Source organism: Pseudomonas sp. B21-021 (assembly GCF_024749205.1).
GTDB lineage: Bacteria > Pseudomonadota > Gammaproteobacteria > Pseudomonadales > Pseudomonadaceae > Aquipseudomonas > Aquipseudomonas paraglycinae.
On record NZ_CP087192.1, the window covers coordinates 300,515 to 355,758 of the forward strand.

The 55,244-nt window shown below is 60.1% G+C and carries 56 protein-coding genes (2 of these 56 running past the window's edge); 28 read left to right on the top strand and 28 right to left on the bottom strand.

Annotated elements, in window-relative coordinates; genetic code table 11:
* From tauC to LOY31_RS01320, 6 genes are all read right to left on the bottom strand, one after another.
* On the bottom strand, nt 1–253 hold the beginning of the coding sequence (gene tauC / locus LOY31_RS01295) for a taurine ABC transporter permease TauC (protein ID WP_258712734.1). The gene continues 587 nt to the left of window position 1, outside the view; the window shows 253 of its 840 coding nt (coding positions 1–253); the start codon lies at nt 251–253; the stop codon falls past the left edge of the window.
* Entirely contained in the window at nt 250–1,044 is a 795-nt protein-coding gene (tauB, locus tag LOY31_RS01300; RefSeq protein ID WP_007952704.1) for a taurine ABC transporter ATP-binding subunit, read from the bottom strand. The genes tauC and tauB overlap by 4 nt, the downstream gene beginning before the upstream one ends.
* Before the next feature lie 16 nt (nt 1,045–1,060).
* Nucleotides 1,061–2,038: a taurine ABC transporter substrate-binding protein gene (gene tauA, locus LOY31_RS01305; RefSeq protein ID WP_007952702.1), complete on the bottom strand. Its 978-nt coding sequence runs from the start codon at nt 2,036–2,038 to the stop codon at nt 1,061–1,063.
* Nucleotides 2,039–2,338: 300 nt separating this feature from the next.
* Nucleotides 2,339–3,922, bottom strand: a complete 1,584-nt coding sequence (gene gshA, locus LOY31_RS01310; protein WP_085608612.1) for a glutamate--cysteine ligase — start codon at nt 3,920–3,922, stop codon at nt 2,339–2,341.
* A 317-nt stretch (nt 3,923–4,239) separates the two neighbouring features.
* Entirely contained in the window at nt 4,240–4,623 is a 384-nt protein-coding gene (locus LOY31_RS01315) for a PaaI family thioesterase (protein ID WP_007952699.1), read from the bottom strand.
* Nucleotides 4,623–6,947 carry a Tex family protein gene (locus LOY31_RS01320; RefSeq protein ID WP_258712735.1) on the bottom strand — a complete coding sequence of 775 codons (2,325 nt, stop codon included), beginning with the start codon at nt 6,945–6,947 and terminating at the stop codon, nt 4,623–4,625. The genes LOY31_RS01315 and LOY31_RS01320 overlap by 1 nt, the downstream gene beginning before the upstream one ends.
* Nucleotides 6,948–7,307: 360 nt before the next feature.
* Between LOY31_RS01320 and ompR the strand changes: the two genes are divergently transcribed.
* Both ompR and LOY31_RS01330 read left to right on the top strand, forming a co-directional pair.
* Complete coding sequence (ompR, locus tag LOY31_RS01325) at nt 7,308–8,048, top strand: two-component system response regulator OmpR (protein ID WP_007952694.1); 741 nt, start codon at nt 7,308–7,310, stop codon at nt 8,046–8,048.
* A gap of 114 nt (nt 8,049–8,162) precedes the next feature.
* On the top strand, nt 8,163–9,476 hold the full coding sequence (locus LOY31_RS01330; RefSeq protein WP_007952691.1) for an ATP-binding protein: 1,314 nt from the start codon (nt 8,163–8,165) through the stop codon (nt 9,474–9,476).
* A 35-nt stretch (nt 9,477–9,511) separates the two neighbouring features.
* Here LOY31_RS01330 and rimK read toward each other — a convergent pair whose 3' ends face one another.
* From rimK to LOY31_RS01345, 3 genes are read right to left on the bottom strand one after another with little or no spacing between them, the layout of a single operon-like run.
* Nucleotides 9,512–10,417: a 30S ribosomal protein S6--L-glutamate ligase gene (gene rimK / locus LOY31_RS01335; protein WP_007952690.1), complete on the bottom strand. Its 906-nt coding sequence runs from the start codon at nt 10,415–10,417 to the stop codon at nt 9,512–9,514.
* Nucleotides 10,414–10,860 carry an ATP-dependent zinc protease gene (locus tag LOY31_RS01340; RefSeq protein ID WP_170844915.1) on the bottom strand — a complete coding sequence of 149 codons (447 nt, stop codon included), beginning with the start codon at nt 10,858–10,860 and terminating at the stop codon, nt 10,414–10,416. Before LOY31_RS01340 ends, rimK begins: the two co-directional genes overlap by 4 nt.
* Nucleotides 10,861–10,909: 49 nt before the next feature.
* A complete protein-coding gene (locus LOY31_RS01345) occupies nt 10,910–11,689 on the bottom strand; it encodes an EAL domain-containing protein (protein WP_221533605.1) in 780 nt (259 codons plus the stop codon).
* 116 nt (nt 11,690–11,805) lie between these two features.
* Between LOY31_RS01345 and LOY31_RS01350 the strand changes: the two genes are divergently transcribed.
* Complete coding sequence (locus LOY31_RS01350; protein ID WP_007952687.1) at nt 11,806–12,213, top strand: RNA-binding S4 domain-containing protein; 408 nt, start codon at nt 11,806–11,808, stop codon at nt 12,211–12,213.
* A 67-nt stretch (nt 12,214–12,280) separates the two neighbouring features.
* On the opposite strand, the gene LOY31_RS01355 is transcribed toward LOY31_RS01350, so the two are convergent.
* The gene (locus LOY31_RS01355; RefSeq protein WP_221533606.1) at nt 12,281–13,081 is read right to left on the bottom strand and encodes a phosphatase PAP2 family protein; all 801 of its coding nucleotides are present in this window, start codon (nt 13,079–13,081) and stop codon (nt 12,281–12,283) included.
* Nucleotides 13,082–13,185: 104 nt separating this feature from the next.
* Between LOY31_RS01355 and hslO the strand changes: the two genes are divergently transcribed.
* Both hslO and LOY31_RS01365 read left to right on the top strand, forming a co-directional pair.
* Nucleotides 13,186–14,088 carry an Hsp33 family molecular chaperone HslO gene (hslO, locus tag LOY31_RS01360; RefSeq protein ID WP_085608616.1) on the top strand — a complete coding sequence of 301 codons (903 nt, stop codon included), beginning with the start codon at nt 13,186–13,188 and terminating at the stop codon, nt 14,086–14,088.
* Nucleotides 14,089–14,269: 181 nt separating this feature from the next.
* Entirely contained in the window at nt 14,270–15,811 is a 1,542-nt protein-coding gene (locus LOY31_RS01365; RefSeq protein WP_258712736.1) for a phosphoenolpyruvate carboxykinase, read from the top strand.
* A 173-nt stretch (nt 15,812–15,984) separates the two neighbouring features.
* Here the strand turns inward: LOY31_RS01365 and LOY31_RS01370 are convergent, their stop codons facing one another.
* The 5 genes from LOY31_RS01370 to LOY31_RS01390 form a co-directional block, all read right to left on the bottom strand.
* Nucleotides 15,985–16,257, bottom strand: coding sequence for a type II toxin-antitoxin system RelE/ParE family toxin (locus tag LOY31_RS01370; RefSeq protein WP_085608617.1), 273 nt, complete (start codon nt 16,255–16,257; stop codon nt 15,985–15,987).
* Nucleotides 16,257–16,700: a hypothetical protein gene (locus LOY31_RS01375; protein ID WP_039764743.1), complete on the bottom strand. Its 444-nt coding sequence runs from the start codon at nt 16,698–16,700 to the stop codon at nt 16,257–16,259. Before LOY31_RS01375 ends, LOY31_RS01370 begins: the two co-directional genes overlap by 1 nt.
* 157 nt (nt 16,701–16,857) lie before the next feature.
* Nucleotides 16,858–17,157, bottom strand: a complete 300-nt coding sequence (locus tag LOY31_RS01380) for a hypothetical protein (protein ID WP_007952679.1) — start codon at nt 17,155–17,157, stop codon at nt 16,858–16,860.
* Between the two features lie 347 nt (nt 17,158–17,504).
* Entirely contained in the window at nt 17,505–18,632 is a 1,128-nt protein-coding gene (locus tag LOY31_RS01385) for a hypothetical protein (protein ID WP_221533607.1), read from the bottom strand.
* A gap of 102 nt (nt 18,633–18,734) precedes the next feature.
* Complete coding sequence (locus LOY31_RS01390; RefSeq protein WP_258712737.1) at nt 18,735–19,007, bottom strand: hypothetical protein; 273 nt, start codon at nt 19,005–19,007, stop codon at nt 18,735–18,737.
* A gap of 304 nt (nt 19,008–19,311) precedes the next feature.
* On the opposite strand from LOY31_RS01390, the gene LOY31_RS01395 reads away from it, so the two are divergent.
* The 4 genes from LOY31_RS01395 (at nt 19,312) to LOY31_RS01410 (ending at nt 23,693) form a co-directional block, all read left to right on the top strand.
* Nucleotides 19,312–19,815 carry a polysaccharide deacetylase gene (locus tag LOY31_RS01395; protein WP_085608620.1) on the top strand — a complete coding sequence of 168 codons (504 nt, stop codon included), beginning with the start codon at nt 19,312–19,314 and terminating at the stop codon, nt 19,813–19,815.
* Nucleotides 19,816–19,968: 153 nt separating this feature from the next.
* Complete coding sequence (locus LOY31_RS01400) at nt 19,969–21,897, top strand: ATP-dependent DNA helicase RecQ (protein ID WP_221533609.1); 1,929 nt, start codon at nt 19,969–19,971, stop codon at nt 21,895–21,897.
* 109 nt (nt 21,898–22,006) lie between these two features.
* Nucleotides 22,007–23,230, top strand: coding sequence for a 3-hydroxyacyl-CoA dehydrogenase (locus LOY31_RS01405; RefSeq protein WP_085608622.1), 1,224 nt, complete (start codon nt 22,007–22,009; stop codon nt 23,228–23,230).
* A 31-nt stretch (nt 23,231–23,261) separates the two neighbouring features.
* A complete protein-coding gene (locus LOY31_RS01410) occupies nt 23,262–23,693 on the top strand; it encodes a thioesterase family protein (RefSeq protein WP_085608623.1) in 432 nt (143 codons plus the stop codon).
* A gap of 55 nt (nt 23,694–23,748) precedes the next feature.
* Here the strand turns inward: LOY31_RS01410 and LOY31_RS01415 are convergent, their stop codons facing one another.
* A complete protein-coding gene (locus LOY31_RS01415; RefSeq protein WP_085608624.1) occupies nt 23,749–24,228 on the bottom strand; it encodes a YMGG-like glycine zipper-containing protein in 480 nt (159 codons plus the stop codon).
* A gap of 248 nt (nt 24,229–24,476) precedes the next feature.
* Between LOY31_RS01415 and LOY31_RS01420 the strand changes: the two genes are divergently transcribed.
* A protein-coding gene (locus LOY31_RS01420) for an IS3 family transposase (RefSeq protein WP_408980461.1) occupies nt 24,477–25,702 on the top strand; the annotation gives its coding sequence in 2 pieces (ribosomal slippage) (nt 24,477–24,828 and nt 24,828–25,702; 1,227 coding nt in all).
* A gap of 81 nt (nt 25,703–25,783) precedes the next feature.
* Here LOY31_RS01420 and LOY31_RS01425 read toward each other — a convergent pair.
* The 3 genes from LOY31_RS01425 to LOY31_RS01435 form a co-directional block, all read right to left on the bottom strand.
* On the bottom strand, nt 25,784–28,132 hold the full coding sequence (locus tag LOY31_RS01425) for an FdhF/YdeP family oxidoreductase (protein ID WP_221533610.1): 2,349 nt from the start codon (nt 28,130–28,132) through the stop codon (nt 25,784–25,786).
* A complete protein-coding gene (gene fdhD, locus LOY31_RS01430; RefSeq protein WP_179693004.1) occupies nt 28,129–28,968 on the bottom strand; it encodes a formate dehydrogenase accessory sulfurtransferase FdhD in 840 nt (279 codons plus the stop codon). Before fdhD ends, LOY31_RS01425 begins: the two co-directional genes overlap by 4 nt.
* A gap of 92 nt (nt 28,969–29,060) precedes the next feature.
* The gene (locus LOY31_RS01435) at nt 29,061–29,948 is read right to left on the bottom strand and encodes a LysR family transcriptional regulator (RefSeq protein WP_258712738.1); all 888 of its coding nucleotides are present in this window, start codon (nt 29,946–29,948) and stop codon (nt 29,061–29,063) included.
* Nucleotides 29,949–30,085: 137 nt separating this feature from the next.
* Between LOY31_RS01435 and lysM the strand changes: the two genes are divergently transcribed.
* Nucleotides 30,086–30,526 (top strand): peptidoglycan-binding protein LysM, encoded by a 441-nt coding sequence (lysM, locus tag LOY31_RS01440; RefSeq protein ID WP_258712739.1) that lies wholly within the window; start codon nt 30,086–30,088, stop codon nt 30,524–30,526.
* Nucleotides 30,527–30,619: 93 nt separating this feature from the next.
* On the opposite strand, the gene yrfG is transcribed toward lysM, so the two are convergent.
* The gene (gene yrfG, locus LOY31_RS01445; RefSeq protein ID WP_007952643.1) at nt 30,620–31,282 is read right to left on the bottom strand and encodes a GMP/IMP nucleotidase; all 663 of its coding nucleotides are present in this window, start codon (nt 31,280–31,282) and stop codon (nt 30,620–30,622) included.
* Between the two features lie 88 nt (nt 31,283–31,370).
* Between yrfG and nudE the strand changes: the two genes are divergently transcribed.
* The gene (nudE, locus tag LOY31_RS01450) at nt 31,371–31,937 is read left to right on the top strand and encodes an ADP compounds hydrolase NudE (RefSeq protein WP_007952641.1); all 567 of its coding nucleotides are present in this window, start codon (nt 31,371–31,373) and stop codon (nt 31,935–31,937) included.
* Nucleotides 31,938–31,942: 5 nt separating this feature from the next.
* On the top strand, nt 31,943–32,776 hold the full coding sequence (gene cysQ, locus LOY31_RS01455) for a 3'(2'),5'-bisphosphate nucleotidase CysQ (RefSeq protein WP_258713583.1): 834 nt from the start codon (nt 31,943–31,945) through the stop codon (nt 32,774–32,776).
* 13 nt (nt 32,777–32,789) lie between these two features.
* Here cysQ and LOY31_RS01460 read toward each other — a convergent pair whose 3' ends face one another.
* The 4 genes from LOY31_RS01460 to rfbC all read right to left on the bottom strand — a co-directional run bounded on the left by LOY31_RS01460 (nt 32,790) and on the right by rfbC (nt 37,131).
* Nucleotides 32,790–33,245, bottom strand: coding sequence for a thioesterase domain-containing protein (locus tag LOY31_RS01460; RefSeq protein ID WP_258712740.1), 456 nt, complete (start codon nt 33,243–33,245; stop codon nt 32,790–32,792).
* A gap of 40 nt (nt 33,246–33,285) precedes the next feature.
* Nucleotides 33,286–34,674, bottom strand: coding sequence for a sigma-54 dependent transcriptional regulator (locus tag LOY31_RS01465; protein WP_007952638.1), 1,389 nt, complete (start codon nt 34,672–34,674; stop codon nt 33,286–33,288).
* Nucleotides 34,671–36,479: an ATP-binding protein gene (locus tag LOY31_RS01470; RefSeq protein ID WP_085608660.1), complete on the bottom strand. Its 1,809-nt coding sequence runs from the start codon at nt 36,477–36,479 to the stop codon at nt 34,671–34,673. The genes LOY31_RS01465 and LOY31_RS01470 overlap by 4 nt, the downstream gene beginning before the upstream one ends.
* A 106-nt stretch (nt 36,480–36,585) precedes the next feature.
* The gene (rfbC, locus tag LOY31_RS01475; RefSeq protein ID WP_007952636.1) at nt 36,586–37,131 is read right to left on the bottom strand and encodes a dTDP-4-dehydrorhamnose 3,5-epimerase; all 546 of its coding nucleotides are present in this window, start codon (nt 37,129–37,131) and stop codon (nt 36,586–36,588) included.
* Nucleotides 37,132–37,310: 179 nt separating this feature from the next.
* Between rfbC and LOY31_RS01480 the strand changes: the two genes are divergently transcribed.
* From LOY31_RS01480 to LOY31_RS01490, 3 genes are all read left to right on the top strand, one after another.
* A complete protein-coding gene (locus LOY31_RS01480) occupies nt 37,311–40,223 on the top strand; it encodes an aminotransferase (RefSeq protein WP_258712741.1) in 2,913 nt (970 codons plus the stop codon).
* 178 nt (nt 40,224–40,401) lie between these two features.
* Nucleotides 40,402–41,508, top strand: a complete 1,107-nt coding sequence (gene aguA / locus LOY31_RS01485; RefSeq protein WP_258712742.1) for an agmatine deiminase — start codon at nt 40,402–40,404, stop codon at nt 41,506–41,508.
* Nucleotides 41,509–41,753: 245 nt separating this feature from the next.
* The gene (locus LOY31_RS01490; protein ID WP_007952633.1) at nt 41,754–41,966 is read left to right on the top strand and encodes a hypothetical protein; all 213 of its coding nucleotides are present in this window, start codon (nt 41,754–41,756) and stop codon (nt 41,964–41,966) included.
* A 65-nt stretch (nt 41,967–42,031) separates the two neighbouring features.
* Here the strand turns inward: LOY31_RS01490 and LOY31_RS01495 are convergent, their stop codons facing one another.
* Nucleotides 42,032–44,119 carry a TonB-dependent siderophore receptor gene (locus tag LOY31_RS01495; RefSeq protein ID WP_258712743.1) on the bottom strand — a complete coding sequence of 696 codons (2,088 nt, stop codon included), beginning with the start codon at nt 44,117–44,119 and terminating at the stop codon, nt 42,032–42,034.
* Nucleotides 44,120–44,374: 255 nt separating this feature from the next.
* Here LOY31_RS01495 and LOY31_RS01500 point away from each other — a divergent pair, with 255 nt between their 5' ends.
* The 6 genes from LOY31_RS01500 to LOY31_RS01525 all read left to right on the top strand — a co-directional run bounded on the left by LOY31_RS01500 (nt 44,375) and on the right by LOY31_RS01525 (nt 49,075).
* A complete protein-coding gene (locus LOY31_RS01500) occupies nt 44,375–45,043 on the top strand; it encodes a DsbA family protein (protein WP_258712744.1) in 669 nt (222 codons plus the stop codon).
* Between the two features lie 299 nt (nt 45,044–45,342).
* Entirely contained in the window at nt 45,343–46,629 is a 1,287-nt protein-coding gene (locus LOY31_RS01505; protein WP_258712745.1) for an OprD family porin, read from the top strand.
* Between the two features lie 233 nt (nt 46,630–46,862).
* Nucleotides 46,863–47,609 (top strand): 2OG-Fe dioxygenase family protein, encoded by a 747-nt coding sequence (locus LOY31_RS01510; protein ID WP_085608635.1) that lies wholly within the window; start codon nt 46,863–46,865, stop codon nt 47,607–47,609.
* A gap of 79 nt (nt 47,610–47,688) precedes the next feature.
* Nucleotides 47,689–48,066, top strand: a complete 378-nt coding sequence (locus LOY31_RS01515) for a GNAT family N-acetyltransferase (protein ID WP_007952618.1) — start codon at nt 47,689–47,691, stop codon at nt 48,064–48,066.
* Nucleotides 48,063–48,779 carry an AzlC family ABC transporter permease gene (locus tag LOY31_RS01520; RefSeq protein ID WP_085608636.1) on the top strand — a complete coding sequence of 239 codons (717 nt, stop codon included), beginning with the start codon at nt 48,063–48,065 and terminating at the stop codon, nt 48,777–48,779. The genes LOY31_RS01515 and LOY31_RS01520 overlap by 4 nt, the downstream gene beginning before the upstream one ends.
* Nucleotides 48,758–49,075 carry an AzlD domain-containing protein gene (locus tag LOY31_RS01525; RefSeq protein ID WP_007952614.1) on the top strand — a complete coding sequence of 106 codons (318 nt, stop codon included), beginning with the start codon at nt 48,758–48,760 and terminating at the stop codon, nt 49,073–49,075. The genes LOY31_RS01520 and LOY31_RS01525 overlap by 22 nt, the downstream gene beginning before the upstream one ends.
* On the opposite strand, the gene LOY31_RS01530 is transcribed toward LOY31_RS01525, so the two are convergent.
* Nucleotides 48,992–49,918 carry a LysR family transcriptional regulator gene (locus LOY31_RS01530; RefSeq protein WP_085712740.1) on the bottom strand — a complete coding sequence of 309 codons (927 nt, stop codon included), beginning with the start codon at nt 49,916–49,918 and terminating at the stop codon, nt 48,992–48,994. The genes LOY31_RS01525 and LOY31_RS01530 overlap by 84 nt on opposite strands.
* A 378-nt stretch (nt 49,919–50,296) precedes the next feature.
* On the opposite strand from LOY31_RS01530, the gene LOY31_RS01535 reads away from it, so the two are divergent.
* From LOY31_RS01535 to LOY31_RS01545, 3 genes are read left to right on the top strand one after another with little or no spacing between them, the layout of a single operon-like run.
* Nucleotides 50,297–50,515, top strand: a complete 219-nt coding sequence (locus tag LOY31_RS01535; protein WP_007952610.1) for a 4-oxalocrotonate tautomerase family protein — start codon at nt 50,297–50,299, stop codon at nt 50,513–50,515.
* A complete protein-coding gene (locus tag LOY31_RS01540) occupies nt 50,512–51,156 on the top strand; it encodes a DsbA family oxidoreductase (RefSeq protein ID WP_258712746.1) in 645 nt (214 codons plus the stop codon). The genes LOY31_RS01535 and LOY31_RS01540 overlap by 4 nt, the downstream gene beginning before the upstream one ends.
* Before the next feature lie 33 nt (nt 51,157–51,189).
* Nucleotides 51,190–51,900, top strand: a complete 711-nt coding sequence (locus LOY31_RS01545; protein WP_258712747.1) for an SDR family NAD(P)-dependent oxidoreductase — start codon at nt 51,190–51,192, stop codon at nt 51,898–51,900.
* Between the two features lie 58 nt (nt 51,901–51,958).
* Here the strand turns inward: LOY31_RS01545 and LOY31_RS01550 are convergent, their stop codons facing one another.
* On the bottom strand, nt 51,959–52,225 hold the full coding sequence (locus LOY31_RS01550; RefSeq protein ID WP_258712748.1) for a DUF3077 domain-containing protein: 267 nt from the start codon (nt 52,223–52,225) through the stop codon (nt 51,959–51,961).
* Between the two features lie 496 nt (nt 52,226–52,721).
* On the opposite strand from LOY31_RS01550, the gene LOY31_RS01555 reads away from it, so the two are divergent.
* Nucleotides 52,722–53,147, top strand: coding sequence for a type II toxin-antitoxin system HicB family antitoxin (locus LOY31_RS01555; RefSeq protein ID WP_221533616.1), 426 nt, complete (start codon nt 52,722–52,724; stop codon nt 53,145–53,147).
* 312 nt (nt 53,148–53,459) lie between these two features.
* Here LOY31_RS01555 and LOY31_RS01560 read toward each other — a convergent pair whose 3' ends face one another.
* Entirely contained in the window at nt 53,460–54,317 is an 858-nt protein-coding gene (locus LOY31_RS01560) for a DUF5677 domain-containing protein (protein ID WP_258712749.1), read from the bottom strand.
* 338 nt (nt 54,318–54,655) lie between these two features.
* Between LOY31_RS01560 and LOY31_RS01565 the strand changes: the two genes are divergently transcribed.
* Both LOY31_RS01565 and LOY31_RS01570 read left to right on the top strand, forming a co-directional pair.
* Complete coding sequence (locus tag LOY31_RS01565; RefSeq protein WP_007952604.1) at nt 54,656–54,973, top strand: hypothetical protein; 318 nt, start codon at nt 54,656–54,658, stop codon at nt 54,971–54,973.
* Nucleotides 54,963–55,244, top strand: the 5' portion of a protein-coding gene (locus LOY31_RS01570; protein ID WP_007952602.1) for a DNA-binding transcriptional regulator. The gene runs 3 nt beyond the window's last position; only the first 282 of its 285 coding nucleotides appear in the window; it begins with the start codon at nt 54,963–54,965; its stop codon lies beyond the right edge, outside the window. Before LOY31_RS01565 ends, LOY31_RS01570 begins: the two co-directional genes overlap by 11 nt.

Below are 55,244 nucleotides of genomic sequence, written 5' to 3' on the forward strand. Positions count from 1 at the left end.
CCAGGTGCTGCCACAACGTCGAATCCATGTAGCCCGCGGTCGCCAGCAACCAGCCTTTTTGCAGCACGGCGGACGGTGGCGGCAGGAACAGCGGTTCGATCAGACCGGTGGCCGTGACGGCCCACCAGATCACCAGCAACGCGAACAGGGTCAGCAGGCTGATCCAGCGGGTGCTGAGGCTGCGACGCACGGGAATCACCACCGATGTGGCGGCGGGTTTCACGGCGGTGGCGGAAACGTCGTAACTGCTCATGCGCGCTCCTGCCGTTGAACGGCGCTGCGTTGCGAGAACACTTTGGCCAGCACGTGTTCGCGGGTTTCGATGAAGCGCGGATCGGACTTGATCGACCGCGCCGATTCGCCGGCGGCGTAGCGCTGGCCGAAGTCGAGGTGCAGGCGCTCGACGATCTGCCCCGGATTCGGCGCGAGCAGAATCAGGTCAGTGGCGAGGAACACCGCTTCTTCAATGTCGTGGGTAATCAGGAACACCGGTTTGGCGGTGCGTTGCCAGACTTGCAGCAACAGCTCCTGCATCTGTTCGCGGGTAAAGGCGTCGAGGGCGCCGAAGGGTTCGTCCATCAGCAAAACACGCGGATCGGCGGCGAGGGCGCGGGCCAGGCCAACGCGTTGCTTCTGGCCGCCGGAAAGCTGCCAGATGCGACGATGTTCAAAGCCGGAAAGGTCGACCAGCGCGAGCATTTCCCGGGCGCGCTGTTCGCGTTTGTCCTTGGCCACACCGGCCAGTTCCAGACCGAAAGCGACGTTGGCCAACACGTCCTGCCAAGGCAGCAGGGCATCGTCCTGGAACACCACGCCGCGCTCGGCGCTCGGGCCTTTGACCGGCACGTTGTCGAGGGTGATACGGCCGGCGCTCGGTTCGACGAAGCCGGCAATCAGGTTCAACAGCGAAGTCTTGCCACTGCCGGACGGGCCGAGGGCCACCAGCAATTGCTGAGGGCCGAGGGTCAGGGAAATGTCGGACAGTACCGGTTCCGGGCTGCCGGGGTACTGTGCGCTGATGCGCTCCAGCTGTAGCAAGGCCATCGCAATTAACTCCCGATCAGTTGGTGATGTACTTGGCGCTGACGTACGGCGCGTAGTCCGGCAGTACCGCTTCGACCTTGCCTTGCTCCTTGAGGAACGCAGCGGTGTCGGTGATGGCTTTGGTGGTCGGCGCGCCGAGGTCACTGACCTGATCCGCCGCCAGCGGGTAGACGTTGCCTTGCAGCAGCAATGGGATGTCGCTGGCCTTGGCGCCGGAGAGCTTCACCAGCTTGTCGACGTTGCTCTGGTTGGCGAGCCAGGCTTTCGGATCCTTGCGGTAGTCGGCGTAGGCGTCGAGGGTGACCTTGGCGAATGCGGTGACGATTTCCGGGTGCTTCTCGGCGAAGTCCTTGCGCACGATCCAGGCGTCGAAGGTCGGCGCGCCGAACTTGGCCAGTTCACCGGAAGTGATCAGCACTTTGCCGTTTTCCTTGGCCACACCCAGCGCTGGATCCCAGACGTAGGTGGCGTCGATGTCACCGCGTTTCCACGCAGCAATGATCGCTGGTGGGGCGAGGTTGAGGACGGTGACTTTCGACGGGTCGATGTTCCAGTGCTTCAGTGCGGCCAACAGGCTGTAGTGACCGGTGGACACGAACGGCACGGCGATTTTCTTGCCGACCAGATCCTGCGGCGTCTTGATGCCGGAGCCGTCGCGGGCGACCAGCGCTTCGGCGGCGCCGATCTGGGTGGCGATGAGGAAGGTTTCCACCGGGACTTTGCGGGTGATTGCAGCGGTCAGCGGGCTGGAACCGAGGTAGCCGATCTGCACGTCGCCGGAGGCGATGGCGGCGATGATGTCGGCACCGTTATCGAATTTGCGCCAGTTGATGTCGGCCTTGGTGGCTTTCTCGTAGGCGCCGTCGGCCTGGGCGACTTTCGCCGGGTCAACGGTAGTCTGGTAGGCGACGGTGAGGTCGGCGGCCTGAGCCAGGAAACTCGCGGCAGCCAGAGAGGCCACGGCCAGCAGGCGAAGCGGGAAATTCAGTTTCATTGAAGAGCTCCATATCAGGCGACCGAGCGTCGGCGTGAAAGGAGACTAAATGATCTAAGAATCTAGAAATAAATAACTTTTTAGAATTAGCTTATGAGCGGAAAAATCTAAGCCGGGGAGTATTTGATAGTTCCCACGCTCTGCGTGGGAATTCAGCTTGTGACGCTCCGCGTCACTGGGACGCAGAGCGTCCCTTGAGGCATTCCCACGCAGAGCGTGAGAATGATCATCAGCGTGAGGCGTTACCACACAGGCGGTTCGATGCCTCGACGTGGGAACGATCAATCCAAAGACAAACGATCAGTTGCTGATCGCCAAAATACTCGCCTGATAAGACCCGACAAACACGTCGAAATCGCCCACCTCGTTCTGCTCAAGGTCAGCCTGTTGCGCCAGCGACGAACGCGCCAGTTCTTCAAACTTCGCTTGTTCCTCAGCCGCCAACGGCTCGCTGCGGAAGAACTCGGCATGGGCCTGACTCTGGCGCAGGGAGAATTGCGCGAAGCTTTCCTTGTGCGCGGCCATCGCCGCCAGCACCTGGGCCGAAGGCGTCAGGGACGAATCCTTGACCTTGGCCAGTTGCGCATCGAGTGCCTTGCTGTGGGCATCGCCGCCATGGCTTTGATCCAGCATCGCCGCCAGCGGAGCGATTTTTTCCAGCAGTTCGGCGGCCCATTCCTTCAGCTCGACCGGTTGGCCGTCGCGCTGCAATTGCAGGCCCGGACGGCGGCCTTCCTTGACCACGCTGAGGAAGTTGGAGGTGGCGTTGCCGCAGGAGTTATTGGTCAGCAGCGGGCTTTCGTTCAGCGCGCAGTACAGCAGGAACGCGTCGAGGAAGCGCGACTCGGTGAGGTCGATACCCATCGGCAGGAACGGGTTGATGTCCAGGCAGCGCACTTCGACGTACTGAATGCCACGGGCCATCAAGGCCTGGATCGGCCGCTCGCCGGTATAGGTCACGCGTTTCGGGCGGATGTTCGAGTAGTACTCGTTCTCGATCTGCAGGATGTTGGTGTTCAGTTGCACCCACTCGCCATCCTGATGCGTGCCGACTTCGACGTACGGCGCGTACGGCGTGGCCACCGCTTTGCGCAGGCTGTCGGTGTAGCTCGCCAGGTCGTTGTAGCAAGGGGTCAGGCCGGCCTGGGCGTTGCTCTGGTAACCGAGGTCGCTCATGCGCAGGCTGGTGGCGTAGGGCAGGTACAGGGTGTCCGGATCCAGCTGTTCCAACTGGTGCGCACGACCGCGCAGGAAACCGGCGTCCAGCGCCGGCGAAGCACCGAACAGGTACATCAGCAGCCAGCTGTAGCGGCGGAAGTTACGAATCAGCGCGATATAGGACGACGACTGGAAATCCCGGTCGGTGCCGACGAAGCCTTCGGCTTCTTTCAGCAACGGCCAGAGCTTTTCCGGCAGGGAGAAGTTGTAGTGAATCCCGGCAATGCACTGCATGGTCTTGCCGTAACGCAGGGCCAGACCCTTGCGGTAGACGTACTTGAGCTGACCGATGTTGGAGGTGCCGTAATAGGCGATCGGGATGTCTTCCTCGGCCGGCAACGGGCACGGCATCGATGGACTCCACAGGTACTCGTTGCCGAGCTTGCTGTAGGCGAAGCGATGAATCTTGTCCAGGCTCGCCAGGGTGTCGGCCGGGTCTGGCAGGGCGGGCGTGATGAACTCCAGCAGCGACTCGGAATAGTCGGTCGTGATCTGTTCGTTGGTCAGCGCGGAACCCAGGGCTTCAGGGTGCGGCGTTTGGGCCAGGCGGCCTTCGCCGGTCACGCGCAGGCATTCACGTTCGATACCGTGAAGGCACTGCTCAAGCAGAGAGAGGTTAGCGCGCTCGCCGAGCAGAGCCAGGCGGCGGTTGAGAAGTTCGCTCAATTTGGATTCCTTCACGCGTCAGTCGCCCCAATATGGGGGTGGGCAGGACGGTCTACAAGGGTGAAGTTGAAACTGGCGTTTTCGCCTGGTTTTCGGGTGGTTAAACCCATGTTGGAAACGCCGACTTCAATCCTTGAATCTGGCTGATACACGCGAAGAAAATGAGATCCCTGTGGGAGCGGGCTTACCCGCGAAAGCGGTGTGTCAGACAAGTTGATACTGGCTGATACGCCCCATTCGCGGGCAAGCCCGCTCCCACAGGAAACTCCGACGCTGCGATCACAGCGCCGAAATTAACTCAAAATGATGAACAACATCTACAGGACAGCGAACGTGCCTTGCGCTTTTGCGACCAGTTTGTCGCCCTGCATCACGTCGGCTTCGACCACCAGCGTGCGCCGGCCCGGGTGGATCACCCGCGCCGTGCACATTACCTCGCCTTCAGAGACGGCGCGGATGTAGTTGATCTTGCACTCGATGGTTGCGCTCTGCTGATCGAAGCCGTGGGTGCTGGAACAGGCCAGCCCCATGGCGATATCCACCAGACTGAACAGCGCGCCGCCGTGCAGCTTGCCGCCGCGATTGCGCAGTTCGGGTTCCAGCGCCAGGGCGACTTGCGCCACCCCGGTTTCCAGGCTGTGCAGGCGGCAGCCCAACAGCTTGAAAAACGCGCTCTCGACGAGCCCGGCCGGAATATCCATCAGCGTTTCTTCAACTGCTTGGCGTTGGCAAACAGCGACGCCATCGCGTTATTGGCTGGAGCCGCCGGGGTGCTTTCCTTGCGCGGAGCCGAACCCTGCGACTGGCGTTGCGCCGAGCCCGGACGCGAGCCACGGGCACCGTCGATCTTCTCGCCCGGGGTGTCGCTCATGCGCATCGACAGGCCGACGCGTTTGCGCGGGATGTCGACTTCCATGACCTTCACTTTCACCACGTCACCGGCCTTCACCGCTTCGCGCGGATCCTTGATGAATTTCTCCGACAGCGCGGAAATGTGCACCAGACCGTCCTGATGCACGCCGATGTCGACGAACGCACCGAACGCGGTCACGTTGGTCACCACGCCTTCGAGGATCATCCCCAGTTGCAGGTCCTTCAGGTCCTCGACGCCTTCCTGGAACTCGGCGGTCTTGAACTCCGGACGCGGGTCGCGGCCCGGTTTTTCCAGTTCCTGCAGGATGTCGGTGACGGTTGGCAGACCGAAGGTCTCGTCGGTGAATTTCTTCGGATCCAGACGCTTGAGGAACGAGGCGTCGCCGATCAGCGAGCGAATGTCGCGGTCGGTTTCAGCGGCGATGCGTTGCACCAGCGGATAGGCTTCCGGGTGAACGGCCGAGGAGTCCAGCGGGTTGTCGCCGTTCATCACGCGCAGGAAGCCGGCGGCCTGTTCGAAGGTTTTCTCGCCCAGACGCGCGACTTTCTTCAGCGCGGCGCGGGTCTTGAACGCGCCGTGCTCATCACGGTGAGTCACGATGTTCTGCGCCAGCGTCGCGTTGAGGCCGGAGATCCGCGCCAGCAGTGCCACGGAGGCGGTGTTCACGTCCACGCCCACGGCGTTCACGCAGTCCTCGACTACGGCGTCCAGACCACGCGCCAGTTTCAGCTGCGACACGTCGTGCTGGTACTGGCCGACACCGATGGATTTCGGATCGATTTTCACCAGTTCGGCCAGTGGATCCTGCAGGCGACGGGCAATCGATACCGCGCCACGGATCGACACGTCCAGATCCGGGAATTCCTTGGCTGCCAGCTCCGATGCCGAATACACCGATGCGCCGGCTTCGGACACCATGACCTTGGTCATTTTCATCGCTGGGTATTTTTTGATCAGCTCGATGGCCAGCTTGTCGGTCTCACGGCTGGCGGTGCCGTTGCCGATGGCGATCAGGTCGACCGAATGTTTGGCGCACAGAGCGGCCAGAATGGCGATGGTCTGATCCCATTTGTTGTGCGGCACGTGCGGGTAAACCGTGGCGTGATCCAGCAGCTTGCCGGTGGAGTCGACCACCGCGACCTTGCAACCGGTACGCAGGCCCGGGTCGAGGCCCAGGGTGGCGCGCGGGCCGGCCGGGGCGGCCAGCAGCAGGTCGTGCAGGTTGTGGGCGAACACATTGATCGCTTCGGTTTCGGCGCCGTCGCGCAGCTCGCCGAGCAGGTCGGTTTCCAGGTGGGTGTAGAGCTTGACCTTCCAGGTCCAGCGCACCACTTCACCCAGCCATTTGTCGGCCGGACGGTTCTGGTTCTGGATGCCGACGTGCTGACCGATCATGCCTTCGCACGGGTGCAGGGTGCCCGGCAGTTCGTCGCCGACTTTCAGTGCAGAGCTGAGAATGCCTTCGTTGCGGCCACGGAAAATCGCCAGCGCGCGGTGCGACGGCATGCTTTTCAGCGGTTCGTCGTGTTCGAAGTAATCGCGGAATTTCGCGCCTTCTTCTTCCTTGCCGGCGATCACGCGGGCACTGAGGGTGGCTTCCTGTTTCAGGTAGGTGCGCAGTTTTTCCAGCAGGTTGGCGTCTTCGGCGAAGCGCTCCATGAGGATGTACTTGGCGCCTTCCAGCGCTGCCTTGGCGTCGGCCACGCCTTTTTCGGCGTCGACGAAGCGCGCGGCTTCGGCTTCCGGGGCCAGCGACGGGTCGTTGAACAGACCGTCGGCCAGTTCGCCGAGGCCGGCTTCCAAGGCGATCTGGCCCTTGGTACGGCGCTTCTGCTTGTACGGCAGGTACAAGTCTTCGAGGCGGGTCTTGGTGTCGGCGAGTTTGATTTCGCGCTCCAGCTCAGGGGTGAGTTTGCCCTGCTCCTGGATGCTGGAAAGAATGCTGATGCGCCGTTCGTCGAGTTCTCGCAGGTAGCGCAGACGCTCTTCCAGATGACGCAATTGGGTGTCATCGAGGCTGCCGGTCACTTCTTTCCGGTAACGGGCGATGAAGGGAACGGTAGAGCCTTCATCGAGTAGCGCGACGGCCGCTTCGACCTGTTGTGGGCGTACGCCGAGTTCCTCGGCGATGCGGCTGTTGATGCTGTCCATAAAACCACCTGACAAATTGTGAAAGCAGGCTCGCAGGCGCGTAAATGAAGGCCCGGAGTCTGGTGGGGCGGCTTGATGCTGGCCGCTGCCTGGGTCAAAAGGCATCCCATTGACCCGTGAAATCGAACAATTACTGCGGCGCCCATGAAAATAAAGGACGGCCACCTGCGGTAACGATTCAGACGTTGCCTGACACAAAAGGCCGCGCATTATAACCAGCGTTCTGTCATTCGGGGGCGACGCAGTCTGTAGGCACAAGCCCCGGTTTTCTGGCAGTGAAGGAAAAATCTGCTAACAATGCACACGGTGCGTATAACGGCAGCTACGCCATAATGCGCGCCGAGCTAAAAGGAGCATCCAATGAGCAGCACTGCACAAACTGCTGAAGGCGAAAAAATTCTCATCGTTGACGACGATCCGGGGCTGAGCAGCCTGCTGGAACGCTTTTTCGTCAGCAAGGGCTACCGTGCCCGCGCCGTACCGAATACCGAGCAGATGGATCGTCTGCTGTCGCGTGAAGTGTTCAACCTGGTCGTCCTCGACCTGATGCTGCCGGGCGAAGACGGCCTGACCGCTTGCCGCCGCCTGCGTGGCGCGAACAATCAGATTCCGATCATCATGCTCACCGCCAAGGGCGACGAGCTGAGCCGTATCAAGGGCCTGGAACTGGGCGCCGACGATTACCTGGCCAAGCCGTTCAACCCGGACGAGCTGATGGCTCGCGTCAAAGCCGTGTTGCGCCGTCAGGCCGCGCCGGTGCCGGGCGCGCCGGGCAGTGAAGAAGAAAACGTCACGTTCGGCGACTACGTGCTGTCCCTGGCCACCCGCGAACTCAAACGCGGCGACGAAGTGCACATGCTCACCACCGGTGAGTTTGCGGTGCTCAAGGCCCTGGTGATGAACGCCCGTCAGCCGCTGACCCGCGACAAGCTGATGAACCTGGCCCGTGGCCGCGAGTGGGATGCCCTGGAGCGTTCCATCGACGTGCAGATTTCCCGTCTGCGCCGGATGATCGAACCCGATCCGTCCAAGCCGCGCTACATCCAGACCGTCTGGGGTGTCGGCTACGTGTTCGTGCCGGATGGCAACTCCACCAAGTGATGGGTGATTTGTAGGAGCGGGTCTGCGGGAAACGGTCGGAAACGCCGTCAGCGCAGACTCGCAATCCGCAATATGCGAGCATTGCTCGCTCCTGCAAGTGTGTAGCGGTTATCCATGAAAACCCCCGTCTGGTTCCCCCAAAGTTTCTTCTCCCGCACCCTGTGGCTGGTGCTCATCGTCGTATTGTTTTCCAAGGCATTGACCCTGGTTTATCTGTTGATGAACGAGGACGTGCTGGTGGATCGGCAATACAGCCACGGCGTCGCCCTGACGCTGCGTGCCTACTGGGCCGCCGACGAAGAGAACCGCGCGAAAATCGCCGATGCCGCGACCTTGATCCGGGTGGTCGGCGCCGGTGTGCCGGAAGGCGAACAGCACTGGCCGTACAGTGAAATCTACCAGCGGCAGATGCAGGCGGAACTGGGTGCCGACACCGAAGTGCGCTTGCGCATGCACTCGCCGCCGGCCTTGTGGGTTCGCGCGCCGAGCCTCGGTGATGGCTGGTTGAAAGTGCCGTTGTACCCGCACCCGTTGCGTGGCCAGAAAATCTGGAACGTGCTCGGCTGGTTCCTGGCGATCGGCCTGCTGTCCACGGCGTCTGCGTGGATTTTCGTCAGCCAGCTTAACCAGCCACTGAAGCGTCTGGTTTATGCCGCCCGGCAACTCGGCCAGGGCCGCAGCGTGCGCCTGCCGATCAGCGACACCCCCAGCGAAATGGCCGAGGTTTATCGCGCCTTCAACCAGATGGCCGAAGACGTCGAGCAGGCCGGTCGCGAGCGTGAGCTGATGCTGGCGGGGGTATCCCATGACTTGCGGACCCCGCTGACCCGTCTGCGGCTGTCATTGGAGTTGATGGGCGACCGCACCGACCTGACCGACGACATGGTGCGCGACATCGAAGACATGGACGCGATCCTCGACCAGTTCCTCGCCTTCATTCGCGATGGTCGGGACGAGTCGGTAGAGGAGGTGGACCTCAGCGATCTGGTGCGCGAAGTGGCGGCGCCCTATAACCAGACCGAAGAGAAAGTGCGCCTGCGCCTGGAACCGATCCAGCCGTTCCCGCTGCGTCGGGTGTCGATGAAACGCTTGCTGAACAACCTGATTGGCAACGCGCTGAACCATGCCGGCGGCAGTGTGGACGTCGCGGCCTATGTGTCCGGTGACACCAGTGCGCCGTACGTGGTGCTGAGCGTGATGGACCGTGGGGCGGGGATCGACCCTTCCGAACTTGAGGCGATCTTCAACCCGTTCACCCGGGGCGATCGTGCGCGTGGCGGGAAGGGCACCGGACTGGGACTGGCGATTGTGAAGCGGATTGCTTCGATGCACGGCGGCAATGTCGAACTGCGCAACCGCTCCGGTGGCGGACTGGAAGCACGGGTTCGGTTGCCGCTGGGATTGATGCTGCCGCGAGACGCGGTTTAAGTTTCAGGCGGCCTTGCGGCCGCCTGATTCAAGGTTCAACCCTTGCCTTTTGTGCGGGTCATGTTCGGCCCGCCATTCTTCTCGAGATGCTCGATGATGATCCCCGCCACGTTCTTGCCCGTGGTGGTTTCGATGCCTTCCAGACCCGGTGACGAGTTCACTTCCATCACCAGCGGCCCGTGGTTGGAACGCAGGATATCCACACCTGCCACCGACAGCCCCATGACCTTGGCTGCACGCAGCGCGGTCATGCGTTCTTCCGGGGTGATCTTGATCAGGCTGGCACTGCCGCCCCGGTGCAGGTTGGAGCGGAACTCGCCGGGCTTGGCCTGACGCTTCATCGCCGCGATCACCTTGTCGCCGACCACGAAGCAGCGGATGTCGGCGCCGCCGGCCTCCTTGATGTATTCCTGCACCATGATGTTCTGCTTCAGGCCCATGAAGGCCTCGATCACCGACTCTGCCGCCGTCGCGGTTTCACACAACACCACGCCGATGCCCTGAGTGCCTTCCAGCACCTTGATCACCAGCGGTGCGCCGTTGACCATGTCGATCAGGTCGGGAATATCGTCCGGCGAGTGGGCGAAGCCGGTCACCGGCAAACCGATGCCCCGGCGCGACAGCAATTGCAGCGAACGCAGCTTGTCCCGCGAGCGGGCGATGGCCACCGATTCGTTGAGCGGGAACACCCCCATCATTTCAAACTGGCGCAACACTGCGCAGCCATAAAACGTCACCGACGCGCCGATCCGCGGGATCACTGCATCGAAACCCTCCAGCGGCTTGCCGCGGTAGTGGATCTGCGGCTTGTGGCTGGCAATGTTCATATAGGCGCGCAAGGTGTCGATCACCACCATTTCATGCCCGCGTTCGGTTCCGGCTTCGACCAGACGGCGGGTGGAATACAGACGCGGGTTCCGCGACAGCACAGCGATCTTCATGCAACACCTGTGGAGGAGGTAGATACCGGGAACACCGGCTTGTCTTGTACATATTTGATGCCCGGATTGACCACCAGCTGGCCGTCGATCAGGGCTTTGGAACCGAGCAACAGGCGATAGCGCATGGACTTGCGGCAAGCGAGGGTGAACTCGATCGGCCAGACCCGGTCACCCAGGGCCAGGGTGGTGCTGATCACGTAGCGCACCTGGGCCTGACCGTTCGAACTCTTGATGGTCTTGCGGGCGACCAGTGGCGCTTCGCATCGCCGATGACGCAACTGCACGACAGTGCCCAGGTGCGCAGTGAAGCGCACCCATTTCTCGCCGTCGCGTTCGAACGGCTCGATGTCGGTGGCATGCAGGCTGGAGGTGCTGGCGCCGGTGTCGATTTTTGCCCGAAGGCCAGCGACTCCCAGATCCGGAAGCGCCACCCACTCGCGCAGACCGATAACGGTCAAATGGTCAAATGTCTTCAATGGAAAAAACCAACGATTAACGCGTCCACGCTTCAGGGGACACCTGGGCTAACGCTTTGAATGCGGGTCTGGCGAACCAGTAACCCTGCATCAGAAATATTCCGCAGTCCGCCAGGAAATCCCGTTCACCCGCACTCTCTATGCCTTCGGCGATGACTGTAACGTCCAACTCCGCACAGATTGTGACAATCCCCCGAACGATAGCCTGACGAACACGGTCAAGGTCGATATCGCGGATCAGCGCCATATCGAGCTTGATCAGGTCCGGTTGGAAATCGGCCAGCAGATTGAGCCCCGAATAGCCGGCACCGAAATCGTCGATGGCCGTCTTGAAGCCGAATTCGCGGTATTCACGCAGAATATTGGTCAAATGGCGATAGTTATCTACGTGCTCGCTTTCCAGTGTTTCGAAAATCAGCCGGTCGATCGGGAAATTGTGTTTTCTGGCAGCCTCCAGGGTGCTGCGAATGCATAACTCTGGACGATAGACGGCGTTGGGCATGAAGTTGATCGACAAGTGTGTCTGCATATTAAGCTCGGCTGCGCCTTCGATGGCGCGAGTCCGGCAGAGCTGGTCGAAACGGTAGCGGTTATCTTCTGTAACCTGATCCAACACCGTTAAAGCGCCTTCACCAGCCGCACCACGGACCAGTGCCTCATAGGCGTACACCGATTCGTCACGCAGATCCACGATGGGCTGATAAGCGAACGAAAAATCGAAGCCCAGCGGCTCGCTTTGCTGGCAGCCCAGGCACCCGGACTTGGGCGAGGTCAATGAAGACGGAAATTTGGTCACTCGATCACTCCATGCCGTTGAACCGGCGAAGATCACAGTTTATCTGGAGGGCCGGATTCTTGCGCCCGACAGAATCGGTAGTACAGTTCCGACTACTGGCTGAACGAGGAATTCATATGGCGCAAAAACAGGAAGAGGACGACAAGGTCCGTCTCGACAAGTGGCTGTGGGCCGCGCGTTTTTTCAAGACTCGCGCTTTGGCCAAGGCGGCCATCGAGAGCGGCAAGGTGCATTGTCGGGGAGAGCGCTGCAAGCCTGGCAAAGAGCCACGCATTGGCGATGAGTTCGAGATTCGCACGGGCTTCGATGAGAAGACCGTTGTGGTTCAGGCCCTGTCGATCGTGCGTCGCGGTGCACCTGAGGCGCAGACGCTGTATGCCGAGACCGAGGCGAGTATTGCCAAACGTGAAGCGGCTGCGGCGATGCGCAAGGCGGGCGCCCTGGGCGTGACCACCGACGGCAAACCGAGCAAGAAGCAGCGTCGGGATCTGTTCAAGTTTCGTGGGAACAGTAGCGGCGAATAAAAAAACGCAGCCTGCCGGCCTGGGTTCAAGACCCGCCGGCGGCTGCGTTTTTTTCAGTAACCGTTGATTACTGCGCGGACACCACACTCATTCGCGAAACCACCGGCAGTTTGCCCAGCAGCCGGAAAACCGGCGCCGTGACCTTCAGCCAGAAGTTCGCCGCGTGATAAGCAAACGGCGTGTAATAACCCCAGCCCAGTGCCCACACCGCCAACAGCATGCCGCCGATGTAATCGTCCTGGCCCCAATGTGCTCCGGCAACCAGACGCGGCAACATGAACAGCAGCGCCAGACCCCAGATCACCAGGAACTGGCCGACCGTGCGACTGAACACGCCCATGAACAGTGCCCAGATCAGCAGCACCGAAGCGTGGTCACCGGGGAAGCTCTGACTCGAGCGGTCCTTCAGTTCCCAGGTCTTCTCCAGGTGCGGGAAGTAATCGCTGATGTGCACTGCGCCTTCGAGCACCATCGACGGGCTGCTGTGCTGCCAGCCCATGTGATCGGCGAACTTGGAAAACAGCGTGCGGATCACCACCATCAGCAGCAGGATCGAAAAAAATCCGAAAAAGGCGCGGCGTACTTCAATCGCCCTGAACACCCAGTCGCCCTTGATCAGCAGCATCAGCAGAATCAGGCCGACGACGATGTCGAACGGTCGCAGACTTGCAATTGCCCAGATGTGGAGCCATATGGGGTTGCTGGCCAGCGGTGCATTGAGTGTGCGGAACAGCCACTCGTCGAAAATCACACACAGCATCTGACCCGTAGGCCATAACCAGAAAGCCAGTAGTGCCAATGGCACGATGTTGCACAGAACCAGCCGGCCGAGGTTCCACCTTGATTGGAACAAACCCGGATTGTTCATAAAATGCCTCCCGTGGCTGAACATCGGCATCAAAAAGGATGCCAGAAGCGCGGGATTTTCATTCTTTGTAACCATTTTGTCATCACATTCAGATACCCAGACCTATGACCGATTTCCTCGATACCGATTACACCCAACGCTTCATCTTCGATGACAGCGACACGCGCGGCGAACTGGTGTCGCTGGAGCGCAGCTATGCCGAAGTGCTCGCCAAGCACCCGTACCCGGAACCGGTTGCGCAATTGCTGGGCGAACTGATGGCTGCCGCGTCGTTGCTGGTGGGCACCCTGAAATTCGATGGCTTGCTGATTCTTCAGGCCCGCTCCGAAGGCCCGATCCCGCTACTGATGATCGAATGCTCCAGCGAGCGCGAAATCCGTGGCCTGGCGCGCTATCACGCCGAGCAGATTCCGGCCGATGCGACCCTCGGCGACCTGATGCCGAACGGTGTCCTGGCCTTGACCGTCGACCCGATCGCCGGCCAGCGTTATCAGGGCATCGTCGACCTCGACGGCGAAACCCTGTCCGACTGCTTCACCAACTATTTCGTCATGTCCCAGCAGGTCGGCACTCGCTTCAAGCTGTGCGCCGATGGCCGTCGTGCCCGTGGTCTGTTGCTGCAGCAACTGCCGGCCGATCGCCTGAAAGACGAAGAAGAGCGCGCAGCCAGCTGGCAGCACATCACCGCGCTGGGCAACACCCTGACCGCTGATGAACTGTTGAGCCTGGACAACGAAACAGTCCTGCATCGCCTCTACCATGAAGAGCAGGTTCGTCTGTTCGATGTGCAGAAACTGCGCTTCCACTGCAGCTGCTCCCGCGAGCGTTCGGGCAATGCGCTGGTCAGCCTGGGTCTGGAAGATGCGCAGGCGCTCGTGGCCGAGCAAGGTGGAAAAGTCGAGATCGATTGCCAGTTCTGCAACCAGCGCTACCTGTTCGATGCGGCAGATATCGCTCAATTGTTCGCTGGCGCGGGCGTCGAGACGCCGTCAGATACCCGGCACTAAAACGGTTCAGCGCAGGTAAATTCACTGCTCAACGACGGAATAACGCCGTTACGACGGGAGGGCCCTACTCTTTTTGGGCTTTTCTGGCATAATCCGGCCCACTTTTTTCGCGGTAGTAGTGCACGACTTTCTACTACAAAACGTTTGGAGCACACTCGGCCACTGGCCGACGGGGAACCTCATGACGCAAGCCAATAACGCCGTGTACACCGATCTGAGTGTTGATGATCTGGTAAAAGAAGCCCTGAACCGCGGTGAAGGCGAGCTTGCCGATACCGGCGCTCTGGTTGTTCGCACCGGTCATCGCACCGGCCGTTCGCCAGTCGACCGTTTCATCGTTGAAGAGCCTTCCACCCAGGCTGCAATCGCCTGGGGCCCGATCAACCGCAAGTTCCCGGCCGACAAGTTCGACGCGCTGTGGGCTCGTGTTGAAGCATTCAACAACGCGCAAGAGCATTTCGTTTCCCACGTGCATGTAGGCGCGGCCGAAGATCACTACCTGGCCGTGAAGATGACCACCCAGACTGCCTGGCAGAACCTGTTCGGTCGTTACCTGTTCATCAACCCGGCTCAGTACAACCCGGCCGGTCGCGAAGAGTGGCAAGTGCTGAACGTCGCCAACTTCGAGTGCGTGCCTGAGCGTGACGGCACCAACTCCGACGGTTGCGTGATCATCAACTTCGCCCAGAAGAAAGTGCTGATCGCCGGCATGCGTTACGCCGGTGAAATGAAGAAAGCCATGTTCTCCGTGCAGAACTTCCTGCTGCCGGCCGCTGACGTGCTGCCAATGCACTGCGCTGCCAACATCGGCGAAGAAGGCGACGTGACCCTGTTCTTCGGTCTGTCGGGCACCGGCAAGACCACCCTGTCCGCCGACGAAAGCCGTTACCTGATCGGTGACGACGAACACGGCTGGGGCGAAGGCGTTGTCTTCAACATCGAAGGCGGTTGCTACGCCAAGTGCATCGACCTGTCCGAGAAGAACGAGCCGGTCATCTGGAAAGCCATCAAGCACGGCGCGGTGCTGGAAAACGTCGTGATCGACGATGCCAAGCACGCCGACTACGCCGATGTCAGCCTGACCCAGAACAGCCGCGCGGCCTACCCGCTGGAGCACGTTGCCAAGCGTTCCGAGAAGAACCTGGGCGGCGAGCCAAACGCTGTGATCTTCCTGACCTGCGACCTGACCGGCGTCCTGCCGCCAGTGTCGATCCTCAACGAAGAACAAGCGGCCTACCACTTCCTGTCCGGCTACACCGCTCTGGTGGGCTCGACTGAAATGGGTTCGGGCAGCGGCATCAAGTCGACCTTCTCCACCTGCTTCGGCGCACCGTTCTTCCCGCGTCCGGCCGGCGAATACGCTGAGCTGCTGATCAAGCGCATCCGCGGCTTCGGCTCCAAGGTCTACCTGGTCAACACCGGCTGGACCGGCGGTGGCTACGGCGTCGGCAAACGCTTCAACATCCCGACCACTCGTGCAGTGATCGCAGCGATCCAGAGCGGCGCGCTGATCGGTGCAGCCACCGAGCACCTGGACACCATCAACCTGGACGTGCCACTGGCCGTACCGGGCGTCGAAACCAACCTGCTCAACCCACGCAACACCTGGGCTGACAAGGCTGCGTACGACGAAGCTGCCAAAGCACTGGCCGGTCTGTTCATCGAGAACTTCAAGAAGTTCGAAGTGAGCGACGCGATCAAGGCTGCCGGGCCTAAGTTGTAAGACTTAGTTTTGGTGAATGAAAAAGCCGCCTCTTGAGGGCGGCTTTTTTGTGGGTGACGGGTTGGATTTCATTGTCAGATCAACTGCCATTATTCCCGCACAATCCGCGTTAAACAGCCAGAATAATGCTACTTAAGGAGCCGCGAATCCCCTGAGCATTTTCTCTCCAGCCATCATGGCCATTGCCGTCTGGTATGCAGCACTCGTAGTACTTCCACAACGTCAACTTTGATTGCGTAGATGATGACGTAGTTTGGAGTGACGACGATTTCGCGGGTACCTTCCGCGATACCTTTTCGGTACAGGGCTGGGTGCTGGCGAGCGCTTTCTCCTTTCAGTTCGAAGGCCTCATCGAGTTCAATCGCTGCAACGGGATTTTCCTGGCTGATACGCTCCATGATGTTGTCTCGGTCATCCAGCGCTTCTTGGCGCCAGACCAACCTCATCAACGTGCTCGCTGACGCAGGGCATCCCGTTTGGCGGCAAATATCCTGCGAGCGTCTTCATCGCTGACGCTGGGTCTTGGGTCATCAATGCTGATTTGTACCTGTTGCTTGACCCATTCTTCATACGCAGCTGCTTCATGAGCTTGTTTCATCGCTTCGGCGCGATCAGGGCGAGCATAGGTTTTTATCTGTAGGGGGTCGTAACTGGAGGCGTCCACATCGAAGTGATTGATGCCCACTCCTTGCAGGTAGGTCACCAGTGTTTCAAGCCGCTTGAACAGACGTACCTGGCCACTGCGTTGTGCGGTCAGTGAGTATTCTTTGCTTCCTTGCTGAATCTGAATCGACCAGCCACCGGGTTTGGCGACGATATGTGCGCTACTGATCGAACCGTTCTCAAACAGCCGCGTGAGAGTGCTGTGATCAATGGTTTCAGTGGTCATGAAGGCAAGCCCTTGGTTGAACAATGGCTCCCATCGTACGCAATCAATAATAGTTTGCAAAATTCTGATCCTTAAGTTTCGCGCCGGAGATGTCAGCGTCAGTGTTCGAGATAGGGGCAGGCAGTTCTAGCTGTGAACACGCCTGCCGAGGAATTCGTCAGGCCGGCGCTTTCCAGTTGAGCATTCGTTGCTGGGCGACCTGGAGCAGGTCATAGCCGTCTTTGGTGAGAAGGTAGAGCGCGTGGGTGATGTGCGGGATGTCTTCTACGTCGGCGTGTTTGAAGCAGAGGCAGTAGAGGGTTTGCAGCAGGTCGCTTGAGGCGCGCAGGCGCTGGACGGCGCATTCGAGGATGTCTTGCGGGTTGGCTTCGGTGTCGATGACGAGGGGCTTGGTGTCGGTGAGGTTGGAGTCGAGTGGGCGGTAGCGATCGGAGTGGAGCTCGTTCCATGATTTCATTTTTTAGATCCTCAATTGCTTCGAATGAAGCCACCACATCGTGACCAAGCGACTGGAGGCGACTGTGTTCGGGTTGGTCAACCGGTGAGGATCATGCACATACCCGGCACGCTCGAAAGCGTCCCAAACACAGCCACCATAACGCTGCTGGCAATTGAGTGCCGGCAGCATACAGCGGACGCGAATGCATGATCCATTCGGGTGACCAAGCCCGAGTCGCTGAATTGGCAGCGACAGTCACAACTATAGGTTTCAGCCCACTGGCGCCGATAGAAGACAAGGCGCCGCTGCGTGTAGGAACGGGATGCAGATTCCGGCAGGCTGTTCCTACAGTTCAATCACGGTTTTCAACGAATCGCCCGATACCCCTCAACATCCAGCACACTCGTGGTCAGCCCGGTCGCCGGGCTGTAGATCGTGCCTTTCACCGTCGAAAACGGAACGCCTTTGCTGCCCAGCGAAACGTAACGCTCGCCTTGATCCAGTTCGGTGAACCAGGTGTAGGAGCACTTCTCCATGGCCTTGTATTTCGCTGCCGCGTTGACGATGGTGGCGGCATGGTTGCGCAGGTCGGCGTCGGTGAGGTTGAGGTTTTTGTCGAGTACGGTGCCCCAGCGTTTCAGGCAGACCTCGGCAAAGTGGCGGACGATGAGGCCGGGTTCGGCCAGCACTTTTGGACCACTGTTGCCGTCGGCGGAGGCGTTGCCGACCAGGGTGGCGTGACGGCCAGGCATGGGGAAGATGCTGGTCTTGGTGCCGGTCGCGGTTTGCGGGATGACGCAACTGAAGCCCTTGGAGCGCTCATCCCGTGCATAGAAACCCACATATTCTTTTACGTTGACGTTGAGCTTTACCCGTTGTTCCTGAAAGTTGCCAATACCTGGTACCGGGTCGATGGCAAAGATATTCACTGGGATGTTTTTCAGTGCACTGTCGTTGAACATGGCATTGGCCAGCATATGGCAACTGATGCCGCCGCGGCTCCAGCCCACCAGATTGACTTTTGTTGGAATAACACCGTCCTTGCGAAAGGTTTTAATAATCTGTTCCTGTAACTTCTGTTGCGTGACGCTGCGATCGCCATAGTTATATTTACGCCACAGCCAGGAGCCTTCGACTTTTACTTCTTCAATCGGAATGCCGGCGGCTTTGAGGCGGTTGTATTCCACTTCGGTCAGTTGCTCGCGCTGCCAGTCGCACTTGCCTTTGATGATGTTCATCGCGTGCAGGACGTTTTCCTCCCAGCCCTTGCCGAACAAGGTCCCGCTGAGGCCGTAGTCCTTGGATTGGGTGAACAGTTCATCGGCTTGCAGGTTACTGGTGCCGGGGCCATCGACCACGATCCATTCGGCGAACTCACGACCGACGTGATGAGAGGCAAGTGTGGAAACCAATTCACCGTCCCAATAGTTTTCGTGGGCGTTATCAAACTTTGTCGAACCTGTACCGCAAAAGAAAATAGTCAGCGTAGTCATGTTGTTGCTCTTGATTGATGTAAGAGCAAACAGGCTAGTTCCAATCTTTGTTGTAATGGAAGCGATGGGTTGTTGCGAACTTTGTAAGTTGGTCAGCTGGCTTTAACTATTTATTTGCTGTCTGGCAACTTCCAGCAAGTCACAGCCGTCCTGCGTCAACAAATAAAGCGCATTGACGATGTTGGGGATATCGGCCTGTTTGAAACACAAACAGTAAAGAGTTTCCAGCAGGTCACTGGCGGCACGCAGGCGCTGATCGGCGGCATTGAGCAAATCACCCGGTGCTGCTGCGGTGTCGATGACCATTACCGGGTTGTCGCCGTCGCAGGTCTTGAGAGGGCGAAAACGAGTATTCAGCGGTGTGAACATGTTCATGGTTGAGGCGTGTCCTTTACGAAGTCGCTTCGGCGGGCCGACACAGTGTTTTCAGTCGCGCCGGCCACTATAGAAGGGCGCCGTCGAGTGGGACAAGACAGCCACAATGGACAGAATTCGTAGGGGTTTTTCCGGGGTACGGGCATTTGCCCTACGCGTTTTTGCGGCTTTTTCACAGCCAAACCCTGATGGGCGAAATTTCCTACGTGTTTGTCGGGCGATTCCCGTTAAACATCTGTATGGTGCGCGCCAGAATCCGTGGGGTGTTTCCAAACGTCCGACACAGACTTAAAGGGAATTAGGTATGCAGTGGCTACGAATGGCCTCGATCGTTTTGCTATGGGCGGGTGGTTGTCGTTTGGCGTTGGCCTCCGAGGCGGGCAATGGACTGGTGCTCACCCAAGTGGAGCGCACCGAATGGCCGGACGCACTCACGACCCAGGCCAGCATCGACACGGCGTCCCGCGCCGAAGTGCTGATGTTCGGCAAGGCACTGCTGGCCAGCGAAGGCCTGGATGAGTCCGGGCTGAAACAACGTCTGGGCGTGCCGCATGTGCAGCTCAAGTCGATCCGCCAAGTGCGTGACGGCCTATGGGATCGTTTGCTCACCACCTATCGCAACGCCAGCCAGAACTGCGACGAGCAAGCGTTCTGTCCTCGGGTGCGCAGTGTCGCCGACCTGCGTCAGTTGGCGGCGGCATTCACCGGTGATATCAGCCCGGCCCATGCACTGTGGGCCAGCAAAAGCCAGGGCGTGCATGAGCAGCTGTTGAACGAGCAATTGCGAGTGGCGGTGTTGCAGCCGTAGTCCCGCTGTCACGGCCCCGCCGTCACGACGTTGGCCAAAGGCTGGAGGTCGTCGGGTATCATCCCGTATCGATTTGACCCCCGACCTTTTCTCGACTCGCTGCGATCGCCCGCTAGGCTGTTGGCATCACAGCGGTCAACGGAGTGACAGCGAATGCACAACACCCTGGAACAGGTTTTCGGTTATCCACAGTTTCGACCCGGCCAGGAGACCGCAATCAGCGCCGTTCTCGCCGGGCGCTCAGCCGCCGCGATATTTCCCACCGGCTCCGGCAAGTCCCTTTGTTACCAGGTACCGGCACTCCTGCTGCCACACCTGACGCTGGTGGTCTCGCCGCTGCTGGCGTTGATGCAGGATCAGCTCGAGTTTTTGCGACGACACGGGATTTCGGCAGGCAGCATCGATTCGGCGCAGAGCCGCGAAGACGCCAACGATGTAATGGCGCGCGCCCGTTCGGGCGAACTGAAGATCCTGATGATTTCCGTGGAGCGTTTGAAGAACGAGCGCTTTCGCAACTTTTTGCAGCAGGTGCCGATCTCGCTGCTGGTGGTGGACGAGGCGCACTGCATCTCCGAATGGGGCCACAACTTCCGTCCCGACTACCTCAAGCTGCCGGACTACCAGCGCCAGTTCAACATCCCGCAAACCCTGTTGCTGACTGCCACGGCGACGCCGAAAGTGATCGCCGACATGCAGGCGAAATTCGCCATCGCGGCAGAAGATGTGGTGACCACCGGTTTCTATCGGCCCAACCTCAATCTGCTGGTCGAGCCGGTGCGTGGGCAGGACAAGCGCCGACGGCTGGTGGAGTGGATGAGCGAGCGCGCGGGCCAGCCGAGTATTGTCTACGTCACCCTGCAGAAAACCGCCGAGCAGATTGCCGAACATCTTGAGCGCAATGGCATTCAGGCCGAGGCTTATCACGCCGGTTTACCCCATGAGCAACGGGACGCGATCCAGAAGCGCTTCATGGGCGGGCAGTCCAATTGCATCGTCGCCACCATCGCCTTCGGCATGGGCATCGACAAGAGCGACATCCGCAACGTGGTGCATTTCGACCTGCCCAAATCCATCGAAAACTACAGCCAGGAAATCGGCCGCGCCGGGCGTGACGGGCAGCCGTCCGACTGCCTGGTGCTGGCCAACCGCGACAGCCTCAATGTGCTGGAAAACTTCGTGTATGGCGACACGCCGGAACAGGACGGTATTCGTCACGTGCTCGACGAATTGCAGGCCGCCGCACCCGAAGGCCAATGGGAATTTCTGCTCGGGCCGCTGGCGGACCAGAGCAACATCCGTTCGTTGCCTTTGAAGACGTTACTGGTGCAACTGGAGCTGCGAGGACTGATTGCCCCGCGCTACGCGTACTACGCCGAATACCGTTTCAAATACCTGCTGGAGCCCGAGGCGTTGCTTGAGCGTTTCGAAGGTGAACGGAGGGATTTCGTCGCCGCGATCATCCAGACCTCAAGCCGCGCACGCACCTGGGCTACGGTGAATTTCGAGGCGATGTACGAGCAGTATTCCGCCGAGCGCAATCGGGTGGTGAAGGCGCTGGATTACTTTCAGGAAAAGGGCTGGGTCGAGCTTGAGAGCAAGCAAATGACCGAGGTCTACAACGTCCTGCGCGGCGATTTCGACAGCCAGGCCCTGAGCGCTGAACTGCATGAGTATTTCACCCGCCATGAGCAAACCGAAGTGGCGCGGATTCACGCCATGCTCGAGCTGTTCGCCACCGAGCGATGCCTCGGATATCGGCTGGCCGAATATTTTGGCGATCACAATGCGCCGCAGCAGTGCGGACATTGCTCGGTGTGTCACGGGCACGTCGCCCGGTTGCCGGCGCCTCCGGAACTGCCGGCGCTTGTGGATAAAAATTTTGCGGCGTTGTGCGGCGATTTTATCCACAGGCATCAGCAGCACGCTGGCAGTGCTCCGTCGGCGGAGCGATTGACCCGATTCCTGTGCGGAATCAGCGTGCCGTTGTTTACCAAGCTCAAGGCCCGGGCCATTTCCGGGTTTGCGGCGCTGGAGGAATATCCTTACGCCGAGGTTCGGGCCTGGGCTCAGACACATCTTTGAGGTCTCGAATCCATCTGCTGAATGTCGATCATCACGGCAATGAACTTCAAAAATGCCCGGTGGCTGACTATGGTGATGGCTGTCTTCGGATCGCCAACAAGAGAACAACATGAGCCAGACATCCTTCGCTATTCAGCAGGCCGCCGTGATCGGCGCCGGCACCATGGGCCGCGGCATCGTCATGTGCCTGGCCAACGCCGGCGTGTCAGTGCAGTGGGTCGATAACAATCCACAAATGCTCGAACAGGCGCTGGCCACGGTGGCCGATATCTACGCGCACAACGTGCGGCAGGGACGGATCGACCAGGCCGAGGCCGATGCGCGGATTGCCCGTATCAGTGCGGCGCCAGACTATGTGGCGATTCGCAACGTCGACCTGGTGATCGAAGCGGTGTACGAAAACCTCGAACTCAAGCAGAAGATCTTCCGCGAGCTCGATGGCGTGCTGAAGCCCGAGGCGCTGCTGGCGAGCAATACCTCGGCGCTGGACATCGACGCCATTGCCGCCGCGACACGACGCCCGACTCAAGTGCTGGGCCTGCATTTCTTCAGCCCGGCGCACATCATGAAATTGCTGGAAATCGTCCGTGGCGCGCAGACCTCACCGGCAGTGCTTGAAGCGGCGCTTGAGCTGGGCAAACGCATGGGCAAGGTCAGTGTGGTGTCGGGCAACTGCCACGGTTTTATCGGCAACCGTATGCTGCATCCGTATGTGCTTGAAGCACGCAAGATGTTGCTCGAAGGGGCGTACCCGCACCAGGTCGATGCGGCATTGCAGAGCTTCGGTTTCGCCATGGGGCCGTTTCGCATGTACGACGTGGTCGGCATCGATCTCGAGTGGCGTGCCCGCGAGCTGGCCGGCAAGGGGCAGGACGCGCCCGAGGTTCAGGTGGATAACCGCTTGTGCGAACAGGGTCGCTTCGGTCAGAAGTCCGGTAATGGCTATTACCATTACGAGCCGGGCAGCCGTCAGGCCGAGCATGATCCCGAGGTCGATGCGCTGGTGTTGAGCGTCAGCGAAGGGTTGGGATTTCATCGGCGGGATATCGGCTCGGAGGAGATCCTTGAGCGGTGCTTGCTGGCGTTGGTCAATGAAGGCGCGAAGATCCTGCAGGAAGGGATTGCCGAGTCGGCGCATGACATCGATCAGGTCTACCTGAATGGCTATGGCTTCCCGGCGGAGCGGGGCGGACCGATGGCCTGGGCGGATGATCAGGGGCTGGCCGACATTCACAAGCGATTGCTGGCGCTGGAAACCCGGCAGGGCGACCACTGGCGGCCGGCGCCATTGATCGGCGAGCTGGCGGCGCGAGGCAAGGGTTTTTACCTTTAGACTGGGCAGATCACTCCAGGAATCGACACTGATGTCCAACCCGATGCCGCAACGCAGCGATTACCCGCACTTCCAGCCGATCACCACGCGCTGGCATGACAACGACGCCTACGGCCACGTCAACAACGTCACCTATTACAGCTTCTTCGACACGGCGGTGAACACGTACCTGATCCAGGTCGGAGGGCTGGATATCCATGACGGCGAGGTGGTGGGGTTTGTGGTGAGTTCGTCCTGCGACTATTTCGCGTCGATCGCTTTTCCGGATCGAATCGAGATTGGTCTGCGGGTCGGCAAGCTGGGCAACAGTTCGGTGCAATACGAACTGGCGGTGTTCAAGGAGGGAGAACAGGAAGCCTGTGCCGCCGGACGTTTCGTGCATGTATTCGTCGACCGGGCATCCAATCAGCCGGTGTCGATTCCGGCCCCATTGCGCGATGCGCTGGAACGCCTGACGGTGTGACAGGCAAAAAAAATCGCAGCCCGGGGGAGCTGCGATTTTTCTTCAAGCCTTCGCCTCAGCGGTGGCGATAGTACTTGTGATGCTTGCGATGGCCGTAGGCATGACCGCGACCACGGTGGTCGTCACGGTAGTAGCGACGGTCACGACCACGGTCGTAATGACGATCGTCGTCATCGCTCTTGTTGCCCATGTAGTTGCCCAGCGCGCCACCCGCGCCGCCGCCGGCTGCTGCGCCGATCAGGCTGCCGGTGGTGCCGCCCATGCTGCGGCCGACCACGTTGCCGCCGGCTGCGCCCAGCGCACCACCGATGGCCGCTTCGCCACGGCTGCGCTTGTCGGCGCCGACCGCACTACCACCCGCGCCGCCCAGGGCTGCGCCAATGGTTGAACCTGTACTGCCGCCTAACGATTGACCGACGACCGAGCCAAGAACCCCGCCCAATGCGCCGCCCACACCTGCTTCGGTGGTGCCTCCGGCAGAAGCGAAGCCACTGACCAGGCCAAGGGACAACAAGAGAATCGAGGAGAACTTCATAGAGGAGCCTCAAAGGGATGACGGCGCGATCCTGAGGCTCTGCAATGGGCGTGACAATCGAAATCCGACGAATAGCACGACCTGTATACAATTCTGCAAGTTGCTGATTTTTGGGCGGAACTTAACGGTTTTTCGCCGGTCTTTAGCTACTTCGGACAGGCCGCTTTGATCACAAAGCGGCCTTTTTTGTGGGAGTGTCTCGTCCTGAATAAGGTTTACACCTTCTGGCTTCTTATCAGGAGGGTGCAATGGATTCGGGCGCAAAACGCAGTCAACGCGATTACACGCTGACTTTTAAATTGTCGGTTGTCGACCAAGTCGAAAAAGGCGAGTTGAGTTATAAAGAGGCTCAACGGCGCTACGGAATTCAGGGTCGGTCGACGGTGTTGGTTTGGTTACGCAAGCATGGTCGGCAAGACTGGAGCCAAGGCGCCTCCATTCGTTCCCAAAGGAACCGACCGATGGACGAGCCCACTTTGCCCTTAACACCCGAGCAGAGAATCAAAGAACTTGAGGAGCAGTTGGCGCTGGCGAATCAGAAAGCCAAGTTTTTTGAAGACGTGGTGGATGTACTGAAGAACGACTACGGCGTCTCTGTCGTAAAAAAGCGGCCCGGCAAGTCGTTGCGCAAACCCAAACCCTGAGTGTCAGCAGGGCTTGCCAGTTTATGGGGATCAGTCGCCAAGCCTTTTACAAACGTAATCGCGTCTATCGGGCTCGCATCGAGCAAGATCAGAAACTCATCCAGTTTGTGCAGACAATCCGAGTACGCCAACCCTGCATTGGCGCCCGCAAATTGCACTCGTTGATGCACGCGGAGCGTGAGAAACAGGAGCTGCATGTCGGCCGCGATCGGTTATTGGCGGTCTTGCGTGATTACCGCCAACTGGTCCGCAGGAAGCGGGCTTATCACAAAACGACCGACAGTCATCATCACTTCCGCTGCCATCCCAATCTGCTCAAACCAGGCCCGTCGCAAGTTGTCGCTACCGGTCCGGAACAGGTTTGGGTGGCCGATATCACTTATCTGTCCACCAAACGTGATGATCCGGTCTATTTGAGTCTGGTGACGGATGCCTTCTCAAGAAAGATCGTCGGCTATCACGTGCATGGCAGCTTGCATGCCGACTCAGTGGCTCAAGCCTTGCGTATGGCCTTGAAGACGCGTCGAACACGCCAGAAACTGGTTCATCACTCGGATCGAGGTGTGCAGTACTGCTCGGCGCTATATCAAAAGCTCCATGTCAAACATGGCATTACGTGCTCAATGACTGATGGCTACGACTGCTACCAAAACGCCTTGGCAGAGCGGGTCAATGGCATCTTGAAGACAGAGCTCTTGCTCCACCGGCCGACAGACTTGGCGCAAGCGGAGCAAATGGTGCGGGAGGCGATCTTGATCTACAACCAGGAGCGCCCGCACCTGTCCTTAAAATACAAAACGCCCGATGCGGTGCATCGGGCGTTAGGGTGAAACAGGTGTAAACCTATTTCAGGACTAGACAGAGTTTGAAAAGTGTCTGCGCTCCCACGCAGAGCGTGGAAGCGATCAGGATCAGGCCGACTTGGCCATGATCAGTCCAGTCTCACTCGCCGCTTCCAGGCGAATGGCAATGAACTTCGATGTCGGCGTATGGCTGCCATCGCCGGTGCTTTCCAGCGGCACCAACGGGTTCACCTCAGGGTAATAAGCCGCCGCCTGCCCCGCCGGAATATCGAACGCCAGCAACGTGAAGCCCTTCACCCGACGCTCGCGGCCATCGTCCCACAGCGACACGATGTCAGCCTTTTGCCCGGGCTTGAAGCCCAGGCGAATGATGTCTGCCTCGTTGGCGAACAGCACATCACGTTGCCCCTTCACGCCGCGATAACGATCGTCGAGACCATAAATCGTGGTGTTGTACTGATCGTGGGAACGCATCGATTGCAGGATCAGGTCCGGCAGTTGGCCGGTAGCGCGAGTGCGCTCGTGGATCAGGTCCTTGGGCAGCATGTTCGGCTTGAAGTTGGCCCGGCCGGAAGTGGTATTCCATTTGCGCGCGCCGGCGCTGTTGCCGAGGTAGAAACCGCCCGGGTTCTTGACCTTCTCGTTGAAATCCTTGAAGCCCGGAATGGTGTCGGCGATCAGCTCGCGGATGCGCCGGTAGTCGGCCACCAGCCAGTTCCAGTCCACCGGTTTGCTGCCCAGGGTCGCGGCGGCGATGCCGGCAATGATCGACGGCTCCGAGCGCATCTGGTTCGACAGTGGCTGCAACTGACCGTTGGACGCGTGCACCATGCTGAACGAGTCTTCCACGGTGACGGCCTGCGGGCCTTCGGTCTGGATGTCGATGTCGGTACGGCCCAGGCACGGCAGGATCAACGCATCCTTGCCGTGAGCCAGGTGGCTGCGGTTGAGTTTGGTGCTGATCTGCACGGTCAGGTCGCAGTTGCTCAGGGCCTGGAAGGTACGCGGGCTGTCCGGTGTGGCTTGGGCGAAGTTGCCGCCCAGCCCGATGAACACCTTGGCGCGACCTTCGGCCATCGCGTGAATCGCTTCGACCACGTTGTGCCCGTTGTGACGCGGCACCTTGAACTGGAAGCGACGCTCCAGGGAATCGAGGAATGCCACCGGCGGACGCTCGTTGATGCCCATAGTGCGGTCGCCCTGCACGTTACTGTGGCCACGCACCGGGCACAGACCGGCGCCGGGCTTGCCGATGTTGCCGCGCAGCAGCATCAGGTTGGCGATTTCCTGGATGGTCGGCACCGAATGACGATGCTGGGTGATGCCCATCGCCCAGCACATGATCACGTTCTTGCCTTTGGCGTACATGCGCGCCGCTTGCTCGATTTCCACCAGGGTCAGGCCGGACTGCGCGACGATCTGTTCCCACGGCGTGTCATCGACGACGCCCAGATACTCGAGCACGTTGACGCTGTGTTCATTGAGGAAGTCGTGATCGAACACCGCCGGTGCGCCGGCCTTCTGCGCCTCGCGTTCCCATTGCAGCAGGAACTTGGCCATGCCGCGCAGCACCGCCATGTCGCCGCCCAGCGCCGGGCGGAAATACGCGGTGTTGGTCGGCTTGTCGCCGTTGGTGAGCATTTCGATCGGGTGCTGTGGATGCTGGAAACGTTCCAGACCCCGCTCTTTCAGCGGGTTGATGCACACCACCTGAGCGCCGCGTTTCACCGCTTCACGCAGGGGTTCGAGCATGCGCGGGTGGTTGGTGCCCGGGTTCTGGCCCCAGACGAAAATCGCGTCGGCGTGTTCGAAATCGTCGAAGGTCACGGTGCCTTTGCCGACGCCGACACTCTGCGCCAGCGCCACGCCGCTGGCCTCGTGGCACATGTTCGAGCAGTCGGGGAAGTTGTTGGTGCCGAAGGCGCGCACGAACAGTTGATACAGATACGCCGCTTCGTTGCTGGCGCGGCCCGAGGTGTAGAACTCGGCCTGATCCGGACTCGACAGCGCTTGCAGGTGTTTGCCGATCAGCGCGTAGGCATCGTCCCAGCTGATCGGCTTGTAGCGATCGGTTTCGGCGTCATACACGACCGGCTCGGTCAGACGGCCCTGATACTCGAGCCAGTAATCGCTCTGTTCCAGCAACGCGGTGACGCTGTGCTTGGCGAAAAATTTGCCATCGACTCGACGCTTGGTCGCTTCCCAGTTCACCGCCTTGGCGCCGTTCTCGCAGAACTTGACCATGCCGCTTTCCGGCGAGTCGCCCCAGGCGCAGCCCGGGCAGTCGAAGCCGCCGTTCTGGTTGGTCTTGAGCATCATGCGCAGGTTTTTCAGGGCGTTGTCGCTGGTCAGCCAGGCCTGGGCCACGCTGATCAGTGCGCCCCAGCCGCCGGCTGCGCCCTTGTAAGGCTTGTAGCGCGGGACGGGTTTCTGGTCGGCTTGATGGTGTTGGCTCACGAGTGTTTCTCCATTTCTGGGCTATACACCCGCGGCGCGTTCTTTTGCGGCAGGTGGATGAGATTGAGGTTGTGGCGTCGGGCCCATTGCACGGCGAGGCCGGTGGGCGCGGACAGGCTGACCAGGGTCTGAATCCCGGCCCGCAAAACTTTCTGTATCAATTCGAGGCTGCAACGGCTGGTAACAATCGCCAGCCCGCCGGCTGTGGATATCTTTTGCCGGATCAGGCCGCCGATCAGCTTGTCGAGGGCGTTGTGCCGGCCGATGTCTTCGCGGCCCAGCAGTAATTCACCGCTGGCGTTCATGAACACCGCTGCGTGCACCGCGCCGCAATGCTGGCCCAGCGGCTGGAACGCGCCGATGCGCTGGCGCAGACCGTCGAGCCATTCGATGGGCGGCAAGGGAGCGCCGGGCAAAACCTTGAGGTCAGGCAGCGCCTGCTCTACCGCTTCCACGCCGCACAACCCGCAACCGCTGGTGCCGGCCAGTTGCCGCCGCTGCTGCTTGAGGTTCCAGAAGGCGCGGTTGGCAATGGTGACTTGCGCGTATTGCGCCGAGCCCGAACCGCTCAATTGCAGGTCGTAGATGTCCGAGGCGTCTTCGATGATGCCGCTGCCGAGGCTGAAGCCGACGATGAAGTCTTCAAGGTCGGTCGGCGTCACCAGCATCACGGCCTGACTGATGCCGTTGTAGGCAATCGCCAACGCGACTTCTTCGGCCAGCGCGGTGCTGGCCGATTCCGCGAGGGGGAGATCGCTGTAGCTGTAGGTCTGACTGGCGGCAGGCGCGGGCGTTTCGAGAGCAGGCGCCGCGCAGGCCGGGCGCTTGGCGTTCATGGCATCACCGACGGATTGATCAACGTTAAGACTAGGCGCGGCAAGTTGTCGCGTCTAATCGCTAGTGTCGATCCTTCGATAGATGCCGTCGATCAAGCCTCCGCTGGTGATTTCTGATAAAGCGCGAAACAGGCCTCGGCCAACGCCGATCGTGGGGCGCCGCGACGCATGATCAGCCCTAGTCGGGCAAGGGTCTGGGCGTTTTCGATGGGTTGCAGGCGCAGGTTATCCGTGAGGTTTTCCAGACCGCCGTCCAGCGGCATCACCGCGCAGCACAGCCCGCCGTGCACAGCTTGCAACAATTGGTGGACGGCGTCGGTTTGCAGCAAGGGTTGCGGCGTCAGGCCACGACTGTGGAAGTTATGGTCGATGGACTGGCGAAAGTGCATGCCGCTGGTGAGCATGCCCAGGGGCAGTTCGATCAGTGATTCCCAGCTCAGCGGTGCTTCGCCAAAGCTGAAGAACCGCTGGTCGTAGAGCAGCCCCATCTGCGTTTCACTGAACGCCAGGGATTCGAAACGCTCGCCGTCGAGGCGATCCAGGTAAGACACGCCAATGTCGATGCGGTTGTTCGCCAGTTGCTCCAGAACCTGTTCGGAGCTCAGCGAGGACAGTTCGAAGCGCAGGTTCGGGTGTTGCGCGTGCAGGCGTTGCAGCAAAGGCAGCGCATCGAAACTCGACAACGGCACCACGCCCAGCCGCAGGGTGCCGATCAGATTGCCGCGACAGGCCGCCGCTTCCGCCTGCAAGCCGTCATAAGCCGCCAGCACCGTGCGCGCCCAGGCCAGTACCCGTTCGCCCGGCGCGGTGAACCCTTCGAAGCGCTGGCCACGGTTGACCAGCGGCAGGTCTAGTTCTTCTTCGAGGCTGCGCAGGCGCATCGACAAGGTCGGCTGGGTGATGTGGCAGCGGGCGGCGGCCTGGCCGAAATGGCGGGTTTCGTCGAGGGCGATGAGGAATTTCAGCTGCTTGATGTCCATCTTCGCTCCGGGGCGCTGGCAAGGGTGGGCGATTCTACCGCTTGCGCGGGGGCAGGGTCATTGGTCGGGCCGGAACCGGGTTTGTCTGGGGTGGTCTAGGCTTGGGCGTCTGGAACTTAAATCAAGGAGTGTGCGCTATGAGTCTTTTGAGCTTTGTGAAAGAGGCCGGTGAGAAGTTGCTCGACCTGCTGACCCCCGGCAACGCCAATGCCAGCGACCAGTTGAAGGAACACATCAGCAAGGTCGGGTTGGGTAACCCGAATGTCCAGGCGACCGTGGACGGTGACAAGGTAACGGTCACCGGTGAAGTGGCGAGCCAGGAAGAGAAAGAGAAGATTCTTCTGGCAGTGGGCAACATTGCCGGTGTCGGCAGCGTCGATGACCAGATCACCGTGACCGGGCCGGTTGTGGCGGCGGCGCGTTTTGTGGTCGTGAAGAAAGGCGACACCCTCAGCGCGATTTCCCTGGCGGTGTACGGCAACGCCAACCAGTACAACAAGATTTTCGAGGCCAACAAGCCGCTGCTGTCACATCCGGACAAGATTTATCCGGGGCAGACGCTGCGTATTCCCGAGTAACCGCAGATACCGCCATCGCGAGCAGGCTCGCTCCCACTTTGGAATGCATTTCTATGGTGGGGGCGAGCCTGCTCGCGATGGGGACGATGCGGTCTACAGGCCCGCAATCAAATCCCGATAATCCTCGACCGCCGCAAACTCCCCGGTGTCCTTCGGCCCTTTACGGCTGTCCGGCTCCTTCACGGCCAACAGATGCGCCACGCCGAAATTCCGCGCACTGCGCAGGATCGGCAAGGTGTCGTCGATGAACAGGCTGCGTGCCGGGTCAAAACCGATGTCGGCCTGCAAGGCGTCCCAGAATTGCGGGTTTTCCTTGGGGAAACCGTAATCGTGGGAACTGATCAGCCGTTCGAAGTACGGTGCCAGTTCGATTCGTTCCAGTTTCAGCGACAGTGAATCGCGGTGCGCGTTGGTGATCATCACCACGCGTTTGCCGGCTCGCTTGATCGCCTCCAGAAAGGTGTCGGCATCCGGACGCAGGGCGATCAGGTGGGCGGTTTCCAGTTTCAGCTCACGCACCGACAGCTTCAGTTCCGCGCTCCAGAAGTCCAGGCAGTACCACTGCAATTGACCGGCATGGCGCTCGAACAGCGGCTGCAATTCCATTTCCGCCATGGCCCGGCTCACGCCATGCAGTTCGGCGTAGCGTTGCGGCAGGTGTTCCAGCCAGAAGTGGTTGTCGAAGTGCAGGTCCAGCAACGTGCCGTCCATGTCGAGCAGAACGGTATCGATGTCGGACCACGGTAATGAAGGCATGGCAACGTCTCGAACGGTAGAAAGATATCCGACGCAAACAATCGGAAAAGCCGCGTTATAGTAGCGCGTTCACGCCAAGGAGCTTTGCATGCGCCAGAAACCCACCGTACTCGCCCGCGAGATCGTCGCCACCAGCCGGCTGTTCTGCGTCGAAGAGCTGAAGCTGCGTTTCTCCAACGGCGTGGAACGCACCTACGAGCGGCTGGTCGGCAAGGGCGCCGGCTATGGCGCGGTCATGATCGTGGCGATGCTCGATGCCGAGCACGCGGTGCTGGTCGAGGAATACTGCGGTGGCACCGACGAATATGAACTGTCGTTGCCCAAAGGCCTGATCGAACCCGGCGAAGATGTGCTGGCTGCCGCCGAACGCGAGCTCAAGGAAGAAGCCGGTTATGGCGCGCGACAACTGGAGCATCTGACCGAGCTGTCGTTGTCCCCCGGTTACATGAGCCAGAAGATACAGGTGGTGCTGGCCACCGATTTGTACGAAGAACGCCTCGAAGGCGATGAGCCCGAGCCGATGCGTGTGGACAAGGTCAACCTGCGGGAGCTGTCGACGCTGGCGCAAAATCCGAATTTCAGTGAGGGACGCGCCCTGGCGGCGTTGTACCTGACCCGCGACCTGCTGACCCAGCGCGGATTTTTCCAGTCATGAGTGAGATGCCGATGAGTTTTCCCCATCCGTTGATGGCGCCGGTGGTCGAGCTGGCATTACGGGCCGGTGAGGCGATCCTGCCGTTCTGGCGCGCCGACGTAGCCGTCACCGCCAAGTCCGATGATTCGCCGGTGACGGCGGCGGACATGGCCGCGCATCACGTGATCGTGGCCGGCCTGACAGCGCTGGATCCGAGCATTCCGGTGCTGTCCGAAGAGGACGCCAACATCCCGCAAAGCGTGCGCGCGAGCTGGCAGCGCTGGTGGCTGGTGGATCCGCTGGATGGCACCAAGGAGTTCATCAGCGGGAGCGAAGAATTCACCGTCAACATCGCGCTGATCGAGAACGGCCGGGTGGTGTTCGGTGTGGTGACGATGCCGACCAACGGTCGCTTCTACGTCGGCGGAGCCGGGCTTGGTGCCTGGCGCGGCGATACGGGCGGTACGCCGGTGGCGATTCAGGTTCGTGACGTGCCGGGACCTGGCGAAGCGTTTACCGTGGTCGCCAGCCGTCGTCATTCGAGCCCGGAGCAGGAACGCTTGCTGGCCGGGTTGAGTGCCAGCCTTGGCGAGTTGCAGCTGGCCAACATCGGCAGTTCGCTGAAGTTCTGTCTGCTGGCCGAAGGTGCTGCCGATTGCTACCCGCGTCTGGCGCCGACTTCGCAGTGGGACACGGCAGCGGCGCAGGGCGTTCTGGAAGGGGCGGGTGGCGAGGTGCTGGACCTGAGTGGCGAAGCGTTCTGTTATCCACCACGAGAGTCGTTGTTGAACGGTTTCTTCCTGGCGTTGCCGGCGAAAGCCGCGTGGCGGGCGAAGCTGCTCGAACTCGCCCGCTCGTAAGCTCCATCAGTCTTCAGCGGTGCAGGACGTACTGCCCGCTGAACGTCACCGCATCTTCATCGCTTCCCGTATTGACGACCCGCGTGTGCAGGGTCAGTCGCGCCCGTCCGTAGCGCTGATACATCGTCAGAAATTTCTTCCACACCGCAGCGCTCGGTGACGGGCAGATCGCAATGGCATCGCCGGTGACCGGCAGTGGATAACTTATCTGCCCTTCCTGAATCACGATGTGTCCGTCTTCGATGCCTTCTTCTTTCAAACGCAAATGCAGCCAGCCCCAACCCGCCAGCACCGCGCCGCAATACAGGCTGCCGCCGAACATGGTGCTCTTGTGATTGACGTTGGCGTCCAGCGGCAGGTGCAGGCGTAGTTGCTGTTCCTGCCAGTCGAGCACTTTGAGTCCCATGTCCCGGGTCAGCGGGATGTCATGGTGAAGAACGGATTCCAGATAACGACTGTCGTGCTTCATGCCCGGACCTCTTGCGGCAGAAAAGTGAATTGAGCGTGCTTCATTCGGATTCGTCGGAATGGCCGCCGCTGCCAGCGAAATTCAGCCCGTGCTTGCGCAGTTTGTCGTGCAGGGTCTTGCGCGGAATGCCCAGGGCTTCGGCGAGACTGCGCACGGAACCGTGAGAGCGGGCCAGTTCGGCGGCGATCAGGGATTTCTCGAAGTTTTCCACTTGCTCGCTGAGCCCACCTGCGGTGATTTCGACGGTGGTGCCGGGGCTGCCATCGGGCTGCGTGTTGTCCAGTGCCAGTTCCAGGCCGAGGGCAAAGCGCTCCGCCGCGTTCTGCAATTCCCGCACGTTGCCCGGCCATGAATGCCGCAGCAGCAACGCCCGTTGCGCCGGTTGCAGTTCATGCGGTGGCAGACCATGGCGCGCGCTGGCTTCATCGGCGTAATGCTGGAACAGCATCAACGCGTCTTCGCCCCGTTCACGCAGTGGCGGAATGCGCAGCGGCGCCACGTTGAGGCGGTAATACAAGTCCGCCCGGAAACGTCCCTGATCGGCGGCCTGACGCAGGTCTTCCTTGGTGGCGGCAATGACGCGGATGTCCAGCGGGATCAACTGATTGCCGCCCAGGCGTTCGACCACGCGCTCCTGCAGCATGCGCAGCAGTTTGACCTGCACATCCATGCTCATGCTTTCGATTTCGTCGAGGAACAGCGTGCCGCCATTGGCGAATTCAAACTTGCCGATCCGGCGCTTTTGCGCGCCGGTGAAAGCGCCGGGCTCATGGCCGAACAGTTCGCTTTCGACCACCGACTCGGCCAGCGCTCCGGCGTTGATCGCCACGAACGGGCCGTTACGCCGGCTCGACAGATCGTGCAGGGCGCGGGCGACGACTTCCTTGCCGGCGCCGGTTTCGCCGAGGATCAGCACGTCGGCTTTGGTCGCCGCCAGTGCGCCGATCTGCTCGCGCAGGCGTGACATCGGCGCGGACTGGCCGACCAACCGCGCGCTCAGTTCGTTGCGATCACTCAGGGCCATGCGCAGGCTGCGGTTGTCCAGCACCAGACGGCGCAGAGCCAGGGCGCGGCGCACGCTGTCGAGCAGGGCGTCGCTGGCGAAGGGTTTTTCCAGAAAGTCATAAGCACCGGCGCGCATGGCCTGCACGGCCAGTGGCACGTCGCCGTGGCCGGTGATCAGCAGCACCGGCAGTTCCGGATCCTGGGCGTGCAGTTCGCTCAGCAGTTCCAGGCCATCCATGCCGGGCATGCGGATGTCGCTGACCACCACGCCCGGCCAGTCGCGCTCGAGTTGCGCGGCCAGGCCCTTGGCTTCGGACAGTGGAAGAATTTTCAGGCCGGCCAGATCCAGGGTCTGGCCGAGAGCCTGCCGCAGGTGCGGGTCGTCGTCGATCAGCACCACCTGAATGCGGTTGTCGATGGTCATGCGCTTCGATCCTCGGACGGTTGCAGGCTGACCCCGGGCGCGCCGGCGCGCAGCCGCAGGGTGATCAAGGCGCCACCTTGCTTGTGGTTGGCGAACGACAGTTCACCACCGAAGGCGCGCATCAGGGTTTCGCAAATGGCCAACCCCAGACCGAGACCCTGAGTGCGGGTCTTGGTCGTGTAAAACGGTTCGCTGGCGCGGCCCAGGGCTTCCATGCAGAAACCCGGGCCATTGTCGCGAATGTACAGGTTGACGCCTTCGTCGGTGGATTCGGCACTCAGCCACAATTTTCGCGGCGGGCCTTTCTCGGTCAGGGCGTCGAGGGCGTTGGCCAGCAGGTTACCCAACACCTGACGCAGACGGGTTTCCCCGGCCTCGACCCACAGGGTGGCGGCGGGCAGGTCACGGATCAGCTCGACATCCATGCTGCGGCGACGTTTGGCCAGCAAGGCGAGCGCGTCGTCCAGCGCCGGTTGCAGGGCGACGCTTTCCGGGGCGTGGCGGTCGCGGCGGGCGAAGGCGCGCAGGTGGGCGATGATCGAGGCCATGCGCCCGGTCAGCTCGCTGATCAGCTTGAGGTTACCGCGGGCATCTTCGGTGCGTTCGTGGTCGAGCAGCACTTCGGCGTTCTCGGCGTAGCTGCGGATCGCCGCCAGCGGCTGGTTAAGTTCGTGGCTGATGCTCGCCGACATTGTCCCCAGCGCCGACAGTTTGCCGGCCTGCACCAGATCGTCCTGGGCGCGCACCAGTTCCTGCTGGGCCTGTTCGCGTTCAAGCACTTCCTGTTTCAGGCGGCGGTTGAGGCCTTCGAGATCGCTGGTGCGTTCGGCGACCCGCCCCTCAAGCTCCCGTCGGGCCTTGGCTTCGAATGCGATCCGTTCCAGATAATGACGACGACGCTGCATCATCAGGCCCAGCAATAGCATCACCACCAGCAAGGTGGCGCCGCCGATCGCCACCACCGTGCGCACCGGTCGGTCGATCAACGTGCGCGGGGCCAGAATGCTGACGCTCCAGCCGGTTTCCGCGATGTCCTGGGTCTGCGGCAGCCACGCGGTCGGGCTCAGATTCAGCGGGCGTGGCTCGCGGGTCGGGTAGGGCTGGATTGCGGTGATCGCCGCACGCTCGGCATCACTCAGAGTGCGGGTCGCGCGAAAGCGCCATTCCGGGCGCGAGGTGAGGATGACGACACCGTTGTGGTCGGTCACCAGCAGTTGTTCCGGGGTTTTGCCCCACAGGCTTTCGGTGTGGTCGAGGTCAACCTTGATCACCAGCACCCCGATGATTTTCTCGCCATTGCGCACGGCAGCGGCGAAGAAGTAGCCGCGCTTGGCGGAGGTGGTGCCCAGACCGAAGAAGCGCCCGAGGCGGCCGGCCATGGCCTCGCTGAAGTACGGCCGGAAAGAGAAATTGCGCCCGACGAAACTGTCGTGCTTGTCCCAGTTCGATGCCGCGAGCGTCTGGCCGCTGGTGTCCATCAGGTACATGACTTCGGCGCCGGTCTGCGCCGCGATGTTCTTCAACAGGCGGTTGGCGTTGCCCTGGGTCACGCCGTCATCCGGCGCCCCGAGCACCGCGCGCAGGGCCGGCAGGTCGCCGAGGATTTGCGGCAGCACTTCATAGCGATGCAGCGTGCCCAGCAGGTTGGCGACGTAGAGGTCGAGGGTCTGGCGGTTCTGGCCGGCCAGTTCGCTGCGGTAATAGCGCTCGGCCAGATGTTCCAGCGGCCATAGCAGCGGTGCCAGGCACAGAGCCAGCAGGGCAAGACTGCGCCAGCGGGGGCGGCGGGGAAGGGTCGGAGTCATGAGCATCGAGCGCCTGTGGGTACAGGCGCATTATGCCTAGGCTTGCCGGCGCAGTCTGCGCACCCGTGGTCGGGTGTGCAGCAGCGCTGAAAATTCACACAGGACTTCAGGAAAAGACGTCGGCGTCCTTGAAGAAGGCGGCTGCCTGATCCTTGGCCGACAGTTTTGGCGCTTCGTCCAGCTGCCAGTCGATAGCCAGATCCGGGTCATCCCAGCGAATGCTGCGCTCGGCCGACGGGGTGTAGTAGTCAGTAGTCTTGTAGAGGAATTCGGCGAACTCGCTCAGCACCACGAAACCGTGGGCGAAACCTTCCGGTACCCACAGTTGGCGATGGTTGTCGGCGGACAGGCGTACGGCCACCCACTTGCCGAAATGCGGCGAGCTGCGACGGATATCCACGGCGACATCGAGGACTTCGCCGACGGTGACGCGGACCAGTTTGCCCTGGGTGTTTTCCAACTGGTAATGCAGCCCACGCAGAACGCCTTTCTGCGAGCGCGAATGGTTGTCCTGCACAAACTGCGTGTCGAGGCCGGTCGCGTCCTGAAACGCCTTGGCATTGAAGCTTTCGTAAAAGAACCCGCGCTCATCACCAAACACCTTGGGTTCGATGATCAGGACACCAGGCAGGTCAGTGGGGATTACATTCATGGGGATATTCCAGTGGCAGGTTTGAATGGCCGACATTCTTGCGCAAAGTGCGGGAGGGTGCGAGGGGGGCATGCAAATCCACCTGCCTCGCAGGGCGTCGGGGGACGGATGGTCGGGGGTTGCTTATCGCCCGTAGCAATGGCGATATAGGCGCCTAATAAAATTTCAGGGGTCGTTCCATGTCGTTCGCCACGTTGATTCATCGCGCCAGTTTGCCCAGCCCTCAGGTTTCGCTGGAGCAGGCCCGGCATCTGCTGGCGCAGCATTACGGCTTGAACGGCACGTTGCAGGCCCTGGGCAGCCAACAGGACCTCAACTATCGCGTGGACAGCGAGCGTGGGCGGTTCGTGCTGAAGATCTGTCGGGGCGACTATTCGCTGGTCGAACTGCAAGCCCAGCATGCTGGCCTGAAATATCTGGCTGAACACTGCGATGTCCACGTTCCCCGGGTCATCCCGGCCAATGACGGCCAAGACCTGCTGACCCTGGACGTCGGTGGAGAATCGGTGCATGTGCGACTGCTCGATTACATTGAGGGCCAGCCACTGACGGCTCTCGATCATCTTGGCCATGAGGTTGTTGCCGGGTTCGGCCGGCTCTGCGGCGAAATGGATCTGGCCCTGGCCGGGTTCGACCATCCGGGGCTCGAGCGCACATTGCAGTGGGACGCGCGCCACGCCAGCGCACTGATCGAGCACCTGCTGCCGGTGATCGAAGACGAGCGCCAGCGTGCGCTGATCGCCGAGGCTGCCGAACAGGCCAGGCTTCGTTTGCAGCCGCTGCTGGAAAAGCTGCCGGTGCAGGCGATCCACATGGACATCACCGATGACAACGTGGTCTGGCAGCGTGACGTCCGGCGGCACTGGCAATTGCAGGGCGTTATCGATTTCGGCGATCTGGTGCGCACCTGGCGCATCACCGATCTGTCGGTCACCTGCGCCGCGCTGCTGCATCACGCCGCCGGCGATCCGTTCGTGATTCTGCCGGCCGTGCAGGCTTATCACGCGGTCAATCCGCTGCAACACGAAGAACTGCTGGCGCTGTGGCCGCTGATCGTGGCGCGGGCGGCGGTGCTGGTGCTCAGTGGCGAGCAACAGGTCAGCATCGATCCGGGCAATATCTACAGCCGCGACAACCTGACCCACGAGTGGGAGATCTTCCGGGTCGCCACTTCGGTGCCGCTGGCATTGATGGAAGCGGCGATTCTCACGGTGGTCGGCCAGACATTGCCAGCCATCGACAGTGAAGGCTTTGCGCCGTTGTTGCCCGATCTGGTCGGGCGCGAATTCGCGTTGATCGATCTGGGGGTGTTGAGCGCGCACTTCGAGGCGGGCAATTGGGAGCAGCCTGGCATCGATCAGCGTCTGTTGAGTGAGGCAGCGGCCATACAAGGTCTGGCGGCCAGCCGATACGGGCAATACCGGTTGTCGCGCACCCGGCCTGATAGCGCCGATGAGCCAGAGACATTCCCGCTGCACGTCGAATTGCACGTGCCCCAGGGTTCGACGGTGGAAGCGCCGTTTGCTGGCGTACTTCACCTGTCGGCCGACGGCGCGCTGCGACTCGACGGCCCGCAAATGAGCCTGCGTTTGTGGGGCGTGAAACCTTCGTTGCACGGCGGCGCAGCGCTGGTCAAAGGCCAGGTGCTGGGTTCGGTGGACGGTCCGTTGATCGTGCAATTGATTCGCGGCGCACAGCTTGAAGCGCCGCTGTTCTGCACGCCAACCCGCGCGGCTGCTTGGCAAGCACTTTCCCCATCACCGGCCGCGCTGCTGGGCCTGGCCTGCGACGCCGAACCCGAGCTGGACGCGGCAACCCTGCTGGCGCGCCGCGACGCCAGTTTCGCCCGCACCCAGAAGCATTATTACGTCGACCCGCCGCGCATAGAGCGCGGCTGGCGCAATCACCTGATCGACATGCAGGGCCGCTCCTATCTCGACATGCTCAACAACGTCGCGGTGCTCGGCCACGGTCATCCGCGCATGGCGGCGGTGGCGAGCCGGCAGTGGTCGCTGCTCAACACCAACTCGCGATTTAACTATGCGGCGGTCGCCGAGTTTTCCGAGCGCTTGCTGAAGCTGGCGCCGGAGGGCATGGATCGGGTGTTCCTGGTCAACAGCGGCAGCGAGGCCAATGACCTGGCGATTCGCCTGGCGTGGGCCGCCAGCGGTGGCCGCGACATGATCAGCGTGCTGGAGGCCTATCACGGCTGGACGGTCGGCGCGGACGCGGTCTCGACCTCGATTGCCGATAACCCGCAAGCCCTGAGCAGTCGCCCGGACTGGGTGCATGCGGTCACCGCTCCAAACACCTATCGCGGCGAATTTCGCGGCCCGGATTCGGCGCCGGATTACGTGCGCAGCGTCGAACATCATCTGGCGAAGATTGATGAGCAGAAACGCCAACTGGCCGGGTTCATCTGCGAGCCGGTCTACGGCAACGCGGGCGGGATCTCGCTGCCGCCGGGTTACCTGAAAAAAGTCTATGAACTGGTGCGCGCCCGGGGCGGCGTGTGCATTGCCGATGAGGTGCAGGTCGGTTACGGGCGCATGGGCCACTTCTTCTGGGGCTTCGAAGAGCAAGGCGTGGTGCCGGACATCATCACCATGGCCAAAGGCATGGGCAACGGTCAGCCGCTGGGTGCCGTGATCACCCGCCGGGAAATCGCCGAAGCGCTGGAAGCCGAGGGCTATTTCTTCTCGTCCGCCGGCGGCAGTCCCGTGAGCTGCCAGATCGGCATGGCGGTGCTCAATGTCATGGAAGAAGAAAAACTCTGGGAAAACGCCCAAGTGGTAGGCGCTCACTTCAAGGCCCGGCTTGAGGCGTTGATCGATCAATATCCGTTGGTCGGCGCGGTGCACGGTTCCGGGTTCTATCTGGGGGTCGAGCTGATCCGCAATCGGGAAACCCTGGAACCGGCGACCGAGGAAACCACGCTGTTGTGTGATCGCCTGCGGGAGCTGGGGATTTTCATGCAGCCAACCGGCGATTACCTGAACGTCCTGAAGATCAAGCCGCCGATGGTCACCTCGCGTCAGAGCGTGGATTTCTTTGTCGACATGCTGGCGAAGGTGCTGGAAGAAGGGCTCTGAGGCGATGCGAACCCGACAAATACCGATTTGTATCGGTATTTGTCGGGTTAAATTGAGATTGTTTTTTCTTTATGGCTTCTAAAGCCGATATTTATCGTTTATAAAGTCGCCATAGTCCGTCGTCCAACCCTGTACGGCGTGTTGAAAAACCTCGACGGTTCCCTGGAGTCTGATCGACATGACCAAATTGAAAAGCACACCACGCGCCGATGGCTTCTACATGCCGGCCGAATGGGCACCGCAAACCCAGACCTGGATGATCTGGCCCGAGCGTCCGGACAACTGGCGTCTGGGCGGCAAACCGGCACAGGCCGCTCACGCCGCCGTGGCCAAAGCCATCGCGCGTTTCGAACCGGTCACCGTGGCGGTCTCCGCCGGCCAGTACGAAAACGCCCGTGCTCGCCTCGACGTGCCGAATATCCGCGTGGTCGAGATGTCCAGCGATGACGCCTGGGTTCGCGACAGCGGCCCGACTTTCGTGATCAACAACAGCGGCGAAGTGCGCGGCGTGAACTGGGACTTCAACGCCTGGGGCGGTTTTGATGGCGGCCTGTATTCGCCGTGGAACCGTGATTCCCAGGTCGGCGGCAAGATCCTCGAAATCGAGCGCAGCCCGCGCTACCGCACCGAAGGCTTCGTGCTCGAAGGCGGCTCGATTCACGTCGACGGCGAAGGCACCCTGATCACCACCGAAGAATGCCTGCTCAACCGCAATCGCAACCCGCACTTGGGCCGCGAAGAAATCGAAGCGGTGCTCAGCGAAAACCTGTCGGTGGACAAGATCATCTGGCTGCCGGATGGCCTGTTCAACGACGAAACCGACGGCCATGTGGATAACTTCTGCTGCTACGTGCGCCCGGGCGAAGTGCTGCTGGCGTGGACCGACGATCCGCAGGATCCGAACTACCCGCGCTGCCAGGCCGCGATGAAAGTGCTGGAAAGCAGCACCGACGCCAAGGGCCGCCCGTTCACGGTGCACAAGATGCCGATTCCGGGGCCGTTGTTTGCCACTGAAGAAGAGTGCGCGGGCGTGGATCCGGTGGACGGTACTCAGGAACGTAACCCTAGCGTGCGTCTGGCCGGTTCCTACGTGAACTTCCTGATCGTCAACGGCGGCATCATCGCGCCGAGCTTCGACGATCCGATGGACGCTCCGGCCCGGGAGATCCTGCAGAACCTGTTCCCGCAACACGAAGTGGTAATGGTGCCGGGTCGCGAACTGTTACTGGGGGGCGGCAACATTCACTGCCTTACCCAACAGCAACCCGCGCCGCACAAAGAGTGAGTGCGGATGTAACAGCTTGAGTTGATTGGAAAATCGACCGGGCAGTCATTTGTTGCCCACGCTTGAAGAGAAACCCGCAGCCCGTCAGGACTGCGGGTTTCTTTATGTCCGCCGGTCGACAATTTCACGACATTGGCATAGCTCTTGTATCGCTCATGGCGCACTAGGGAGGGGGGAGAACTTCAACAGTTCTGTCATAAACCTTGGATAACGTAGCCGCTCACGAACGGGGAGAGAGCGCTGAAATGAACGCCGAAGTGAACGTAATCAGCGAGCGGACGTTGCATCCCATGGCCGTAAATAGTGAGTCGCTCCAGATTGTCGCGCACTGGTTGAAGTCCAATGGAACGCGTCAGATCAGGGAACCTGATCCGCGCCGGATGATGATCGAGCGTTACCCCGCTGGCCTGTTCAGCGAGGCCGAACTGGAAGCACTTTGGGATGTGATGGAAGGATAAGAAGAACAAACAAGGATTGTAAAAAGCGCTGCCGGGATGGCAGCGCTTTTTTTATGGGCGCGATATCAGAAGCTGTAGGTGCCGGTGACCACCAGGCTGCGCGGAGCGCCCGGCTGGATCTGGAATGCGCTGGTGGCCGACGAGTAATACTCGCGGTCGGTGATGTTGTTCAGGGCGCCACGCAGGTCCCAGTCCTTGTGGCGGTAGCCGACCAGTGCGTCCCAGCGACCGTAGCCCGGCAGCACGGTGGTGTTGGCGTTGTCGGCATAACGCTGGCCGACCAGGGTCAGGCCGGTTTCGGCGTACCAGCCCATTTCCGGTTTCCAGGTCAGGAACAGGCTGCCGTTGCGCTTGGCCACGTTGTTCACGCGTTTGCCTTCCAGGCCGTTGTTGTCCTTCTCGATGGTCGCGTCCTGCACACCGACGCCGCCGCGCACATACCAGTTGCCGACGATCTTGCCGGTACCGGTCAACTCGATCCCGCGCGAGCGTTGCAGACCGCTGAGCACGGTCAGGGTCGGATCGTTCGGATCGGTGGTGCGACGGTTGTAGAGTTCCAGCTCATAGACGGCGAGGGTGGTGCTCAGGCGATCGTCGAGCCAGTCGCTCTTCACGCCAATTTCCTTTTGCTTGGTCAGTTCCGGGCTCAGGTCGTTGGTATTGCCGGCCGCGCCCGGAGTGATACCGATCAGACCACCGCCGACCGGCGAGAACGTCTTGGTCCACGAGGCGTAGAACGAGTGGTTCTGCAGTGGCGTCCAGACCACGCCGAAACGCGGGCTGGTGCTGTGGCTGTCACGGTCTTCGGAGATGTTGCGCAGCTTGTTGGTCGACTCGATATCGAAGGTGTCGTAGCGCAGGCCGGCCAGCAATTGCCATTGATCATTCAGGCGCAGTTGATCCTGAACGTAGACCGCGCGGCTTTCGACTTCGGTGTGGCTGCTGCTCGACACCTGCATGCGCCCGGTGTGGCGCAGGTCGCGGTTGGGGTTGTACAGATCCAGCGATGGCACCGGTTGAGTACCACGGCCGGTGGCGGCGTTGTACAGCGTCGGGTCGCGGCGCTGGCTGCCGGTTTCGAGGCCGGTCAGCAGGCGGTGCTCCAGGCCGAAGGTTTCGAAACCGCCTTCCAGCTCAACGTTGTTGAATACGTTGCGGGTGGTCAGGTCCTGCTGCCAGTGCTGGCGGGTGACTTTCCTGGTCGCCGGGGTGTAGCCGGTGAGGTAGGTGTTGTCGAAATCGCTGTCGAGCTTGAACACACCGAGTGTGTGGCGCAGCTGCCAGTTGTCGTTGATTTCATAAGCCAGTTTCGAGCGCAGGGATTGCGTCTTGTCGTCGATGAAATCGTGATCGTTGCCGTAGGTCGTGTCCCGGCCGACATCTGCCGGACGTCCATTGACGCCGGGAATGCCGCGATCCGGCGTGCGGTTGTAGCGGCTGTATTCGTATTGCACCAGCCAGTTCAGATCTGGGGTGAGCTGCCAGCTCATCGACGGTGCGAACAGTTGGCGATTGCCGCTGACGCCGTCGCGGAAGCTGTTCTCGTCCATGTTGCCCATGTTCAGGCGCAGGCTGATGTTGTCGCTCGGGTCGGTGCTGAGGTCGGCGTACAGGCTGCGCAGATCTTCGCTGCCGCCCTGGGCCTCGATGGTCGAGCGACGACCGAATTCGGGTGCCTTGCTGACGCGGTTGACGATCCCGCCCTGGCTGCCACGGCCGTACAACACAGCGGCCGGGCCTTTGAGCACTTCGACGCGTTCGATGTTGTGCAGGTCGCGCTTGTACTGGCTGTCGTCGCGGATGCCGTCCAGATAGAAGTCGTTGCTGGCGTCGAAGCCGCGGATGCGCAGGCTGTCGAAGCGCGTGTCGCCGCCGCTGCTGACGTTGGGCATGCCGCTCAAGGCGTCGCCCAGGTCATTGGTGCCGTAGCTGGCGAAGTTGGCGGTCTTGACCGAGTCGATCGCCTGGGGCACGTAACGTACAGGGGTTGAGGTGCGCGTGGCGGTGTTGCTGACCTTCACGCGCGGGTCGTCGGCCTGGGTTTCGGCACTGATCGAAGTGGCGGGCAGTTCGGTCGCGGAGTAGGCGAAACCGGAAGACAAAAAGGCAGAAAGCCCAAGCGTGACGGGCGTGAGACGGAACGGGGCAGGCATTGAAAAGCGCATCCGAAAGGGTGGAAGAATTCGAGCGCGCAAATGGTAATGCTTTGCATTTACTTCCGTTAATTATTCCTGAAAGGTTCCGTGGTTTGATTGTGTCAATTTATTTCATGTTTGTGTCGGAACGGATAACGAGCGCATTTGACCGATTGCCGAAACAGACTGAAAGCCATTCCGGCGTTTTTCCGCAACGACCGAGGGACTAATGTGCCGACATCATTTTTCCCACCTTCAGACCGGAGCTTTCCGATGACGCTTCATTACATCTACGACCCGCTGTGCGGCTGGTGCTATGGCGCCAAACCCTTGGTGCAGGCCGCGCAGCAAGTGCTGCCGGTGATCGCCCACGCCGGCGGCATGATGACCGGCGCCAACCGCCAAAACGTTACGCCGCAACTGCGCAATTACGTGATGCCACACGACCGACGCATTGCCGAATACACCGGTCAGCCATTCGGCGACGCCTACTTCGAAGGCTTGTTGCGCGATCACTCGGCGGTGTTTGATTCGGCACCACCGATTGCTGCTGTGATGGCAGCGGAAAAAATCGACGGTCGTGGCCTGGAACTACTTGGCCGTTTGCAGACTGCGCACTATGTCGAAGGGCGGCGAATCGCCGACGAAAGTGTGCTGTTGGAATGTGCGGTGGAGTTGGGCTACAACGCCGATATTTTCTTGAACACCGTGCAGTCCGTCGACACCGAACAACATATAAAGAACAGCCGCGCCCTGTTGGCAAAAGTTGGTGGGCAGGGTTTTCCAACTTTTGCACTGGAACAGGACGGTCAGTTCACACTGGTTGATATCGGGCCGTGGCTGGGCAAGTCCGAAGCCTTCGCTCAATGGCTGAGCGAGTCGTTTACACCCGCGCCAGGGACTGAAACCCTGCAGGTCTGTGGCCTCGATGGTTGCGCGTAATCCCGCATCAAAAACCCTGACTGCGAGCAATTCCGTGCACGAAGCCATCGCAAAATTTACTTTTTTTAGACGTTTTTCGCCTATTTAAAGACGATTCTTGAAATTGACACATTGTTGAGGGCGCGGCTACGATTCGGCCCAACGCCTGTGGCTAACCGCCATGACTCAAAATTAGGAGCAGGCCCGCCATGACATTGTCTTGAGCGGGTCTTTTTGTTTCGGGGTGAATAAAAGAGTGCAATAAGCGCCGTTTCAGCCGTTCGACACAGCGCGTTTCAACCCGTAATAAGGAAAACAAAATGTTGAACAAGCGAATCAGTCTGATCGCACTGGGGATGTTGAGTGCCACTTCGGCCATGGCTAACGACCAGGCCGAGTCCAAGGGTTTTGTTGAAGACAGCAGCCTCAAAGTGCTGCTGCGCAATGCCTACATCAATCGTGACTACAAAGACGGTAACGACGATAAAGCCGAGTGGGGCCAAGCGGCTATCGGTACGTTCTCGTCCGGTTTCACCCAAGGCACCGTCGGTGTAGGTGTGGACGCGTTCGGTCTGTACGCGCTGCGTCTGGACGGCGGCAAGGGCCGCAGCGGCGCTGGCGGTATCGACTTCTTCAAACAGGGTGACAGTGGCAACGCGGCTGACGACCTGTCCAAGGGCGGCGCAGCGGTCAAATTCCGTCTGTCCAACACCGTACTGACCTACGGCGACCAGATGCCGGCCCTGCCGGTGCTGAACTACGACAACTCGCGTCTGCTGCCGGAAAGCTACACCGGTACCTTGATCACTTCCCGAGAGATCAAAGGTCTGCAACTGGACGCCGGTCGTTTCACCGCCGAATCGCGTAAAAGCGCTGAAGGCCGTGACAGCGGTGGTCTGAAGTCGATCAACGTGTTGGGCGGTAGCTACCAGTTCACCGAACAGTTCAAGGCTGCGCTGTACGCATCCGACGTCGAAGACGTGCTGAAGAAGCAATACGTGAACGCCAACTACGTGTTCCCGATCGACAAGGATCAGTCCCTGACCCTGGACTTCAACGGTTACCGCACCAAGCTGGACAACTCCTACGTCCGCGAAAACGGTGTGACCGGCGACGACAACAAGATCTGGAGCCTGGCAGCGACCTTCGCCACCGGCCCGCACTCGTTCACCGTGGCGCACCAGCGCTCCACCGGCGACAGCAACCTGGGTTACGCCTATGGCGGTTACCAGAAAGGTCAGGGTCGCGTGGGTGACGGTGGCAACACCATCTACCTGGCCAACTCCTACTGGTCCGACTTCAACGCTGAAGACGAGCGCAGCTGGCAGTTGGGCTACGGCCTGGACTTCAGCGCATTCGGCGTACCGGGTCTGAGCTACAACTTCGCTTACGTGCGTGGCGACAACATCACCACGTCCACCAGCGAAGGCGGCACCGAGCGTGAGATCTTCAACCAGTTCAAGTACGTCGTGCAAAGTGGCCCGGCCAAAGACCTGAGCATCAAGCTGCGCAGCTCGATCCTGCGTGTTTCGCAGAAATCCAGCGAATACAACGTCAGCGGCAACGAACTGCGTGTGTTCGTGGACTACCCGATCAACATCTTCTGATGATCGGTTGAACCCGCGAAACGCGACAGAAAAACCCCGACTCGTTCGGGGTTTTTTTTTGACGCTTTTTGAAAAAACAGCATAAAAACCCGTGTTTTTGTCATTTGAAATGCACTTTCAAGCCGTTTCAAATTGCGTTTCAAATAGGGCTTTAAATGCCTGAAATTCTTTCTCATGGACGCAAATTCTCCACCTAATAGATTAGGCCGCTCAATGCAGCGGAGAATTTGGTAATGATCGTTTTAACCAGAGAAGTGGGCGAATCGCTACGGCGCGACAAGTACGCCAATGTGCAGGGTGCTGACTTCAATCTCTACGGTCATTTCGCCGACTTCGTCAGACTGACCAAAAGTTGGGAAAACATGGAGCCTGACAGTTACTACGGTCAGGCCGAAGCCGGCATGCGTTACCGTCGTTACAGCGACTTTGAATACAACCCCAAGACTCGCGAACTGAAGCAACTGGAACATCGCGCGTACGTGCAGTCCAAGGCCAACAACAGCTATGTGGGCGGCGTGGTGCGGCACTTCCAGGACTTCTCGGACGAAGTCATCAGCTCGCCGGTGATGCGCAGCCTGATCGACACCGACTTCGAAGTGTACAAAAGCGTGTTGCCGGAAGAGCTGCACGATGAGATCTGGCAGTGCCAGATCCATCAGATCCGCATCGAGATCAAGCCCGGCAAACAACTGGAAATCACTCCGGAAGGGATTCACTGCGATGGTTACCCGTTCAGTGGCGTGCACTTCTGGGGTCGCAACAATGTCGAGGGTGCGGAGAGTCGTCTGTACGACATCCACGAGCATCAACTGGCGTCGACCACCTACCAGGAAATTCTCGACACCACTTACTTCCTCGATCGCGACATGCGCCACTACGTGACCCCGGCGCGCAACACCCATACCCATGCCATGGCGTACCGGCAGATCCTGGCAATTTCCTTCTCGCGGCCCGGGACCGCTTTCGACATTGTTCGCTAATCAGATCACCCAAATAGACGGTGTCGAGTGCTCGACACCGGTGGTGCTGCGGCGCGCGACGGCCAAGGACGCGCAGCGCATGGAGCGTTTCTTCCGCCAGTTCGACGAAGTGTCGTTCTGCGAATGGCAGGACGCCAAATGCCTGCGCGGCGTGCTGATCCAGAAAACCACCACGGCGTATCTGGCCTTCGATGTTGAAGGCGAAATCGTCGGCGCGGTGCTGGGCGGCATGCTCGGCAGTCGCGGCACGATCAATCATCTGGCGGTCAGCCTGCGCTATCGCAGCCAGGGCGTCGGCCAGCGGTTGGTGGAAGCGGCGTCGGCTGACATGAAACGGGTCGGTGTGCTGCGGATGTTTCTGTTCGTCGACGATGCTAACCTCGCGGGCAAGCGTTTCTGGACGGCCCAGGGTTTTTGCGAACCTCACGGCGAGCGAACATTTGAGAGGGATCTATGAATGAAACATCCGGCAGTGCGCCGCTGATGGTCGACCGTCAGCCGTCGCGCACCTTTGCCGAAGCCAGCCCGGTGGTGGCCGGTTACTTCACCGTGTCGTTCGTGTTCGGGCTGATGGCGGTCAACGCGGGGCTGCCGCTGTGGCTGCCGGTGGCCATGTGTCTGTTCGTGTATGCCGGGGCTTCGCAATTTGCGGCGCTGGCGCTGATCAGCAGCGGGGCGTCGCTGACCACCATTGTGCTGACCACGTTTCTGATCAACGCGCGGCACATGCTGATGTCGGTCTACATGGCGAAGGCCCTGCGGGCGCTGGGTCTGAGCCGCATGGAGCGCTGGTGTTACGCCGGCGGGCTGACCGACGAATCGTTCGCCTTCCACAGCGTCAAACTGGGCACTGGTGCGCCGGTGAACATTCGATATCTGATCGGCTTCAACCTGTTCTGCCACACCTCTTGGGTGATCGGCGGATTGCTCGGCGCTCTGTGCGCGCAGTACGCGTCGCACCTGATCAAATACCAGCTCGATTACGCGCTGACCGCGATGATGCTCTACGTGCTGGTCTCGCTGTGCAACACCCGCAACAAACTCATCGCCGCTCTGGCCGCAGTCGTCTGCATGGGCGCACTGAGTCTGGTGGGCAGCTCGCCATTCAACGTTTTCATCGCCACGTTTGTGGGCTGCGGAGTGGGTGTATGCCTGACCAAACGTTCCTGATTCTGGTGGTCGCGCTGATGATGGCCGTGACCTTCCTGCCACGGGCCTTGCCGCTGCAGGTCAACACCGAGCACTGGCCGCCCTTCGTCGCCCGGGCGCTGGAGTACCTGCCGGTGGCGATCGTCGCTGCGATCAGCCTGACACCCTTGTTGATCAAGGATCAGCACATACAGCTCGATCGCCCGGAATTCTATGCAGCGATTCCGACGCTGTTATGTGCGTATTTCAGCAAAAACCTCTTTCTCAGTGTGGCGGTTGGGACGGCTGCGTACATTGCGCTCGGCTCGTTCATGTAGCGGCAGATCGACCACGTCGTTCAACGCCTGGCCGGACAGATCCGGGTTGTTCACCGCCAGGCGCACTTCGAGGAAATCCTCGAACCCGGGGAAAATCGTCAGGCCGTTCTTCTGCGCGGCCTCGCGGGAGACCATGCCGACGGCGTCCATCTGGGTGATGAGCGACAGGGTCAGCGTTTCGCTGCAGGAGTAGATCGTCCGCTGACTGTTCTCGTGATTGCCCAGCCCGGCGTCGAGAAAACGCAAAAAGCTGTGGGAATACGGACAATCTTCTGCGGGACGCACCTGAAACTTGTTGCCAAGCAACGTCAGCGGATCGTTCTCCTGACCGCAGTGCGCGCCGACCACCTGCACCTGCACTTCCGGCAGGACAATGCTCGGCAAGCCCGGGCGCTGCGGGCCGATCAACACCGCAAGGTCGAAGTCTTCGTTCTTCAGCTTGCTGAGGTTTTCCATCGACTCGGCGTAGCTGAATTCCATCTGGTAGTCGGGGAACACGTCGATCAGGCGCCCGATCAATCGCCGGTTGAAATCCGGGTCCAGCGTGGTGTTCAACGCCACTTTCAACGTGCGCTGTCCCGGTACCTTCAACGCTTCGACTTTCTCTTCCATCTGCCGCGTGGCAATCAGCACTCTGTCCATATAGGGCGTCAGCTCGGTGCCTTGCGGCGTCAGCGTCAGCCCCTTGTTGGATCGTCTAAACAAGCGGAAACCGAACTGCTCTTCGACCTTGTTCAACTGTGCGGCCAGGGCCTGCACGGTCAGGCACGAATGCTCGGCTGCGGCCGACAACGAGCCGGTCTGCACGATGCGCATGAGGTTGCGTAAGGTTCTGCTATCCATGGGTAATGCCCTCTGAAGTGGGCTGGGTATTGTTGTGTACGTGACGACCTGAACGGCGCCATTTGCCGGCTATATTCCTGTACCTGAGCATAGTTGTCGCGCAATTAGTAGCGAATTGATGTCCCCGCCGATGGCTGGAGGCTGACACAGGATCGGGGTTTTTGGTGACGTGGGGGTGATTGGGGTCAAAAAAAGTGCACGGTTTGGGTGCGTCTGCGGGTTTTTAAAAGAATTTTTGGCGCGATTTTTACAGGCTATTCATTACACCACCTCACAAATGAAGTACCCCACCCCTACTTTTTCCCCTCCCGGCACGCGCCTACATTGAGCTCCAACACCTGACCATCATCCCGAGGGCAGGTCACTGGAGTAGTCGTCATGCCATTTGTCAGCGTACGCATCACCCGCGACGGTGTTACCCGTGAGCAGAAAGCTCAGGTGATCGCCGAAATCACCGAAACCCTGGAACGCGTCCTCAACAAGCGCCCGGACCTGACCCACATCGTGATCGAAGAAGTCGACACCGATAACTGGGGCTACGCCGGCATCACCACTACCGAATACCGCCGACAACTGGCGGAACGGGGCCAGTCATGACCCCGACCGTGACCATCGATTTCGTCTCCGACGTGGTGTGCCCCTGGTGCGCACTCGGGGCGACAGCGCTGGAGCAGGCGATCGGCAATCTGGCCGGCGAGGTTTCGGTGGAGCTGACCTACAAGCCCTTCGAACTCAACCCGGACATGCCCGCCGAAGGTGAACCGGCGGTGCAGCACCTGATGCGCAAATACGGCCGCACCGCCGAAGACGTCGCGGCCGGCAAGAAGATGCAGATCGAGCGTGGCAAGGCCATCGGGTTCGAGTTCGACCTGGAGAAACGCACGCACTTTTACAACACGTTCGACGCCCATCGATTGCTGATGTGGGCAGCGCAGGAAGGGCGGCAGATCGCGCTGAAAAAGATCCTGCTGCGCGCTTACTTCCGCGACGGCGACAACCCGAACGATCACCCGACGCTGATCCGTCTGGCGACCGAAGCGGGACTGGATGCGGCGAGGGCCCGCAAGGTGCTGGCCAACGACGAATTCGCCAGCGAAGTGCGGCAACTGCAGGCGTTTTACCGGCAGCACGGGATCAACTCGGTGCCCGCGCTGATCCTGAACGGCAAGCACCTGGTGTCCGGTTCGCAATCGGTCGAGTACTACGAACAAATGCTGAAACAACTGGCTACAGCCTGATTCAACACCTACTTATTGATTGAGGATTTCATCATGAGCAACTCGAAAAAAACCGTCGTTATCACCGGTGCTTCTCAAGGTCTGGGCGAAGGCATGGTCAAGGCCTTCCGGGAACTGGGTTACAACATCGTCGCCACCTCGCGCTCGATCAAACCGTCGACCGATCCGCAGATCCTGACCATCGCCGGCGACATCGGCGACCCGGCCACCGCACAGCGCGTGATCAGCGAAGGCGTTGCACGCTTCGGCCGCATCGACACCCTGGTCAACAACGCCGGCATCTTCGTCGCCAAACCGTTCACCGCCTACACACCGGAAGACTACGCCGCCGTGCTGTCAGTCAACCTCAACGGTTTCTTCTATATCACCCAACTGGCCATCGCCGAGATGGAAAAACAAGGCAAGGGCCACGTGGTCAACATCACCACCAGCCTGGTCGACCACGCCATCGACGGCGTGCCCTCGGTCCTCGCTTCGCTGACCAAGGGCGGCCTCAACGCGGCCACCAAATCCTTGGCCATCGAATACGCCAAGCGCGGAATCCGGGTGAACGCGGTATCGCCGGGCATCATCAAGACACCGATGCACGGCGAGGAAACCCACGCGGCACTGGGGGCGCTGCATCCGGTTGGGCATATGGGCGAGATCGACGATATTGCGCAGGCGGTGGTGTATCTCGATAACGCGAACTTTGTGACCGGCGAGATTCTGCATGTGGATGGCGGGCAGAGCGCTGGGCACTGATTGATGCGGTAACACAACGCCCTTGCAGAGATGCGAGGGCTTTTTTGTGCGCGACGGTTTACGGATCTGGAGTCAGCACTTTGACCGCGTCATCGACCAGCGCCTTGCTCAACTCCTGCAAATATTGCGAGGCGCAGGCGTGGAGTTCCGGGTCGTTGGCGGCAGAGGTATCTGACGTGAGCAGTTTGGAAATGTGGAGCAGATGCGAGGCGTGGGAGAGGGCGGTGACGACCGGGACGCCGGAGTTGGTACGGAAGAGTGCGTGGCTGGACTGGAAGGAGAAATGGGTGAGGCCGAGGGTTCTCAGATCGTGGGGATTGGTCATGGCTTCACCTACCGTTTGTTGGGAGGTGGAAAGGGCAGACTTTGGATGGATCGATGCTAATCATTTGTGAAACTCCCTGTATCAAATGAGGGCTGCCAATTCGTTATCAGGCGAATGGGGTGGCAGCTATGCGCAGGCTGATAAACCGGAGATACAGGAACCCGGCAGACCCGAAGGTCTCCCACGCACAGCCGCCATTGCACGGAAATGCAGGCACAAAAAAACGCCGGCAAACGTGGGTTGGGGCGCTGGTGCGCCTGTATCTTACGCGGGTTATCAGGCCCGGTCGCTGAATTGGCAGCGACGGGTTTGACGGTAGCGCAATCGTGGCCAGGTGATGGCGAGGAGGCCGACATACTCGCATGCAACACTTATGTTGCATGGGTAACAAATATGTTGCACGGTCGCTCTACCGAAGCGGCGAGTGATGTGCGAGAGCAACATCGAATTTCGGCATGCGGTTGGACCCAGTTGTACCCCTATGAAAGGAAGCGTGATGTTCGAATATGCGTTGGAAGTTCACGAGGAGCCGAGCAGTGTATGGTTGTCCTGCGCAGAAATTCCAGAGATGCACGCCGCTGGCGACACCCTCAAGGAAGCACTCGATGGCGCGATTGATGCGATGGAAACGGCATTGTCGATTTACGTTGATGATCGCCGGTTGATTCCGACAGGTGATACGGGAGAGCAGGAAAGTGACGCGGTATTGCGTCTGCCTGCACTGACTGCCGCAAAGGTTGGGCTCTGGAATACGCTTTTGGAGTCTGGGGTAAGCAAAGCTGAACTGGCACGACGCTTGGGTGTGCAACGGCCCCAGGTAGATCGGTTAGTCGATTTCCTGCATCACTCCAAGATCGAGAATGTCGAGCGCGCGTTGCAGCAGCTTGGGCGGCGGATTTTGCTTTCGGTTGAAGCTGCTTAGGATTGGAGAAAAGCCCCCCCGACAGCGATCGCTGTCGGGGGCTTTTTCATTTGACGCGGAAAACCCAAGCCCCAGAAACAACAAAGCCCCTGCATTTCTGCAGGGGCTTCGTCTTTGTATGGTGCCGGCACCAGGAATCGCCCCCGAGATCTATTGATTACGGAAAGGTGCTTTAAACAATAAAAACAATGTCTTATGTGAATTTTTGTTGCGTGCGGACACACCAAAGCCCGCATGCTTCGCGGGCTTCGGTTCGCTTGTTACGTGGGTGTTGGCCCAGACGTCGGACGAATAGGACCTTATTCGGAAAGTTCATTCACGCGGCTGGTAAAGGAAATCCATATCGTCGGCCCGAAGATTCCACTTTTCCGCGATCACGCGTGCCTCACCCGCACCATGCAAAACGTTCCTGGCAGGGGGGAATACGCCCGCATAATGATGTGCGAAGTGTCCAAGCAGCATGACGATAACCATTAGATGGCCCGATCCCAGCATGTACTGATCTTGCAAGTTGTTCGCTTGGCCGTTCTGAATTGCCCCGATGAAATCACTGTGCACATGGCCGCTCAAAAAAGGATAGATCGAGGTGAAGTAGGTTCTGTGCAAACCCGCCTCTAATGCTAAGTCGTTCCAGTTCCAGCCAACGCCCCAGTCACCCTTACGAAGGCTTTTTTGTTGGGCTTCAGTATAGTTTTGGAAGTGCGGAGAGCCTTGGATCTCAGGCCACAAAGCGACAGCATCGTCTTCGGCTGCCTGTCTGACTGTCCGAGCATCATTTGTGGTGGCAGCCATTTTGCTCCGTTTTTTCCACCCACAATACTCCCAAACATTATGTCGGAACTCTTGTAGGGATTGGTTTCCACCGCTGAGGAGCCACGTCATCACCAGATAGTTCTCAAGCGACGAACGAGTCAGAACCGCTATTGAAGAGTGGTCAATAAAGCTGCGTGATGGGAAGGTTTGATTTTGAAACGGAGAGGGTTCCAGTAAGGTTCGCGCGGAACACATATGACGGAACAGCTTCTTTGCCAGATCATGCTGACTGAACATCCACCCAGGAACTTCCGCTTTCGGATCATGCTGCGTTGCCTGCGCAGTTATCATGTCTGCCATCAGTGCGATCAGAAGACCGAATTCCCTCTCAAGCTCTTCCTCTCGTTGATACGGCATCCACTGATCCCCCTCGTTTTTATTATGTTCGTTCAGTGTATCAGTCAGCCAGTCATCGCTGATCAGGCGCGCTCGCGCTTCTTTCTCGCCCGCGGTCTAGACGTGTCGTTGAGTGTGTTTCACTCAGTCTGAGGAGAAAAGGTGACAGAGAAAAGGTGACAGATCTATTTTTCGAATACTCATCCGATACTGGGGAGCTCCTGTGTATTGAACGTGGTTTTAGCAACGTGCATCGGTACACACAGGTCGTCTAAACCCTGCCCTCCCAAAGCTGCCAAACTCTTCATCAGACAAACGTGCATTGCCCATCTATACGGCAAAGCCGTATAGTTCCGCCCATGTATACCATTATCGAAACCGAAATTTTCAAGCGCTATGCTGACGGTATCTGGGCCGATGGTGAGCGGCATGAATTCATAAACTGGCTTGCCGCAAACCCGCTGGCTGGTGACGTCGTGCCGGGTAGCGGAGGCCTTCGCAAGGTTCGCTGGTCTCGTAGCGGAATGGGCAAGCGAGGTGGTACACGTGTCATTTATTACAACACGCTTTCCGAAGGCTCAATTTGGTTGCTGATTGCCTACACCAAGGCCAAATTTGACAACCTGCCCGCAGCCTTCCTTAAGCAACTGAAGGAGGAAATCAGCGATGGTCAATGAACTGGAGCAATTCCAGCAGGACTTGCTGGACTCTGTCCGCCAAATGAAGGCGGGAAAAGCAGCTCGTGTGACAGAGGTGCCACTTTCGGCGGCTGCTGAAGCGCGGGCCAAGGTGGGCGTTTCGCAAAGTGCGTTCGCCAAGTTGATCGGTGTGAGTCTGCGGACGTTGCAGGATTGGGAGCAGGGTCGCAGGCAGCCGACTGGGGCGGCACAGACATTGTTGCGTGTTGCTAGCCAGCATCCGGAAGCATTGCGGGATTTGCAGCCAGCC

Excerpts from the sequence above, each read along its gene's own strand:
- tauB (WP_007952704.1), bottom strand. The coding sequence starts at position 1,044 with ATGGCCTTGCTACAGCTGGAGCGCATCAGCGCACAGTACCCCGGCAGC.
- LOY31_RS01565 (WP_007952604.1), top strand. The coding sequence starts at position 54,656 with ATGTATACCATTATCGAAACCGAAATTTTCAAGCGCTATGCTGACGGT.
- hslO (WP_085608616.1), top strand. The coding sequence starts at position 13,186 with ATGACCGATTTCCTCGATACCGATTACACCCAACGCTTCATCTTCGAT.
- LOY31_RS01540 (WP_258712746.1), top strand. The coding sequence starts at position 50,512 with ATGACCCCGACCGTGACCATCGATTTCGTCTCCGACGTGGTGTGCCCC.
- LOY31_RS01355 (WP_221533606.1), bottom strand. The coding sequence starts at position 13,081 with ATGAACAATCCGGGTTTGTTCCAATCAAGGTGGAACCTCGGCCGGCTG.
- LOY31_RS01550 (WP_258712748.1), bottom strand. The coding sequence starts at position 52,225 with ATGACCAATCCCCACGATCTGAGAACCCTCGGCCTCACCCATTTCTCC.
- LOY31_RS01375 (WP_039764743.1), bottom strand. The coding sequence starts at position 16,700 with ATGACCACTGAAACCATTGATCACAGCACTCTCACGCGGCTGTTTGAG.
- LOY31_RS01370 (WP_085608617.1), bottom strand. The coding sequence starts at position 16,257 with ATGAGGTTGGTCTGGCGCCAAGAAGCGCTGGATGACCGAGACAACATC.
- LOY31_RS01490 (WP_007952633.1), top strand. The coding sequence starts at position 41,754 with ATGAACGCCGAAGTGAACGTAATCAGCGAGCGGACGTTGCATCCCATG.
- LOY31_RS01470 (WP_085608660.1), bottom strand. The coding sequence starts at position 36,479 with ATGACTCCGACCCTTCCCCGCCGCCCCCGCTGGCGCAGTCTTGCCCTG.
- fdhD (WP_179693004.1), bottom strand. The coding sequence starts at position 28,968 with ATGAACGCCAAGCGCCCGGCCTGCGCGGCGCCTGCTCTCGAAACGCCC.
- lysM (WP_258712739.1), top strand. The coding sequence starts at position 30,086 with ATGAGTCTTTTGAGCTTTGTGAAAGAGGCCGGTGAGAAGTTGCTCGAC.
- LOY31_RS01530 (WP_085712740.1), bottom strand. The coding sequence starts at position 49,918 with ATGGATAGCAGAACCTTACGCAACCTCATGCGCATCGTGCAGACCGGC.
- LOY31_RS01435 (WP_258712738.1), bottom strand. The coding sequence starts at position 29,948 with ATGGACATCAAGCAGCTGAAATTCCTCATCGCCCTCGACGAAACCCGC.
- ompR (WP_007952694.1), top strand. The coding sequence starts at position 7,308 with ATGAGCAGCACTGCACAAACTGCTGAAGGCGAAAAAATTCTCATCGTT.
- rfbC (WP_007952636.1), bottom strand. The coding sequence starts at position 37,131 with ATGAATGTAATCCCCACTGACCTGCCTGGTGTCCTGATCATCGAACCC.
- LOY31_RS01495 (WP_258712743.1), bottom strand. The coding sequence starts at position 44,119 with ATGCCTGCCCCGTTCCGTCTCACGCCCGTCACGCTTGGGCTTTCTGCC.
- LOY31_RS01505 (WP_258712745.1), top strand. The coding sequence starts at position 45,343 with ATGTTGAACAAGCGAATCAGTCTGATCGCACTGGGGATGTTGAGTGCC.
- tauA (WP_007952702.1), bottom strand. The coding sequence starts at position 2,038 with ATGAAACTGAATTTCCCGCTTCGCCTGCTGGCCGTGGCCTCTCTGGCT.
- LOY31_RS01410 (WP_085608623.1), top strand. The coding sequence starts at position 23,262 with ATGTCCAACCCGATGCCGCAACGCAGCGATTACCCGCACTTCCAGCCG.
- LOY31_RS01400 (WP_221533609.1), top strand. The coding sequence starts at position 19,969 with ATGCACAACACCCTGGAACAGGTTTTCGGTTATCCACAGTTTCGACCC.
- LOY31_RS01405 (WP_085608622.1), top strand. The coding sequence starts at position 22,007 with ATGAGCCAGACATCCTTCGCTATTCAGCAGGCCGCCGTGATCGGCGCC.
- rimK (WP_007952690.1), bottom strand. The coding sequence starts at position 10,417 with ATGAAGATCGCTGTGCTGTCGCGGAACCCGCGTCTGTATTCCACCCGC.
- LOY31_RS01315 (WP_007952699.1), bottom strand. The coding sequence starts at position 4,623 with ATGGATATTCCGGCCGGGCTCGTCGAGAGCGCGTTTTTCAAGCTGTTG.
- LOY31_RS01535 (WP_007952610.1), top strand. The coding sequence starts at position 50,297 with ATGCCATTTGTCAGCGTACGCATCACCCGCGACGGTGTTACCCGTGAG.
- LOY31_RS01380 (WP_007952679.1), bottom strand. The coding sequence starts at position 17,157 with ATGAAATCATGGAACGAGCTCCACTCCGATCGCTACCGCCCACTCGAC.
- LOY31_RS01480 (WP_258712741.1), top strand. The coding sequence starts at position 37,311 with ATGTCGTTCGCCACGTTGATTCATCGCGCCAGTTTGCCCAGCCCTCAG.
- yrfG (WP_007952643.1), bottom strand. The coding sequence starts at position 31,282 with ATGCCTTCATTACCGTGGTCCGACATCGATACCGTTCTGCTCGACATG.
- LOY31_RS01350 (WP_007952687.1), top strand. The coding sequence starts at position 11,806 with ATGGCGCAAAAACAGGAAGAGGACGACAAGGTCCGTCTCGACAAGTGG.
- LOY31_RS01500 (WP_258712744.1), top strand. The coding sequence starts at position 44,375 with ATGACGCTTCATTACATCTACGACCCGCTGTGCGGCTGGTGCTATGGC.
- LOY31_RS01560 (WP_258712749.1), bottom strand. The coding sequence starts at position 54,317 with ATGCCGTATCAACGAGAGGAAGAGCTTGAGAGGGAATTCGGTCTTCTG.
- LOY31_RS01465 (WP_007952638.1), bottom strand. The coding sequence starts at position 34,674 with ATGACCATCGACAACCGCATTCAGGTGGTGCTGATCGACGACGACCCG.
- LOY31_RS01390 (WP_258712737.1), bottom strand. The coding sequence starts at position 19,007 with ATGAACATGTTCACACCGCTGAATACTCGTTTTCGCCCTCTCAAGACC.
- LOY31_RS01395 (WP_085608620.1), top strand. The coding sequence starts at position 19,312 with ATGCAGTGGCTACGAATGGCCTCGATCGTTTTGCTATGGGCGGGTGGT.
- LOY31_RS01460 (WP_258712740.1), bottom strand. The coding sequence starts at position 33,245 with ATGAAGCACGACAGTCGTTATCTGGAATCCGTTCTTCACCATGACATC.
- LOY31_RS01385 (WP_221533607.1), bottom strand. The coding sequence starts at position 18,632 with ATGACTACGCTGACTATTTTCTTTTGCGGTACAGGTTCGACAAAGTTT.
- LOY31_RS01545 (WP_258712747.1), top strand. The coding sequence starts at position 51,190 with ATGAGCAACTCGAAAAAAACCGTCGTTATCACCGGTGCTTCTCAAGGT.
- LOY31_RS01520 (WP_085608636.1), top strand. The coding sequence starts at position 48,063 with ATGAATGAAACATCCGGCAGTGCGCCGCTGATGGTCGACCGTCAGCCG.
- cysQ (WP_258713583.1), top strand. The coding sequence starts at position 31,943 with ATGCCGATGAGTTTTCCCCATCCGTTGATGGCGCCGGTGGTCGAGCTG.
- LOY31_RS01320 (WP_258712735.1), bottom strand. The coding sequence starts at position 6,947 with ATGGACAGCATCAACAGCCGCATCGCCGAGGAACTCGGCGTACGCCCA.
- nudE (WP_007952641.1), top strand. The coding sequence starts at position 31,371 with ATGCGCCAGAAACCCACCGTACTCGCCCGCGAGATCGTCGCCACCAGC.
- aguA (WP_258712742.1), top strand. The coding sequence starts at position 40,402 with ATGACCAAATTGAAAAGCACACCACGCGCCGATGGCTTCTACATGCCG.
- LOY31_RS01525 (WP_007952614.1), top strand. The coding sequence starts at position 48,758 with ATGCCTGACCAAACGTTCCTGATTCTGGTGGTCGCGCTGATGATGGCC.
- LOY31_RS01330 (WP_007952691.1), top strand. The coding sequence starts at position 8,163 with ATGAAAACCCCCGTCTGGTTCCCCCAAAGTTTCTTCTCCCGCACCCTG.
- LOY31_RS01515 (WP_007952618.1), top strand. The coding sequence starts at position 47,689 with ATGGAGCGTTTCTTCCGCCAGTTCGACGAAGTGTCGTTCTGCGAATGG.
- LOY31_RS01365 (WP_258712736.1), top strand. The coding sequence starts at position 14,270 with ATGACGCAAGCCAATAACGCCGTGTACACCGATCTGAGTGTTGATGAT.
- LOY31_RS01510 (WP_085608635.1), top strand. The coding sequence starts at position 46,863 with ATGATCGTTTTAACCAGAGAAGTGGGCGAATCGCTACGGCGCGACAAG.
- LOY31_RS01415 (WP_085608624.1), bottom strand. The coding sequence starts at position 24,228 with ATGAAGTTCTCCTCGATTCTCTTGTTGTCCCTTGGCCTGGTCAGTGGC.
- LOY31_RS01555 (WP_221533616.1), top strand. The coding sequence starts at position 52,722 with ATGTTCGAATATGCGTTGGAAGTTCACGAGGAGCCGAGCAGTGTATGG.